The sequence below is a fragment of the Fischerella thermalis PCC 7521 genome (assembly GCF_000317225.1).
GTDB lineage: Bacteria > Cyanobacteriota > Cyanobacteriia > Cyanobacteriales > Nostocaceae > Fischerella > Fischerella thermalis.
Map to the genome: position 1 here is coordinate 1 of NZ_AJLL01000058.1, position 45391 is coordinate 45391.

The 45391-nt window shown below is 41.5% G+C and carries 33 protein-coding genes, 1 tRNA gene and 1 pseudogene; 12 read left to right on the plus strand and 23 right to left on the minus strand.

Annotated elements, in window-relative coordinates; all coding sequences use genetic code 11:
- Nucleotides 1–56: 56 nt before the first annotated feature.
- Nucleotides 57–3050: a PAS domain-containing protein gene (locus tag UYK_RS0112155; protein WP_009459002.1), complete on the minus strand. Its 2994-nt coding sequence runs from the start codon at nucleotides 3048–3050 to the stop codon at nucleotides 57–59.
- A 417-nt stretch (nucleotides 3051–3467) separates the two neighbouring features.
- Here UYK_RS0112155 and UYK_RS24210 point away from each other — a divergent pair.
- From UYK_RS24210 to UYK_RS0112170, 3 genes and pseudogenes are all read left to right on the plus strand, one after another.
- Nucleotides 3468–3796, plus strand: a pseudogene (locus UYK_RS24210) (hypothetical protein).
- Nucleotides 3797–4136: 340 nt separating this feature from the next.
- Entirely contained in the window at nucleotides 4137–4907 is a 771-nt protein-coding gene (locus UYK_RS0112165) for a pentapeptide repeat-containing protein (protein WP_009458998.1), read from the plus strand.
- 140 nt (nucleotides 4908–5047) lie between these two features.
- The gene (locus tag UYK_RS0112170; RefSeq protein WP_026086445.1) at nucleotides 5048–5674 is read left to right on the plus strand and encodes a TenA family protein; all 627 of its coding nucleotides are present in this window, start codon (nucleotides 5048–5050) and stop codon (nucleotides 5672–5674) included.
- 6 nt (nucleotides 5675–5680) lie between these two features.
- Here the strand turns inward: UYK_RS0112170 and UYK_RS0112175 are convergent, their stop codons facing one another.
- From UYK_RS0112175 to UYK_RS0112195, 5 genes are all read right to left on the minus strand, one after another.
- Nucleotides 5681–6883, minus strand: a complete 1203-nt coding sequence (locus UYK_RS0112175) for an LL-diaminopimelate aminotransferase (RefSeq protein WP_009458994.1) — start codon at nucleotides 6881–6883, stop codon at nucleotides 5681–5683.
- A gap of 96 nt (nucleotides 6884–6979) precedes the next feature.
- Nucleotides 6980–7309 (minus strand): thioredoxin family protein, encoded by a 330-nt coding sequence (locus UYK_RS0112180; RefSeq protein WP_009458992.1) that lies wholly within the window; start codon nucleotides 7307–7309, stop codon nucleotides 6980–6982.
- A gap of 243 nt (nucleotides 7310–7552) precedes the next feature.
- Nucleotides 7553–8347, minus strand: a complete 795-nt coding sequence (locus UYK_RS0112185; protein WP_016871476.1) for a PspA/IM30 family protein — start codon at nucleotides 8345–8347, stop codon at nucleotides 7553–7555.
- A gap of 277 nt (nucleotides 8348–8624) precedes the next feature.
- Nucleotides 8625–9329 (minus strand): PspA/IM30 family protein, encoded by a 705-nt coding sequence (locus UYK_RS0112190; RefSeq protein ID WP_026086446.1) that lies wholly within the window; start codon nucleotides 9327–9329, stop codon nucleotides 8625–8627.
- A 73-nt stretch (nucleotides 9330–9402) separates the two neighbouring features.
- The gene (locus UYK_RS0112195; protein WP_009458986.1) at nucleotides 9403–10647 is read right to left on the minus strand and encodes a hypothetical protein; all 1245 of its coding nucleotides are present in this window, start codon (nucleotides 10645–10647) and stop codon (nucleotides 9403–9405) included.
- A gap of 169 nt (nucleotides 10648–10816) precedes the next feature.
- Here UYK_RS0112195 and UYK_RS0112200 point away from each other — a divergent pair, with 169 nt between their 5' ends.
- On the plus strand, nucleotides 10817–11374 hold the full coding sequence (locus UYK_RS0112200) for a DciA family protein (RefSeq protein WP_009458985.1): 558 nt from the start codon (nucleotides 10817–10819) through the stop codon (nucleotides 11372–11374).
- A 475-nt stretch (nucleotides 11375–11849) separates the two neighbouring features.
- On the opposite strand, the gene UYK_RS0112205 is transcribed toward UYK_RS0112200, so the two are convergent.
- The 5 genes from UYK_RS0112205 to psbP all read right to left on the minus strand — a co-directional run bounded on the left by UYK_RS0112205 (nucleotide 11850) and on the right by psbP (nucleotide 16069).
- Entirely contained in the window at nucleotides 11850–12818 is a 969-nt protein-coding gene (locus tag UYK_RS0112205) for a hypothetical protein (protein WP_009458983.1), read from the minus strand.
- A gap of 22 nt (nucleotides 12819–12840) precedes the next feature.
- Nucleotides 12841–13767 carry a hypothetical protein gene (locus tag UYK_RS0112210; protein WP_009458981.1) on the minus strand — a complete coding sequence of 309 codons (927 nt, stop codon included), beginning with the start codon at nucleotides 13765–13767 and terminating at the stop codon, nucleotides 12841–12843.
- Nucleotides 13768–13902: 135 nt separating this feature from the next.
- Nucleotides 13903–14559 carry an Npun_F0813 family protein gene (locus tag UYK_RS0112215; protein WP_009458979.1) on the minus strand — a complete coding sequence of 219 codons (657 nt, stop codon included), beginning with the start codon at nucleotides 14557–14559 and terminating at the stop codon, nucleotides 13903–13905.
- Between the two features lie 233 nt (nucleotides 14560–14792).
- The gene (locus UYK_RS0112220) at nucleotides 14793–15386 is read right to left on the minus strand and encodes a Maf family protein (RefSeq protein ID WP_016871478.1); all 594 of its coding nucleotides are present in this window, start codon (nucleotides 15384–15386) and stop codon (nucleotides 14793–14795) included.
- Nucleotides 15387–15526: 140 nt separating this feature from the next.
- A complete protein-coding gene (gene psbP / locus UYK_RS0112225) occupies nucleotides 15527–16069 on the minus strand; it encodes a photosystem II reaction center PsbP (protein ID WP_009458976.1) in 543 nt (180 codons plus the stop codon).
- 688 nt (nucleotides 16070–16757) lie between these two features.
- On the opposite strand from psbP, the gene UYK_RS27560 reads away from it, so the two are divergent.
- The 5 genes from UYK_RS27560 (at nucleotide 16758) to UYK_RS0112250 (ending at nucleotide 24019) form a co-directional block, all read left to right on the plus strand.
- Complete coding sequence (locus UYK_RS27560; protein ID WP_016871480.1) at nucleotides 16758–16880, plus strand: hypothetical protein; 123 nt, start codon at nucleotides 16758–16760, stop codon at nucleotides 16878–16880.
- Between the two features lie 747 nt (nucleotides 16881–17627).
- Complete coding sequence (locus UYK_RS0112235; protein WP_009458975.1) at nucleotides 17628–18329, plus strand: acyltransferase; 702 nt, start codon at nucleotides 17628–17630, stop codon at nucleotides 18327–18329.
- A 588-nt stretch (nucleotides 18330–18917) separates the two neighbouring features.
- Nucleotides 18918–19034 (plus strand): photosystem II reaction center protein I, encoded by a 117-nt coding sequence (locus UYK_RS25045; protein ID WP_009458972.1) that lies wholly within the window; start codon nucleotides 18918–18920, stop codon nucleotides 19032–19034.
- Between the two features lie 165 nt (nucleotides 19035–19199).
- A complete protein-coding gene (locus tag UYK_RS0112245; RefSeq protein WP_009458971.1) occupies nucleotides 19200–21677 on the plus strand; it encodes a DUF3769 domain-containing protein in 2478 nt (825 codons plus the stop codon).
- A 557-nt stretch (nucleotides 21678–22234) separates the two neighbouring features.
- Nucleotides 22235–24019 (plus strand): serine/threonine-protein kinase, encoded by a 1785-nt coding sequence (locus UYK_RS0112250; RefSeq protein WP_009458970.1) that lies wholly within the window; start codon nucleotides 22235–22237, stop codon nucleotides 24017–24019.
- Between the two features lie 11 nt (nucleotides 24020–24030).
- On the opposite strand, the gene UYK_RS0112255 is transcribed toward UYK_RS0112250, so the two are convergent.
- On the minus strand, nucleotides 24031–26778 hold the full coding sequence (locus UYK_RS0112255) for a cation-translocating P-type ATPase (protein WP_009458969.1): 2748 nt from the start codon (nucleotides 26776–26778) through the stop codon (nucleotides 24031–24033).
- A gap of 182 nt (nucleotides 26779–26960) precedes the next feature.
- Here UYK_RS0112255 and UYK_RS0112260 point away from each other — a divergent pair, with 182 nt between their 5' ends.
- Entirely contained in the window at nucleotides 26961–28064 is a 1104-nt protein-coding gene (locus tag UYK_RS0112260; protein WP_026086447.1) for a DNA polymerase III subunit delta, read from the plus strand.
- Between the two features lie 80 nt (nucleotides 28065–28144).
- Here UYK_RS0112260 and UYK_RS0112265 read toward each other — a convergent pair whose 3' ends face one another.
- From UYK_RS0112265 to UYK_RS0112285, 5 genes are all read right to left on the minus strand, one after another.
- Nucleotides 28145–28861 (minus strand): DevA family ABC transporter ATP-binding protein, encoded by a 717-nt coding sequence (locus UYK_RS0112265; RefSeq protein ID WP_009458967.1) that lies wholly within the window; start codon nucleotides 28859–28861, stop codon nucleotides 28145–28147.
- A 110-nt stretch (nucleotides 28862–28971) separates the two neighbouring features.
- Nucleotides 28972–30129, minus strand: a complete 1158-nt coding sequence (devC, locus tag UYK_RS0112270) for an ABC transporter permease DevC (RefSeq protein ID WP_009458966.1) — start codon at nucleotides 30127–30129, stop codon at nucleotides 28972–28974.
- A 120-nt stretch (nucleotides 30130–30249) separates the two neighbouring features.
- Nucleotides 30250–31542, minus strand: coding sequence for an HlyD family efflux transporter periplasmic adaptor subunit (locus UYK_RS0112275; protein ID WP_026086448.1), 1293 nt, complete (start codon nucleotides 31540–31542; stop codon nucleotides 30250–30252).
- 849 nt (nucleotides 31543–32391) lie between these two features.
- Nucleotides 32392–33129, minus strand: a complete 738-nt coding sequence (locus UYK_RS0112280) for a phycocyanobilin:ferredoxin oxidoreductase (protein ID WP_009458964.1) — start codon at nucleotides 33127–33129, stop codon at nucleotides 32392–32394.
- A gap of 195 nt (nucleotides 33130–33324) precedes the next feature.
- Nucleotides 33325–35958, minus strand: coding sequence for a trans-splicing intein-formed DNA polymerase III subunit alpha N-terminal partner DnaE-N (locus UYK_RS0112285; protein ID WP_009458963.1), 2634 nt, complete (start codon nucleotides 35956–35958; stop codon nucleotides 33325–33327).
- A 222-nt stretch (nucleotides 35959–36180) separates the two neighbouring features.
- On the opposite strand from UYK_RS0112285, the gene UYK_RS26545 reads away from it, so the two are divergent.
- Nucleotides 36181–36327: a hypothetical protein gene (locus UYK_RS26545; protein ID WP_162138641.1), complete on the plus strand. Its 147-nt coding sequence runs from the start codon at nucleotides 36181–36183 to the stop codon at nucleotides 36325–36327.
- A 700-nt stretch (nucleotides 36328–37027) separates the two neighbouring features.
- Here the strand turns inward: UYK_RS26545 and recN are convergent.
- A complete protein-coding gene (recN, locus tag UYK_RS0112295) occupies nucleotides 37028–38773 on the minus strand; it encodes a DNA repair protein RecN (RefSeq protein WP_009458962.1) in 1746 nt (581 codons plus the stop codon).
- Between the two features lie 451 nt (nucleotides 38774–39224).
- Between recN and UYK_RS0112305 the strand changes: the two genes are divergently transcribed.
- Entirely contained in the window at nucleotides 39225–41285 is a 2061-nt protein-coding gene (locus tag UYK_RS0112305; RefSeq protein ID WP_009458961.1) for an ABC1 kinase family protein, read from the plus strand.
- Here the strand turns inward: UYK_RS0112305 and UYK_RS0112310 are convergent.
- The 5 genes from UYK_RS0112310 to UYK_RS0112330 form a co-directional block, all read right to left on the minus strand.
- Entirely contained in the window at nucleotides 41254–42471 is a 1218-nt protein-coding gene (locus tag UYK_RS0112310; RefSeq protein ID WP_009458960.1) for an aminotransferase class V-fold PLP-dependent enzyme, read from the minus strand. The two genes, UYK_RS0112305 and UYK_RS0112310, sit on opposite strands and share 32 nt — an antisense overlap.
- Before the next feature lie 23 nt (nucleotides 42472–42494).
- Nucleotides 42495–42566, minus strand: a tRNA-Asn gene (locus UYK_RS0112315).
- Nucleotides 42567–42747: 181 nt separating this feature from the next.
- Nucleotides 42748–43299, minus strand: coding sequence for an NYN domain-containing protein (locus UYK_RS0112320; protein ID WP_009458959.1), 552 nt, complete (start codon nucleotides 43297–43299; stop codon nucleotides 42748–42750).
- Between the two features lie 376 nt (nucleotides 43300–43675).
- Nucleotides 43676–44347, minus strand: coding sequence for an ABC transporter ATP-binding protein (locus tag UYK_RS0112325; protein ID WP_009458958.1), 672 nt, complete (start codon nucleotides 44345–44347; stop codon nucleotides 43676–43678).
- A gap of 15 nt (nucleotides 44348–44362) precedes the next feature.
- Nucleotides 44363–44635, minus strand: coding sequence for a UPF0367 protein family (locus UYK_RS0112330; protein ID WP_009458957.1), 273 nt, complete (start codon nucleotides 44633–44635; stop codon nucleotides 44363–44365).
- Nucleotides 44636–45391 lie beyond the last annotated feature (756 nt).

Genomic DNA, 45391 nt, shown 5'->3' on the forward strand with positions numbered 1-45391 from the left:
CGTGCCTTGGTGGTGAAAAATCACAACCACTAAGACTCCAAGACACAAAGAATTTTTTAATTATTTTTTGTGCGACACAAATCTGCGATCGCTAACAATAATTGATCTATATCGACTGGTTTGGCAATGTGGGCTTGGAAACCTGCTGCTAATAGTCGGGAGCGATCGCTATCTGCAGCGTAGGCAGTCAATGCGATCGCTGGGATGTTTCCACGCTGTTCTGGAGGCAGGGTTCTGATTTGCTCTATCAAACTGTAGCCGTCTACCTCAGGCATGCCGATATCACTGATTAATAAGTCATGCTGCAATTGTGCTAAGGCTGTGAGAGCTTGGTTTGCTGAACTAGCAACAGTTACTGTTGCTCCATATTCTTTTAAACAATAATCAAGAAAATTGCGTGTGTCTGGGTTATCGTCTACTACTAGTATCCGCAGTCCTGCGAGGTAGGAGGAGGTAAGTTTGTTTGATTGTTGTTCTGTGTCTTTTTCTCTACCTTCTCCTTGTTGTTCTATGAGGGGCAATTTTACGGTAAATGTGGCTCCTTGTCCTTCTCCTGGGCTATCGGCGGTGACGACACCGCTGTGCAATTCGACTAGATGGCGGACTATTGCTAATCCTAGTCCTAATCCCCCAAATTTTCTAGTGGTACTGCTATCTGCTTGGCGAAAGTATTCAAAGACGTGGGGTAGAAATTCGGAAGAAATACCCATACCTGTGTCTGTGACTGTGATTTGGGCGTAGCGGTTTTTGTGATGGGGTGGTGGGGTGGTGGGGTGGTGGGGTGATATTGTTCCCCCCATCTCCCCATCGTTGACTACTTCTAAGCGCACTTCTACCCTACCGCCACTGGGTGTAAATTTAACTGCATTGGAAAGTAAGTTGCCAATGACTTGCTGCAAGCGATTTGAGTCGCCCTGAACGAGAATGGAAGATGTGGAGAAACTTTTGCTTACATTCCCCTTTGTCTCCCTTGTCCCTGTGTCCTCTGCATCTGGAGGTATGTACTCAAGTTGAATTTTTTTGGTTTGTGCGGCTAGTTGCACGGTTTCTAATGCGGCATCAATTACTGTTGTTAGGTTGACGATGGCTAAATTGAGGCTGAGTTTACCTCGGAGTATGCGGGAAACATCTAGTAGGTCATCAATTAGTTGAATCTGTAGTTTAGCATTGCGTTCGATGGTGTCTAAGGCACGATCTGTGGCTGTTGGATCTAGCTTGCGATTTCTGAGTAATTTTGTCCAACCAAGAATGGGGTTGAGGGGCGATCGCAATTCGTGAGAAAGAATGGCTAGAAACTGATCTTTGACGCGGTTAGCAGCTTCTGCTTCTGCACGGGCTGCTTGTTCCAACTCTAACAGGTGAGCGCGTTGTTGTTCTATTTGTTTTTGGTCGTGAATATCAGTACAAGTGCCAAACCATTTGATAATGTTTCCTTGATTGTCTGTGAGGGGATAAGCTCTCACTAAATGCCAACGATATGTGCCATCACTGGCTCTTTTGAAACGCTGTTCGTTATCATAGGGAGTTCCAGTTTGCAAAGATTGTTTCCAGCGTTGTATGGTAGTTGGTAAGTCGTCTGGATGCAGTACTTTGTGCCAACCAGTTCCCACAGTTTCTTCGAGAGTAAGCCCCGAATATTCACACCAACGCTGATTTGTATAATCAGTCAAACCTTGGGCGTTGGTTGTCCAAACCATTTCGGGAATACCTTCACTCAGCATTCTGTAGCGTTCTTCGCTTTGACGTAGGGCTTCCTCTGTGTGTTTGCGCTCAGTAATATCTTGGGCAGTACCCATCATCCGCACTGCTTTGCCTGTGCGATCATACAAGCATCGACCTTTGGCTGCGATCCAACGTAAACTACCGTTAGGCCAAATGACGCGGTACTCAACATCATAATCAACCTTGCCTTCCAAAGTTTGCATCACTGCTTCATGGGTAAAGTGGCGATCATCTGGATGCAGAGAATTAAGAAATACCTCGTAGCTTATTTGTGTATTAGATGCAAGTCCAAACAGTTGCTTGCATTTGGCAGTCCATACTAATTCGTCGGTGGTCAGATCCCAAAACCACATTCCTAACTCTGCTGCTGCGGTGGCTAGGCGAATGCGTTCTTCACTTTCGCGTAAGTCTGCTTCTGTTTGTTTGCGATCGCTGATATCAGTGGTGATGCCAACTATCCTGATAATCTGATGACTATGATCTCGAACTGCTAATCCCCGGTCTTCTACCCACAGATAGTAACCATCTTGATGACGGACTCGATACTGGGTGCAAAAACGGTCTCCCTGGGCTAGACTTTCTGTAAGTTCCTGTTCGGCTTGTGGCAGATCATCAGGATGAATAAGTGATCGCCACCATGCTGAGGTTGGTTCAACTTCGTCTAGCGTGTAACCCAAAAGTTCAGTTAAACCTTGAGTTCTGTTTACAAAATCACTTTTCTTATCCCAATCGTAAATTAGGCAATTTGCAGCCGCAGCAGCTAGTTCAAATCGTTCATTACTTTGCCGTAAGGCAGTTTCTGTACGCCGTCGCTCTGTAATATTTGGATTTTCTTTTAAGGCAGTTGCTAAAGCAACTTCATGCATTTCTAAAACTGATTCTAGATTTGATGTGACTGTAATCTCAGTAAAAGTTGTGACAATACTATAAGGTTTAGTTTTTCCTGGTAAGAACAAAGGTTGTGAGTTCACAAGTAGCCAGACAAGCTCACCATGGGGCTGATACAATCCCATCACAACATTCAAACAGGATTTACCTGTGGTAAGGGCAACCATAAATGGATGATTTTCCTGAGAAAAAGGAGAACTATCTACATTAATGGCTTGCCACGGTGCATCCAGCCAATTACGCCCAATGAGCTGCTCTGCCGTTAGTCCTAAAATCCGCTCCGATTCAGGGTTACAGGCTTGAATGCGACCATCGGCAAGCTGAAGCACCATTGCTCGCTCTTGGTCTTTGCTCATCGAATGCGTGAATTGTTCCGGGACTTGCTGCCAAGACAGCTTGCCATCAGCCAATGATTGTAGAGATTGCTCAAAATCTGGCATTTTTTATCCAATTGGAAAAATATACAAAATTTTAACTAAATTTATCTCTGAATGAGTTAGATTTTATGACAAAATCTTCTATCCTTAGAAGAATGATAGGTATTCTTTACTATTTATCTATTTTCAAAATTAGATTAGCAATTACTGGTTGGTAGGGACTGGTTTTGGTAAATATTTCATTATCCCAGCCTCTAACTATCATAAGCTAAATCAGTCTGTACATTAGTCATTTGTTTATACTTGTTGAGAAAAATCTAGCAATAAAGAGCAACAAGTCATTATCTATTGGCTACAAACTACGATATTTATACCAATGTACATAAACTGAGATTACTCCTGGCGAAGGAGCAAATCAAGATTTTGATTGACTACAGTGGTCATAGTAAGGAATCAATAAAAAACACAAAAATTTTTACTATGAAAGACCAAAAAGAAAATCAAATCAATCAACCGGTAAGTGAAGATTGGCATTCCCAGGAAGAGCCAAACGTCAAGGAAATAAGTTTAACAGCAAATCCAGGCGATCGCATTGCTGATGAACCTCAAACAATCGAAGAAAAAAGTCAACAAGTCGCTGTTGATTCTCCTGACATCACAGGAGACCACATCAAAGTTCCTACCTACTTTATAGTGGAAGAGCCTGATGGTGAAAAAAAGCACTCCACCATGTTAAAGATGCAGAAGAAATTTCTGATGTCATTCGACAAGCAAGAGTAGATGAAGAAGGTAATAGAATCTGGTGGTAGTTTAGCAATATTAAACCAAGGTTTCTAAGGGGAAAGGTTAATGAGTAAGGCTTTTAGCTCTTCAATTTCCCCTTTATTTTATTGCAATAAAATTCTGTTTATTTAAACATTAAATATTTAAGTTATTAAGGCTAATGTTTGTAGATAAAAACTTTAGCAATAGAGTAAATTACTTTGATTTGTAAGAAAGCCTTTTGTGCGAATAGCCCCTCTCGTCTGATAGGACGGGGTGAGGTTTCATTCTAAAGCTGGGGTTGGCCGAAAAAACTCACCTGAAGTATAAATGTGTCTACGGTAAGGTTGAGTATTCAATATAAGTAACAAATATTGCCACACCAATATGAAAAGCCAAATCCTAGCTATAGCAACATTTACAGCTTCAATCAGCTTTCATCCAACTGTCTTAGCTGCAAATTCAGAACACATCAGACAGTTATTAGCCACTAAGCAGTGTCAAAACTGTGACCTTAGCGGTGCGGGGTTAGTGATGGCTGATTTGAGTAAGGCAAATCTTCAAGGAGCTAATCTTAGTGGTGCTAATCTCAGTCGTGCTAACTTAAGTGGTGCGAATTTAGCTGGTGCAGACTTGAGCGGTGCTAGTTTATTTGGTGTAAATCTAAGTGGTACTAAGCTGACAGGGGCAATTCTCATGGGTGCAGACTTGAGAAGTACTTATCTAATCAATGCAGATTTGACTGGTGTGAATCTCAACGGCGCTAACTTGCAGGGCGCTTATGGTATCCCGTTACAAATTGCTAAACCAGAGGAATTTTATGCTTGGGGTGTTGCAGAAGTGCAAAAAGGTAATCAACAACGGGCGTTAGAATATTTTAATCAAGCGATCGCACTCAAATCAGATTATGCTGGTGCTTACTTGGCTCGTGCAGTGGCTCGTTATCAGCTCTTTGATAAACAAGGTGCTTTTCAAGACGCCCAAGCCGCAGAAAAACTGTTTACTAATCAAAACGATGGTGATGGAATACGAACAGCACAAGCTTTTATCAAACAACTACAAACGCCCCAAACAGCGCGGTTAGATCCTGGTAAACCCAGTTTTATGGACTTTTTTGGAAGTGTGACTTCATTGTTGCTTCAGTTTCTGCCTTTTTAAGTAGAAGCGGAGGTGGGGAGGACAAGGGAGACAAGGAAGAAAAAGCAACAACTAACCACTAACTAATGTACAGACGTGCCATGGCACGTCTGGTACAAAAACCAACAATCAACAACCAACCAGCAACCAACAACCAACAAATGACCATTTCTAACCAATTGTGGGAAGCAAATCAAGACATAGCACAAGCTTGTTTACTACATCCTTTTGTCCAAGGGATTGCTTATGGTACGCTGCCATCAGCGAAATTTGCTTACTATGTGGGGCAAGATGCTTTTTTCTTAGAAGCTTTTGCCCGTGCTTACAGTGTCGCCGCAGCGAAAGCGCCTGATTGGGAAGCATTTATGACATTTCATGATTTAGCTGCTGGTGTATTGCAAGAACTACGGCTGCATGAAGGCTATGCTACTAAGTGGGGAGTTGATTTACGTTCTGTACAACCAGGCGCAACAACACGTCACTATACAGACTTTTTGCTAGCTACTGCTTGGGGTGGAGATGTGGGTTTAATTACGACTGCTATGTCTCCCTGTATGCGTCTATATGCTTTTTTGGGAGAAAAATTGGCTGAAGATGGCATTGGCGAGCATCAATACACAGACTGGATTCGTACTTACAGTAGCTCAGATTTTCTGTCATTAGTGCAACAGTTAGAAAGTCTAGTGGATCGTTTTGCAACTGCTTCTACTCCAGTCCACTCGACTTATCGCTATGCCATGTTGTATGAGCAAGAGTTTTTTCAAGCGGCATGGCAATTTGGGGAGTAAAATTAGCTATAGGAATTCAGCAATTCTACTTACAGCAGTTTCTAGTATGGGTGGTTCATGTACCAAGGCAAAGCGGACATAGCCTTCTCCAAATTTGCCGAAACCTGCACCGGGAGAGATAGCCACTCCCGTGTTTTCAACTAGTTGGGTACAAAATTCCATAGAATTTTGACTCCACGGTTCTGGTAACTTTGCCCAAACATACATTGTGGCTTTGGGTATAGGAACATGCCAATCAATGCGATGTAAAGCATTAACGAAAGCATCCCGACGCTGACGAAATTTCTCAACTGAAGTTTTAACTATATCTTGTGGTCCCACTAAAGCAGCGATCGCACCGTTCAGAATACCACGATATTGGTTAAAATCAACTGCTGCTTTCACTTGACGCAAAGCATTAATCAATTTAGGATTCCCAATTGCGTAGCCAATCCGAAAGCCACCCATGTTATAAGACTTGGAAAGAGTAAAAAATTCGATTGAGACGGTTTTTTCTGGATCTGCTTGGAGAATCGAAGGGACAAGAGATTTGCGATTGGGGATTTCTCTGGAATTTCCTATTTCTTTTTCCTCAAAAACTAAATCAACGTAGGGGAAATCGTGAACAAGAATGAGGTTGTGTTGCTGACAAAAGGCGACAGCTTCTTTAAAGAAAGAGAATGGGGCGATCGCGCTGGTAGGATTGTGTGGATAGCTTAACACCATCATCCGTGCTTGTGCTAAGACAGGGGCGGGAATGTCAGCAAAAACTGGTAAAAAATCATTTTCTGCTCGTAGTGGCATTGGGTAAATTTGACCACTAGCTAAGTAAACTCCGCCAGCATGAGAAGGATAACCCGGATCGAGTAAAAGAGCAAAATCCCCTGGGTTAAGGACTGCCAAAGGTAAATGGGCAGTGCCTTCTTGAGAACCGATCAGTGGTAGTACTTCTGTTTCTGGATCTACAGCAATGCCAAATTTTTGCTCGTACCATTGGGCAGCAGCTTGACGGAAAGCTTGCGTGCCATGAAATAACAAGTAACCGTGGGTACTGTGATCATACAGAGACTGGGCGATCGCATCCACTACGTGTGATGGGGCTGGCAGATCCGCAGATCCTAAAGATAAATCGATTAATCGCCGTCCAGCAGCCAAAGCTTTAGCTTTGGCTTTATCCATCTCGGCGAATACGTTGGATTGTAGGGGTTGTAACCGTTTGGCAAATTCCATTGTAGTCAAGTGTCAAGTGTCAAGTGTCAATTGTCAAGTGTCAGTGGTCAATGCCTTTTGACGCTGGACTATTGACTATTGACTTTGGACTATTGACTAGTTTAAGTGAGTATCTAGGAAACTAATTAATTTCTCCTTACCCATGACTCCTTCAGCAGATGCCAAGATATTGTTACCTTGAATAAGCCTAATAGCTGGAACCCCTTCTACCTGGTATTGCTTAACAGTAAGTGGATTGGGGTCGATTTCCATTTTTACTACTTTTAAGCGATCGCTATAAGTATTAGCAGCAAGATTCACTAGTGGACTCATCAATTGACAAGGACCACACCAAGAAGCCCAAAAGTAAACTAATACTGGCTCCTCGGCTTGCAAAACTTCGGTTTCAAACTCAGCATCAGTTATGGTTTTGACACCCTTACTCATTCCAGTCTCCTAATGGTGGTATCGTTATCAGCTGACACACAAAATTACTCTATCCCAAAGTAGTCAATCATCCATAGTCAATATTCAATAGTTCTTCCTGACTATTAATTATTGATATTTATTAACAAACACATGTTGACAAATACACAAAATTTTGGCAACAAATTTTTTTCAATAAAACCTTGACGCAAAATCCCACATCCAAAAAGGTGTGGGATTAATTTCAAAATTATGATCAAGGTGTTACATCTGGTCTATTTGCTTGCGTAGCGCTTCTAACTCAGCATCAACCACTTCATTGTTAGATGTGGAAGTATTTGCTTGCTGTGTGTTAGTGGTAGATTCTTGGGGTGGTAGTGCTTGTTGATTTGGAGGATTGGCAGGAGCAAGGGAAGCTTTCAAAGCAGCCAATTCATCGTCAACGTCGCTGCTAGATTCCAAAGCCGCAAATTGGTGTTCTAAGTCTGAACCAGCCAACTCAGCTGCTGATTGAGCGCGGGCTTCTTGCATCAAAACTTTTTCTTCCATACGCTCAAACGCTGCCATCGCTGAGGAGGTATTCATACCGCGTACCATACCTTCGAGCTGCTCTTGAGCTTTAGCAGCAGTGATCCGAGCTTTGAGCATTTCTTTCTTGGTTTTAGCTTCAGAAATTTTGCTTTCTAGCTGGATGAGGTTTCGCTTGAGACTTTCGACTTGAGCGGTTTGCTGTTCTAAGCTGGCTTTGAGAGCATTTCCTGACTCGGTAAAAGTCTTTTTACGCTCCAAAGCTTGACGTGCCAGATTTTCATCACCTTTTTGCAGGGCGAGTTGAGCGTTACGTTGCCATTTGTTTATTTCATTTTGAGCATCGTTGTATTGTTTTTCGGTGCGTTTTTGAGCCGCGATCGCCTGAGCTACTCCCTGGCGTAGCTGAACTAAGTCTTCCTGCATTTCCAGGATCGCTTGTTCTAGCATTTTTTCGGGATCTTCGGCTTTACTTACTAAATCGTTGAGGTTGGCGCTGACTACTCGCCTAATGCGATCAAATAATCCCATAACTTTGTTTTTCCTTTGAGAGATTTACGCGCGACTTTGGGAAGTTAGCTTTTTTACTCTACTTATTTAAATTTAATCTTTTCGGAATAATTCAGTTCTCCTAATTTAGTATTAGTACATGTATGGGCTTTACGCATCACAGCTCCTCAAAAACAGAAGTCAGAAGCTAGAAGGATTAAAATTAATACTTCATACTTCATTCTTCACATTTCACACTTCATCCTTTAGACCCTTATTCTTAAGATATGCTTTTAACTTGCAAATTGCCCAATCTCGGTTAATTCTCACTTTGGGGTAATTGTTGTGGTGATGATTGTGTATTTCCTTGACTACTGGGTAATTGTGCTTTCATCTCTAACAGATCAGCATCTACTTCCGATTCTAGTTTTGCAAATCGTTTTTCTAATTCATCTGTTCCTGTAACGGCAATTGCTTCTTTTTGTGCTTCTAGTTGTAGAACTTTTTCTTCCATGCGCTCAAAAGCATTCAAGCTGCTTGTTCCAGAAACGCCTTCCAGCAATTCTTGCAATTTGACGCTCGCTTCAGCAGAACGAGCGCGAGCAATATACATATCTTTTTTAGTTTTGAGTTCAGTAATTTTTAGCTCTAGCGATCGCATATCTTTTTTGAGTCTAGCGACAACACTGCTTTGCTCTTCTATTTGATGAAGAAGGGCTGTGGCTGTTTCTTGGTAAGCGCGACGTTTGGTGAGGGCTTCCCGTGCTAGAGTTTCGTTACCTTGTTGTAATGCTAATTGGGCGCGACGATACCATTCAAGAGCTGCGGATTGGGCTTGCGCTGCTTGCCGTTCTGTACGTTTTTGGCTAGCGATCGCCGCGGCTATAGCCTGGCGCAGTTGCACCAGATTATCCTGCATTTCCAAAACGGTTTTTTCCAGAACTTTTTCTGGATCTTCCGCAGATCCAACTAAACTGTTGATGTTAGCACGAATTACCTGCCCAATCCGGTCAATTAGTCCCATCTCGCCCTCCATCTACATTGTCACGGTGGTTTTGCCTACACCCCTATTTTCCTACACCCCATCTTCAATCAGGCTACTCTACTTTGGCTGTAATTCCTTTGCTTTGTAAAAATTGCATCTGCTTTTTAACTTGTTCTTTGGTTTTGAAAGCTCCTAGATAAATCGCTTTTTTATCTTTGGATAAATAAGCATCAGGAACTACTTGCCGTACTTTAGCCAAGCTTTTTTCATCTTGATTATCTGTAAATATGTGAAAGAATCCATCTCTCGATGGTTTTATTCCTGGATCATCGATATTTTGCAGAGTTGGAGTTGGAGTGGGGGTGGCGGGGGTACTAGCAGCAACAGTTGGTGATGGAGTTGGGGAGAATGTCGGTTGCGCCTCCATAGTCTCAATAGTGTTTTTTGTGGGTGCAACTGTCGGATTTTGAGTAGCAATTGGAGTAGATACAGCTATGGGTGTTGGCTTAGGTTTTGGTGTTAAAGCAACAACATCATTGGGGTCTTTGACTTCTGGAAATTCGCTATTTGCGAGATTGGGAAATTTGGGTATGGGTGTCAGTTCTGGTTCAGCAACTGTGGTGGTTACTGGTTGGTTGTTGGCGGTTGTTGTTTGATTGTCAGGAGTATTTTTTTTAAATAAACTGCCAAGGCTCAAATTTGGCAAACTTTTTGGATTAAAGACTGCATAACCAAGGCTAAGACTCGCCATCAACATCAACAGCATCGAGCCTATACCCAAAGGCGAAAGCAGACTGTCATTGGAATTATTCCGCTTTTGGGTTGGTGATTGTTCTTCTGTCAAACTTCGCAGTAGCGCTTCTGATGATTCTAAATAGTCATCAGGTGGTTTGGGGTTGCTTTCGGGCTTAACGAGATTGTCACTTTGATTTGTTTTAATGAATGCAGGCACAATACTGGCAGAATTGGGTGCAGGTGTAGAGGGCATTTTGGAAGTGTACTGTTGTGCAGTTTCTTCCTGGATCGGTCCTGGAAGCTGTTGTGTCTCTGGCTTGGGTGTTGATGGTACAGTGGTGGAAAACTGGGTTAAGGATATTTCCTCACTACTGTTGGTAACTGGTGATGGGATTTTAACTTCCGTTGTTGGAGTAGCTGTTATCTGTTGGAATTTACTACTGGTGGAAACACCCATACGAGTTTGACTAAGTGTCTTGTATGTGAATCGTGTGCGCCGATAACGTGCCAACTCTTGATCTAGTTGCACTTCTAAACTCGCCAGTGCTGCTGCAAGTACTGGCTTTAATTCAGGCGTTTTGGAGGATTTTGCACCCGTATCTACTAGAGGGTTTTGACTCATTGCCTATTTGCCTCAAACCTAGACTGCCCGATTAATCACAAGGTAAACTAAAAAAGCCAATTGCGATCGCTAATTGCTTTATTTATTAAAATAGTTGTACCAACACTATTGTAAATTTGCATATATTTAATGCATCAACCAAATTGAGTTGGGACACGCATTAACTAGGATGTCGTTTAAATCTATTAATGATATTTTATGTCTTCTGCAATTAGAGACGAAATTACAGGAGCAACCTTTTCAACGTTTGCTCAAGTGTTGGTCTGAAGTTGTAGGAACAACAGTAGCAGCTCATGCTCGTCCATTGTCTCTTCAGCGTGACGTGTTGCGGGTGGCAACTTCTAGTGCAGCTTGGGCGCAGAACTTAACTTTTGAACGCCAACGACTACTTGTCAAGTTAAATGCAGTACTACCGACTCCGTTGGTAGATATTCGCTTTTCGACTGCTGGCTGGCATTCTGCTAAACAAGTTGATCAGCCACCCAAGTTATCTGCACCACTTCAACATCCCAGTTACCTTGGTAAAGAATTTAGTATAGAAAATGATGTGAAGTCTACTGCCAGTGATGCGAATACGGCTTTTGCAGACTGGACAGTGGCAATACAAGGGAGATTACAGGGTTTACCCCTTTGTCCGAACTGTGAATGCCCCACACCCCCTGGTGAACTCCAACGTTGGGGGGTTTGTTGTTTGTGTGCCGCCAAAAAGTTTTCTCAAAAAGAATGAAGGCGATCGCACCACATAGACGCGTTAGCAGTGAGTCGGTGCGGTGGACTCTTTCCCCGGCATAAAGGAGCGACTGCGGGAAACCCCGAAAATTATAGCACGTGGCGTCACCTGGCGTACACCCATAGACGCAACAGCGGCTTCCGCAGGGTAGGACACAAAGGACACAAAGATTGGTAGGGATTGGTGATTTTTGTTGGGTCATATGAAAGTACAACCCTTGTGTCCTCCCGTTTCGGGGGTAAAATCTTACTCCCTCCCCGTTTCCTACGGTGTACTATGAATCCTGGTTTTCCCCCACCCTAACCCTCCCCTTTACAAGGGGAGGGAGCTGGATCTTTTGTTTCCCCGCGATATTGGGAATTAAGGGGGGTAAATCCAACTTCTGTGTACACGCTAGCGCTGTTTTGTTTAGGGTTGGGCAGGGGTTCTTTTTATTTGCGCAAGAGGGGTCTATCATTGTTTAACTGATGACTCATTGCTGAAGTGAAGACAAAGAGTAAACCTGACCATCAATTAACAGCCGGGTGATACCTTTGGCTTGGAGGTGGTAGCGGGCCTTATGCAACATTCTGCTATCAGGAATTTTTACCACGCGATCGCGTTTGGTAGAAAAGCGCTTTGCGACTCGGTGATTATCAAACACTGGCAAAGTTCTTTCTTGGGTTTCTGGACTGGGAATATATCCCAAGTCGCCAAACTCTCGCAGTGGTCTGGTGATCAATTCTGAGGAACGATCAATCACTAAATAACAGGTTCTGGGTAAACTAGCTGCTGATAATGGTAAGACTTGTACAAAACTGTCACCTGTTCTGGCTCTTGCTACTAAACGTGGTCGTTCTCGATATTCTTCTTCCTCGAACTCTTCATCATCAAAGTCTTCTTCTAGCTCCTCATCTAAATCTTCTAACTCTTCTGACTCGTCTAGCAAGTCTTCACCCAGCATCTCCGCGATCGCTTTAGTATCTGTATGTACATCTTCGAGCAGCGGACTTGGGATATTTGCGATTTCTTGGGCTTGAGGTTCTAAAAGTTCTAATTGTTTGACGACTGGTGGTGCAGTCTCTTTGGCTGCTGAAGAACGCCGCTTGACTCTCCTACTATTGGAGGTGGAATCAGTCAAGTCAGCTGCAACCACAGGAGTAGGTTGCTCTTGTTGCAGAGGAGTTACCTCCTGCTGTGGTTGCTCCTTAATCTCTGGCTGTGACTGCACAAAGGACGGCAGGTGATCATAACTTACCTGTGCTTTGCCTTCAGGAGTTCTAGCAGCACGCTTTAACGAAACAAGGTATTCGTACTCATCTTCTGGTAGAGTACTTTTGAGTAAGCGACTAATAGTCGAGTTACTCACGTCATAGCGTTCTGCTAAAGTAGAAGTTGTTTCAGCAGTTTTACGGTATAATTTCAGGATTTCTTGTTTATCCGATTCTGTTAGTTTTCTCACGGCAGGACACCAAAAAAATTTTTTAACTACGTTTTCTGACTCGTTCTCGACGGGAACGGCTTAATGATGCGTCGTGTTCCAAGACAGCACCCATACCAAATAAAACTCCACTCCAGACCCAAAACACTTCCAGTATTTCTCCACTTTGATAATTGGGAATCGAATTTGTGGCGTATTTATACCACATATCTGCAATGTAGAGCGAAAATGCCGCAGCTGCAATCATACGCCAAGAAAGAGAAACTCGTCCGCCCCAAAAAGCCAGCAGTAGAGTAGTAGCGATAATTAACAGCAATACGTCGCTGATCACGTAAAACCAATTTAAAGCAGAAGCAACAATTTCTAACCCAGGAGAATATTGGGCTTGGACTGCTGCGGTCTGTGGTTGATTGGAAATTAGCCATGCCAACGCACTGCCAAAGGCTCCTATTGCCAATACTATTATCCACTGTGAAGTTTCTAAATTCAGTCGCCTAGAAGCCACTGCTAAAACCATACCGACGCCCAGCAACAGATATGTTATTACAAAAAATACATCACCTAATGACGGAAAAGGTTCTTCTTTTAAGACAATTTCCGTATACCCAAAAAATATCCCTCCCAGGAAATAAGAAAGCATACCAATACCAATTGCCAGCCAAACGTTGCGATCGCTAACAATTTGCTGACTGCGCCAATTCCTTAGACATAAAATACTAGCAGATAGATAAGCCATTGCCTCAAAAACATTTGTGCCAAAAACATACCAATCAGCACGCCTGAGGCAAGTTGTTGCTTCCTGGGCTTTTGCGCTCAGTTTTGCTACACAGTCTGCTCCTACTGGAACCTTGGCACTAAACAATAAAAAATACAATAGTGCCAGTACACCCCAACCTATGCTAGCCAAAATAATGTTTTGAGTGGTGAATAAAGATTTAGAACCTTGAGATTTGTTGTAAACGCTACTCATAATCCTTGACCATGACAGAGTATTCTACAATGTTTTTGGTTCGCAAGATTACGGGATAAACGCCATATGACAAGGGTTTTGCCAATTAATTTGTGCAGCTATCCAGAATCTCACGTCAATAAACACTGATATACATTAATGCCACAGTTTACTCAGTGGAGACTGATTTAGCCAACTGATGAATAGCGATCGCTCTCCTTCGGGCATATCTTGTAATTTATCAGCTACGGGATGGGCAAAGTTGGTATTGCCAAAATAGGCTTTTCCTAACCGATGCAGATCTTGCAACAAGGTGATAACATGATGTTCTTGCCAATTAGGAACAGGGACACTCAGCGGATCGATTTCGAGTAAGTATTTGATTCCCTCCGGGGACGACACCTGAGGAAACTGCCACTGTTGCAAGGTTTCGGCCATTTCTTTCTGAAATACGGCAGCTTGTCTAGCACCCAAAAAGTCTTCAATGTCCATGTACACAGCTTGCAACAGCAAAATACTAGCTTGGATAAAAATACCAATTTTGCTATGACTACCTGTGTCACTACCAAGCTGATCTAAACGAATCTTACCCCAAACGCTAAAACGTTCCGGTTCTTCTAGCAAAATACAAGCTTTACCTTTGTTATCCGTCAAGTCTCTCCATAAAGCCTTGGCTTCTTCTTCTTGGCTAGCTTTAAAGACGCTTATTAATCTGAAGGTCTGCCCCTGATAATGGAGAATTGGTACTTGCTGATCCCGTTTTGGGTGCTGAATGGTCGATATTTCAACATCCTGCCTTTTAAGAATAAACATGACACTAGCAGATAACTCCTCACAGGGGCATTGTTATTAACAGTTATTCAGTGATCAGTTATCAGTTTTATGACTGGGTATAAGTCTCCTACCATAAATCTGATAACTGCGGCTGGTACTGTTCGCTGATTTAATATGGCAGATATCATAACCTTATTAGTTGTTGGTTAGTGTTTGATTGTTGGTAGTTAATTTTACCCAAAAACAAACAACTAGCAACTAACAACAAATTACTAATTCCAAAAATCTGCCACCTCATACCCCAATTCCTCTAGCATCCGCCGTAGTAGAGGTAAACTGAGTCCAATCACATTACTGTGACAACCTTCGATTTTTTCCACAAATAAACCACCACGCCCTTCCAAGGCAAAGGCACCAGCACACTTGAGGGGTTCACCCGTGGTAATGTAGGCGTCAATAGTGCGATCGCTGAGTTGGGCAAAGTAAACTCTTGTTACTTGATGCTTGACTAAAATGTTTTGATGTAAATTATCGATCAAAGTATGACCAGTATATAAATCACCAAAACTTCCCTGCATTACCCGCCAACGTTGGCGCGCTTCCTCAGCATCTGTTGGTTTACCGTGGATCTCACCGTTAATGGCTAAAACTGAATCACAACCCATAACTAAAGCTGATTCAAACCGAGGCGCTACAGTTTCCGCTTTTCGTTGAGACAGAATTTCTACTAGTTGCGCCGGATCACTGATTTTCACTTGCGACTCGTCAAAATCACTGGGGCAAACTATTGGTTCGATACCAACAGTTTGTAACAAGCGGCGTCGCGCCGCAGAAGCAGATGCCAGTACAAAGGTTGGAATGCCCATAGTTTAGGAGGGGGAGGTGGGGAAGGTGGGGGAGTGTGAGGAGTGGGAAATAACTACTAACCACTGTAGAGACGTGCCATGGCACGTCTCTACAACCACTAACTACTAACAATCGACCACCAACCACTAATAATCAACACCTAATATACAGAAAAAGAATCAACAGACTCCTCTATCGCATTTTTGACTTTTCGCCAGCGTTTTTCTGGTACTGAGGCATTAAATGTAAAAAGCTTACCTCGACTGGTGGCAACACTAGCGAGGTTATGTCTTTGTTGCTTATTGGGAAGCGTAATTAAATATTCTAATTTGTAATATATTTTGCCGTCAGATTCTACTTGCTCTGCATTGACTAATTCTGCTGTCCGTCCTGAGCCTTCGGGAGCAAGGGCATTTTTGGCCAGCTTGTATCCTACTTCACTTGGTGTCCCTAATTCTGGTAGACTTTTCGCTTCTGGTACTGGACTAATTACCACAGAAACATTCTCACTAAATTCTATTAAATCGTGGAAGACCACATCTGGGCCATCGGTCACTCTAACTTGCACCCAGCCGTTAGGATATAAAAATTGATAGCCATCACTAGTGTCTACAAAACTTCTGAGAGCGGCAGACGCTGTACCGTAGTTAGTAAAGCTAAAGCTCAACACTAGTAACAAAATTACTGCAATTCGTTTCCACATTTGTTTCAATTCCTTTGGCTCGGAAGCAACACAAAGCAAGTATCATTTGTCGTTTTTCATTCTCCCACGGATGCTAACAACTTACGAACTGCGCTGGTTTTAACCTGGTACAATACCAGAAAACATTCAATTTTGGTTTGAACAACATTGTCTAGTTCTGTCTTCCCAACCACAAGAACCACCTTTTGCTGATCATGCCCGTATATTGGAGAATCTTCAAACAACAGCCAATTGGATATTGAGTAGTTATCTGGAACAGAGGTTATTAGCTGTTGATTCTTATGCTTACCCAGTTTGGTTAGCACCAGTTATTGGTTAATAGCACAGGTGCGTTTCTCTATCAGTGCTTGCTTATTATGTGCTGTCTTGAGAATTTGCCTAAAATCATCCATTAAATTATAAGTAATTTGACACAACCTTTAAGTAAAAATTTTTACTTTGTTGCCGATAAAAATATTTTGTACAAAATCTATCTTTAGCAAGAAGTAAAATTTTGTTTACTCATGTATTGGAACAAAAGCCATTTAAATACTTAATTGAAATTTTATCAAACCTCAAAAAAATTAAATTAATCTTTTTATTGCATAACTGGTAAAGAAATTATGTTATAGATTAAGTAAGGCTAGTAATTTTATATTGAAAGTTTACAAACCCAGTTTAATTTGTCTGCGATTAACCCACGTCCATCATGATTAAAGCAGCACACTACAAAAACTGGCTGCAAGAAAGCCGTTATAGGAATCGAGGAAGCGCTTATGTGTTTGCACTTCGATTCAATGTGATGGCTGAAGTTGGAGAATTTCCACCCTAGTTGTTGTGGTTTCAGGTAGAGAAAGTTTTTGAGCAATCTAAGCAACTTTACATTATCGTTGATGAAAAACGCAGACTTTACATTGACACACAGAAGTTTCAACGAATGTAGTTTGCTCAAAAGAGTGCTTGATTAACTAAATATATTGGGGAGATTATAGCTGTTTAGCAGAAGATAGCGATAAATCACACTTTATATTCTTACTGCTGTGTAAATCTCCGGTTTTACCCAAAAAACTAAATATTAGCCTATTTCAACTATCAAGTTTGAAATCTGAATTAGTTTGATGGTTGTGTGAGCAAAACTATCCTACTGGCTGGTCAATATTATTTAGGCAATGCTCTTTTGATTCTGATAGCTGTGAGAAAACACAACAAAATATCAAGTTAGCTCTAGCTACTATTTAGTAGTTATGAAAATCTGAGCTTTACTGAGTATTAGTTTGACAGATTATTTTTGTCTACTAGCAAGCTTGAACTTGATATTAAATGTAGGTGAAACAAGTTAACTTTTGTGAAATTTAGTTTCTTGTTTGGTAACACTAACTAAAGTGATTGATCGTCATTAATTTCTCGATGTATTTTTGTTTGTGGCAATAAAATATACCAAAAGGATTATTTATTTTGTGTGACCTGCTAAACAAATTTCAATTTATGGCAGATTTTTGGCAGGATCACAAAAGCTATAGTAGTGGGGACTACAGAAAATTATTCATTAATTATCTTAAGCGTAAGGACTGACAAAATTATGAATCAAAAATCTTTATCAAAAGTGCAACGTTTGAAAGAAGTTTTATTAATTAATCTGCTAGGAGAAATACCAACAATAGCTTTTGGACCTCGTTTAAGGAAACTGTTTTATCGGTTTATTTTCTCTCGGATAGATAAGTCAGTCTATATTCAAAATGGTGTCGAATTTATAGGTGCAAGTAAAATTGAACTTGGCAGTGATGTGCATATTTTTAAAGGTGTACGTATAGACGTTAAAGGTGAAGATAGCAGAATTACTTTAGAAAAAGGTGTCGCCCTTGAAAAAGATGTAACGATTGGTGCTTTGGACAACACCTGCGTACAAATTGGTGAAGGTACATTTATTGGTCCTGGTGTATGTATTACTGGTCCGGGAGATATCACAATCGGCAAACGCTGTTTAATTGCTGCCCATGTGGGAATATTTGCTAACAATCATAATTTTGCAGATCCGACAAAATATATTGCAGATCAAGGTATTAGCCGCCAAGGAATAGTTATAGGAGATGATTGCTGGTTAGGGCATAATGTTACAGTGTTGGATGGAGTGACAATTGGTGAAGGTAGTGTTATTGGAGCAGGGGCAGTTGTTAATCGAGATATTCCTCCTTATTCCATAGCGGTGGGAGTACCTGCAAAGGTAATTAAAAAAAGAGGTATGAAGGAATTGGTATTGAACCAGCAAAACGTGAAAGAGTAAGCATTATTCAAAGTAATAAAGTCAAAAGTTAGAAAGTTGTTCTTTTTACTTTTGGCTTTTTGCTTTTTGATTTGTTCTGTTGGATAGGAAGTTCAACGACAAACTTTGTACCTTTAGTTACGTTAAAAATTTGTTTTTGAACATCTTCCGACATTCCTAGTCCATTATCAGCGATCGCAATTTGGATCGAATTAGAATTAATCACTGAAGTCCGAATGTGAATCTGGCTGGGATTTACTTGTATTGGCGTCAGAGTCCGCTGCTGATTATGCTCCTCGATCGCGCCACATAGCATTCGCGAGGATATTCATGAACACCTGATTGAGTTGTCCAGCTACCCATTACCCAATGCGGCGTTGCGACTGGAAACATCTGCTGTACGTAAACGTCTGCTGACTAAGGCGCATCTATTAAGAAGTCAGTTCATTATGGAGATATTGGCTTACACTCAGTTATGTTGCGGAGTTTATCTTTGCAATTTCTGCCAGTGTTCTCCAAAAAAGGGATGAGATTTGGGTAAGATAAAGGAGCTATCTGAATCTGTATAGCAGATACGGAAAGCTTTTCATATCCAAGGGAGATATCTCGATGCTGACTTTAAAAATCGTTGTATATATTGTTGTTGCCTTCTTTATCACTCTGTTTGTGTTTGGATTTTTGTCAAACGATCCTGCTCGTAACCCTGGTCGTCGGGACTTCGAGTAAGATAGAGGGCGAATTATCCATTACTGCTGCAAGGCAAAACACACTAGACGCTGTTGAGGCGGCTTGCTGAAAGTTAAACAGAAAGTGAAAGTCGGAAGGTAAAAAGCTAAGTTAGTCCTTCCGGCTCTTAATTTTGGCTATTTGTTTGCTAGATTGTGCTGAAACATGCTTCATTCCGTTCTGCCGCCCGAACCACCTGCCATAGTTGAACCGTTATTAGCAGAAAATTTGCCAATCATCGCTGCAAGCGATCGCCAATTGCATTCAAGGGGAGAACAGGCGAAAGCAGAAACTTTACAGCAACAACCATTTAATTCTTCACATCAGCCTGTAACTGATCAGTCATTTACAGTCAAAACGCCCACAATCCCTGCACCAGAAAGTTTTCCAGCCGAATTTTCGCCTCTAAACATTACTGAAAACAGTGCAGATCTGCTAGGGGAACCCTTATCTATTGGTTACTCCCAACAAGAGCCACAGATTACTCAAGACACTAACAACAGTAGTCAAAAACGGCAAACTCAACAGCAAATTGTTCAGACAATCAAAAATAGTAAGAACCGATCTCAAAAAAAATCTCAGTTATTGGCTGAGCAACTAGTCCAGTCTAAACAGAATCATACCACTGCTAAAAATTCCCAGACTTCTAGCTCAGCACCGCAACCAATCAAAATCAAATTCCGTACTGCCAATCAACAATCAGCCACTAACAACCAACTATCAACTATAGAATTTAAAACTCGCAACCTCACTAGTCAAGCTCCACAACCAGCACCTACACCGACAACACCAGAAACAAGGAGAGTTGTAGAAGTAATAGCCGATACCCAAGAGTATGACGAACAGAGGCGGGTAGTCACAGCAGAAGGCAATGTTGTTGTGCGCTTTGATGGGGCGGTGGTGGACGCCGATCGCATTCAAGTTAGTTTAGACAATTTAATTGCTGTAGGTGAAGGAAATGTTGCCTTAACCAGAGGCGACCAAGTACTACGTGGGCAGCGATTCACTTATAATTTTGTTCAGGACACCGGAGAATTATTAGCTGGTCGTGGTGAGATTTTTATACCCACAGCCCAGGAAGATTTTGCATTTTTGCCCACCGATGTCACAGCGGGCGGAGTACCAGCACGTCCACCCAGCGATCGCATCAGAGCTAATCAACCGTTGACTGGGGTGAGTAGCCCAGGGGGAATTAACTTTGGTATTGGTGGTAGAACAAATGCCACAAATGTACCCAGACCCGAACAGGGAGGACAGGTGCGGCGCGTCCGCTTTGAAGCTGCACGTATTAATTTTTATCCACGTGGCTGGCAAGCATCAGATGTCAGTCTCACCAATGACCCCTTTTCACCCCCAGAATTGGAATTGCGGGCAGATAAAGTCACATTGACACGAGAATCTCCTTTACAAGACCGTGTTCGTACTGAAAATCAGCGTTTAGTTTTTGACCAGAATTTAAGTATACCCATTCCCAGAAATGAGCAGGTAATTGACCGCAGAGAACGAGATGCTACGCCTGGGTTAGTTTCCTTTGGGTTTGATGGTGATCAGCGTGGTGGTGTATTTGTAGAGCGCAGATTTGAACCGATAAATAGAGAAAATGTGAGTTTTAGTATTACACCTCAGTTTCTCGCTCAAAAGGCTGTGCAGGAAGGTGTTAGCAACGTTCCCGCACTCTTTGGTTTAAGAACATCCCTTGATGCTACTTTGAGTCCAAGAACAACGGTTGAAGGTTCGGGGACACTAACTAGTTTTGACTTGACCGACATTGAAGATAATCTGAAGGCAAGTTTGCGGTTGCGTCAACAAGTCGGTGATAATCGCAACCCGCACAATGTGACATTGGAATATAGTTATCGCGATCGTCTCTACAATGGTAGTCTTGGTTATCAAACTGTTCAAAGTAGCTTTGGCGGTGTCGTTACTTCCCCCATCATCCCTCTGGGTCAAACAGGGTTAAACCTCAGCTACCAAGGAGGGGCTCAATATATCACCGCCAATACTGATCGTGAAGACTTGCTAGAACCAATCCGGGATAATAACCGTGTCTCCCTTGGTCGTCTCCAAGCCAGTGCAGCCTTGAATGGAGGCTTGTTACTATGGCAAGGTAAACCTCTACCACCCACTGCTACTGAGGGTTTACGATACACGCCTAACCCTGTAGTTCCTTACCTACGAGCATTTGGCGGCTTGACTGGCACTACTAGTTATTACACAAACGGGGATAACCAAACTACATTGATCGGCACAATTGGCTTAGAAGGGCAAATTGGTCATTTTTCTAGGTCTTTTCTAGACTACACTGCTTTTAATATTAGCTACTCTCAAGGTCTTGATAGTGGTGAGTCTCCCTTCTTATTTGACCGTGCTGTTGATACCAGAACCTTGAGTGCGGGGATTACACAACAAATTTATGGGCCATTTACTTTTGGTGTTCAAACATCAGTTAATTTAGATACAGGAGAATACACCAGCACCGACTTTATTTTACAGTACAGTCGTCGCACCTACGGAATTACCCTGCGTTACAATCCAGAGCTAGAATTAGGTGGCATTAGCTTCCGCCTTAGCGACTTTAACTGGACTGGTGGCACTAATCCATTTTCTGAAGTTAGGCCTGTTGTGGGTGGTGTGTCTGAGTAATACCAATTTTGGATTTTAGATTTTGGATTTTAGATTGGAAGTCTTTCCTATGAGAAGTTGCAAGGGTCATATCCCCGAATTTTTAAAAAAGTCGGGGAACTTGTAGCACATCAAAATTAGTGTGGCAAACTACTAGTAATCATCTGCTAATATCCGAAAAAACTCAATATCTATAAAGAATTTGTATAAGAAAAAAGTGCTAAATAGATGTGTATTAATGCAATAGAAAAATTTTTATTGTAAAAATTAAAACTATAAAATTTCCATTGCTGCCAACAAGCCTAAATTTCTAAATTTCTTTGTGAGTAAAACAAAAATGCTAAAAAATAGCTAGTTGTGCAGGCTATAATTACGATAACAATCAAGTAAAAATACTGAATAAAAATACTTTTACAGATATATATTAGTAACAATAGATTTAAATCCAGCTATTACGAACATGCAATAAAATTTTTAAAGATCCTCTCAAAGTTAGTTTCTTAAAAAAGCTTTTTTTGCAAAAATTAATAGGGTTATCGCCCTATCATGGGTATGTCAATTGCGTTTAGGTAAAGCTGATGCTCTTCGGCAAAGTTCTCCGGAATCGCTACAAAATCCTTAAAAAGTTGGGAAGCGGCGGATTTGGTGATACCTTTCTTGCTGAAGATATGGATTTGCCTGGCAATCCAAGGTGTGTTGTGAAACATCTACAAACTCGCAACCCAAATCCAGAAATCTTGCAGATTGCCAAGAGACTATTTAACCAAGAAGCAGAAGTTTTGTATCGTTTAGGCAAACATCATGAGCAAATTCCTGAACTTTTAGCCCATTTTGAAGAAAATGGTGAATTCTATTTGGTGCAGGAATTCATAGATGGACACGATTTAACTACGGAAATTATTCCTGGTAAACAGCTTAGTGAAACTCAAGTCTTAAAACTCCTAAAGGAAATACTAGAAGTTTTAGCAGTTGTCCATGAACATGGTGTGATCCACCGAGATATAAAATTGCAAAATATTATGCGTCGTCAAGACGGCAAAATTGTCCTGATTGACTTTGGTTCTGTCAAGGAAATTAAAAGCTTAGCGACCAACACAGAAGGAGAAGTAAACTCTACCATTGTCATCGGCACACCCGGCTACATCCCAAACGAACAAGCCAATGGTAAACCAAGACTTTCCAGCGATGTCTATGCAGTGGGAATGCTAGGAATTCAAGCTTTAACAGGTGTACAACCACGTAAGCTACCCACTGATCCGGCGGATGGAGAAGTCGTTTGGCGCAACTTGGTCAGTATCAGCAATGAGTTAGCCGATATTTTAACCAAAATGGTGCGCTGTAACTTCAAAGAGCGGTATCAAACGGCAGCAGAAGCATTGCAAGCACTTCAAGCACCATCGTCGCCACCATCAACAATCCAACAAATACCCCCACCAAAAGCCAAAACAGCATATCGTTCATCATCTCGTGCATCGCTTACTCAAGGATTTCCAGCCTTGGGGTTATTTAGTTTGATTGGGGTTGGGTTTGGTCTAGCCATGCTTGGCAAAACTTTTGTGCCATTCAACTTACAGGAAAATCAACCAACCAAAACCACCAATCCAGCAGTAGAAAATACCAACAACCAGCCACAAGCTTCACCATCAGTACCAAAGAATAAACGTAGCAAAAACTTCTTTACCGCTCCACCAGCAATTTCACCATCGATATTTACACCGCAGCGTGATTTTAATAAGCCTGCAACACCAGCACCATCTCCCTCTCCCACCAAGAACGATACAAAATCATCTCAACCTGTTGTGAAGGAAGAAACTAACTTATTTCCACCACCTCCAACAGAAAGGGAATTCCCACTACCTCCACCTGCAATAGAGGAGAAAATTCAACCATCTACACCGCCACCGCCGCCTCCAACCGAAACTGAGTCTCGACCATCTCCATCTCCAACAGAGGGGGAAATTCAACCATCTACACCGCCACCTCCAACCAAAACTGAGTCCCAACCATCTACACCACCGACAACAGAAAATGATGTCCCAGCACCCCCACCTCCAACACCCGCCACAGAAGAACCAAATCAACAAATGATGGTTGTACCCACTACACCCTCCACTGAGGAACCAACTCAGCAGAATACAGTTGTACCCACTACACCCGCCATTGAGGAATCAAATCAGCAAATGATGGTTGTACCCACTACACCCACCACTGAGGAAGCAATTCAGCAGAATACATTTGTACCTAGTATACAAGTGACTGAACAGCCAACTCAGCAGAATACATTTGTACCTAGCACACAAGTGACTGAACAGCCAACTCAGGAAATGATGGTTGTACCTGCTACACCCACAGCAGGAGGGTAACAAAATCAAAATTAATTGGGTGGGTCAATCTTATTTACTACTGCTGACCATAGAATCATGGGTGAACCTACCGCTAAACAGAACAACCACTGCTGAAAACTCAATGGGGCTGTGGAAAATACATCATTGATCAACGGTACATGAGCAAAAATAATCTGCAAAGCGATCGCACCTACAATTCCAAAACCAATTGCCGGAATATCAACATTCTCTTGAATCGTACCATCCATTTTGGCAATCAAATTTGGTATTAATTGACTAATACTCAACAGGTAAAAAATTCGTCCAGCAATTAAAGAATTAATCGCCATTGTCCGGGCTAAATTGATATTGCCCGTCGTATATTCAATATATTCAAATACACCAAAGATCACAATCCAGTTAAACAGAGAAATTGCTAAAATTCGCTTGAGTCGGCTAGCTGATAGCAACGGTTCATTAGGACTACGTGGTGGTTGCTTCATCACGTTTTGCGGCTTTGGTTCAAATGCCAATGGTACTGTCATGGTGATGGAATTCAGCATATTTAGCCAGAGAACTTGTAACGATAGAATTGGCAATTCTCTAGATAATAAAACACTGAATAAAATTGTCATTGATTCTCCACCATTCACTGGCAGAATAAAGTAAATCGCTTTCAACAGGTTTCTGTAAACTGCCCGTCCTTCTTCCACCGCCGCTTCAATTGAGGCAAAATTATCATCGGTAAGTACCATATCTGCTGCTTCTTTGGCAACTTCTGTACCTGCGCCTCCCATTGCAATACCAATATCTGCCTTTTTCAGTGCGGGTGCATCGTTGACACCATCCCCTGTCATGGCGACAATCTCGCCTTTAGACTGCAACGCCTCCACCAAACGCAGCTTTTGTTCTGGTGCAACACGGGCAAATACCACACCCTCTTCTGCAACTTCTGCTAGTTCCTGTTGATCCATCTGTGCCAATTCTGCCCCTGTAAAGGCCAGAACTGATCCATTTTTATGAATTCCCATGCGTCTAGCTATGGCTTGGGCAGTCACCGCATGATCACCCGTAATCATTTTTACCTGAATACCCGCTTCTTGACAGGCTTGCACTGCTTTTGTGGCACTCTCGCGTGGCGGATCAATCATTCCCTGCAAACCCAAGAAAATCAAACCAGTGTCAATGTCTTCATGATCTACCGTCATTTGCTGATTGGACACTGGTTTTTTCGCGAACGCTAGCACCCGCAAACCCTGCCGTGCCATGATATTCACCTCCCGCTCAATGATTGTTTGGCGGAAAGTTTCTACACAATCAATGGGATGGGTTTGTCCATCTATTTTCTGCAAGAGTGTACAACGTTTGAGAATTGCTTCTGCTGAACCTTTGACGTAAATAGTCTTACCCTGAGGAGTTTTATGTAAAGTCGCCATGTACTGATAGTCAGATTCAAAAGGAATGCCATCCAACCTTGGCATCTTTTTGGTAAAGTGAGACTGACTAAAACCTGCTTTCTCGGCAGATGCAATTAACGCCCCTTCGGTTGGATCACCAACTACTACCCACTTCCCATTTTTGTTTTCCAAGTGAGAATCATTGCATAACAAACCAGCTAGAAGGCACTCTTGCAAACCTTTTTCAGTATTTAAATTCACTAGTTTGTCATCTAGGAGAATTTCTCCCTCTGGGGCGTAACCTACACCTGTGACTGTATACTGGTGTCCGCCCGCATAGATTGCCTGTACCGTCATCTGGTTTTCTGTGAGAGTGCCGGTTTTATCAGAACAAACTACAGTTGCACTCCCCAAAGTTTCGACTGCTGGTAACTTACGGATAATTGCGTGCCGTCGCGCCATGCGAGAAACACCAATCGCTAGTGTTACAGTTACTACTGCTGGTAAACCTTCAGGAATGGCACTGACGATTAAAGTTACGGCTGCTTCCAAGGCTTCTTGTAAGTTTTTGTAGCTAAGTCCTGCGACAAACGTCAATGTTGCCAGTCCTAGTACCACCCGTAACCAATTGCGACTGAATTTGTCAAATTTCCGAGTTAAGGGGGTGGAAAGGTCGGTATGGCGTTCCATTAATTGCGAAATGCGACCTGTTTCAGTGGCGTTACCTGTAGCAACTACGATACCCATCGCTTGTCCAAAGGTGACAAAACCACCTGCATAAGCCATATTTTTACGTTCTGCTAGGGGAGTGTCAGTCTTTAAAGCTCGAGTATCTTTTTCTACTGCCACTGATTCACCTGTCAGTGCTGATTCATCTACTTGTAAATTTCGTACCTGTACAAGCCGTAAATCTGCTGGTACTTTATCACCAGAGGTAAGCAAAACTATGTCACCTGGTACTAATTCTTGTGATTGTATGCGTGATTTTTTACCATCGCGTATCACTGTAGTTTCAGTTGTGATCGCTTTTGCTAGTGCTGCGATCGCACCCTCGGCTTTTGATTCTTGTATGAATCCAATGATGGCGTTGGTGGTGGTGACGCCCCAAATTACCCCCGCATTCACAAAACTACCAGAGATTGCTTTGACTAAACCCGCCCCTAACAAAATGATTAGTAGCGGCTGGTTAAATTGCAGCAAAAATTTCCACCACCAAGGTTTGCTTTTCTTGGCTGTGAGTTCGTTCGCACCAAATTCAGCTAAACGCTGTTTGATTTGTACACTATTCAAACCTGTTTCTAAATCAGTTTCTAAGTCAGCGATCGCTTCGACTATTTCTAAAGAATGCCAAGTTTTGGGCTGCCCTTCTGGCAGTCCAAGCGCAGATATAGTTTGAACCATAATTTTATACTTTCTTAATTCGTGCTATTTATTGTTTAACACGATTTTTTAGTGCTGCGTTTAGATAAACACTAATGTTTTTAGATAGTCACGATTATTTTTCTCAATACTTGATGTCTTGTATAAGCAATGGGTATGCTTTCCATAGAGGCCAGGCTTATATTTCTGAAGGCAAAAAACGCGTGAACTTGGAACTGTCTACCCCTCTAGAATTAATGGGACGTTCAACAGAATTTCAGCGCATAGTAGAAGTTCTGGCAGAAGATGGTGACTTGTTAATTGCAGGAGTACCAGGAAGTGGACGGCGTACTTTGGTACGGAGGGCAGCTTTAGCAGTGGGGGCCATTATCCTAGAGATAGACTGCATCCGCGCCACAGATGGAGAGAGATTTGTGCAGTTAATGGCGGAGGCGATCGCTCAAAATTTTGATGCAGTTAAAATTCAAGATTGGGTTGCTAGCAGTGGCAAAGAATTTTTTCGCTTCCAGATTGAAGAGAACTCCTCAATCCCCACTAGCAAACTAATACTAATGCGTTCCCTGAATGCAAAACAGCTGTGGCAAGCATTTGAGCTTTTGCTGGAATTACCCCAAATTTTGGCTGAATCTCAAAATCAGCGAGTGGTGATCATATTGCAGAGTTTCCCTCATATCCGCTCATGGGATCGTCACAGTTTATGGGAAGCTACATTCAGACGAGAAATTAATCAGCAAACTCATGTCAATTATGTACTCATAGCAACTATTGCCGAGACAACTCACTACTCCCAAGAGACTAACTACCCATTGGAGACTATACAGTTAGCACCGTTAGCTAGAGATGTTGTAGCAGTATGGGCAAGGGAGATTTTACAAACAGTAGGACTAACATTTGATTCCCGTTCCAAAGCCATGCAACTATTTTTAGATGCTGTCCAAGGACACATCGGTGATGCAGTGGCTATAATTCGTCGTCTGCAAGCTTTACGTCGTCCTGATGGGTTAATTACTGAACAAGAAGTACAACAGGCGATTGAAGAACTACTTAAGGATTTATCTATCACCTTTGAGTCCTTACTAATGCTACTTCCAGGTAATCAAGTTCACCTTTTGGAATGTCTAGCAACAGATCCCACCGAAAAACCCCAAAGTAGAGAGTATATTCAAAAACATGGACTTTCTCGTGGTGGTAGCCTTCAGGGCGCACTCACTGGACTTCAACACAAAGGCTTGATTTACGGTGCTGAACAACGGTATCAAATGGCATTGCCTTTACTGGCTTTATGGTTACGTCAGCGTTTGGGCTAGGAACTGAAACAATTTGGGATTTTAGATTTTGCGAAAAGTTTGTAGACGTAGAGACGCGCCATGGCGCATCTCTACATTAGTTAATAAACTTTACCTTTAACAACTGCACCTTGGTATTGACGTACTAAAATACCATCTTCCATTTCGACGATACGATCAGCAATGTCTAAAATCCGGTTATCGTGAGTTACCAACAAAATCGATGTTCCTTGTTCTTTAGCAAGACGCTGCATCAATTCCACAACATCGCGTCCTGATTGTTTGTCTAAGGCTGCTGTAGGTTCGTCTGCTAAGACTAATGCTGGATTATTGACCAAAGCACGAGCGATCGCTATTCTTTGTTTTTGTCCTCCAGATAAACTATCTGGATAGTAGTTAATTCTTTGTCCCAAACCAACTGCTCTCAGTATACTTTCGGCTTTAGCAATAGCTTCTTTTTGAGATATATTTTTGTTCAATTCCACCGCCATTTGTACGTTTTGTCTTGCGGTTAAGAATTCTAATAAATTATGGGCTTGAAAAATATAACCAATATTACGCCGAATATTGACTAATTTTGTTTGACTAGCTCGATATAATTCCTTACCTAAAAACTTCAAACTGCCTTCTTGCACAGACCGCAAACCACCAATTAAGCTTAGTAACGTTGTTTTACCTGACCCTGAAGGACCAGTCATCAATACGATTTCTCCCGGATAAATTTCTAGATTAATATCAAATAGAATTTGCCTTCTCAGCGCACCTTTACCATAATAATGGTTGATATGTTGAATAGAAATTACAGGTTCTGGTTTCATAGTAAATAGTTAGTGGTTAGTAGGTAGAGACGCGAGTAATATCGCATCTGTACAATAGTAGTTAGTGGTTTGTTATTCCCAATTACCAATTACCCATTACCAATTACCCCTTAAAAGATATCTGCTGGGTCGGCATATCGTAATTTTCTGACAGCGATCGCACCTGAAATAAAGCACATAATGATTGTTAAAATCAGTACTTGTATTGCTCGACCAGCACTCATATAAACTGGTAATAAAGTTGCTTGTCTAGCTTGTTGATAAAGAAATAAAGAAAAAGCCAATCCTGGTATATATCCTAAAATTGCCAAAATCAAAGCTTCTTGCAGAATCACAATTAGTAAGTATTCTTGTGCATAGCCAATTGCTTTGAGAGTGGCATATTCAACTAAGTGATCTGCTACTTCTGTATAAAGGATTTGATAAACAATCACAGTGCCAACAATAAAACCCATGATTGTTCCTAAAGTAAAAATAAAGCCGATCGCTGTACTACTTGCCCAAAAATTTCTCTCTTTATCAATATATTCTTGCTTCGTTAAAACTCTGACATCAGGTGGTAAATAATTCCTTAATTCTTTAGCCACAGCCTCTGCATTGGCACCCGGTTTGAGCTTAATTAAACCAATATCAATTAATCCTGGCTGTCGATTAAAAAATATCCGCAAAAAGTTTACATCGCTCGTAATTAAATTACCATCTGCACCAAAGGATGCTCCTAAGGTAAATAAACCTCCTACCTTGATTAACCTTCTTCTTACTTCTGCGGTAACTAATTTACCTTGTGCAAATTTAGCTGCAATTGGCCCATATTCTTGGCGTGATGATCTATCATATAAAACTACATCCGGTATTTTAATTTTATCTAAATTCTCTTCCAGTCCTTCGAGTTTTAATACGTTAGATTGGGGGTTAAAACCAATGACAAGTAAGTTACGGGGGATGCCTGTTATGGGATTTTTCCAGCTAGTATAGTCTAAATATATAGGATGTACTGATTGTACTGCTTGTAAATCTAAAGCTTTATATAAGCGTCTCTGGGAAATGGGCTTCATCGATAGTAAGGCACTAGATTGGGGATTAATTAAAACAATATCGCCCTGTAAGCTACTATGAAACCTCACGTTACTATAGTACAGAGAATCTCGAAATCCGAGTTGCATAAACATCAAAATATCGGCAAAGGCAATTCCTGCCAAAGCTACAGCTAGGCGCGTTTTTTCACGTTTTAATTGTAGCCAAGCAAGAGGTATTTTGCTGCCAAACATTATGTTTATCTCCAAGGATTTTATATAAAAAATTGCAAGTAAATTTCAAATTTTCAAACTAAGCTATGATTTTAATTTCCTAATTCCCAATTCCTAATTCAGAATTCATAATTTATAATTTTAAAGATTAATGCCCACAACTACCTTGGCATAAGTTAAACCTGCCACTTTAGCGCTATCTTCAGCAGATAAAGCTATTTTGACTTCCACAACTCTTGCATCTACATCTGCGGCGGGATCTGTATTGAGTACATCTTTCTTACCAACTTTTCTACCAATCTCAGTAACTGTTCCTTTTAATTCCCCACTAAAAGCTCCATTTTCACTACTAATTGTTGCTTCTTGACCAAGACGAACTCTACCGATTGTGTCTTCAGAAACTTCAGCAACAACCACCATCTGATCAGTTTTGCCGATCTCAGCAATACCATCTACGCCCACTGTTTCCCCAGCCTGAGTATGAACTTTTAAAATTTCTCCGGCTAGCGGTGCTTCAACATAGCTTAAGCGTAGTTGTGCTTCTGCTTTTCTGAGATTAGCGATCGCATTTACATATTGAGCTTGTACTATTTGCAAATTAGTAGGACGAGTATCTAAAAGTCTTTGCAATTTAGCTCTTTCTTCATCAATTTGCTGTTGCAAAATAGCTATAGTTTTGTCTCGGTTTACTTTCGCTTCTGCAATTTGTTGTTGTAAAGTTGCAATGGTTTGTCTACGTGTGGCTTGGATTTCAGCTAATTGTTCAGTAGCTGTGACTGCACTCAAGCGCCTGTTGTCACGTTCTTGCTGAGAAATTGCGCCTTCTCTGTATAACATCTCATAACGTTGAGCATCAACTTGAGCATTACGTTGTTGAGCTTGAATACGGGCTATACTTGCTCCATAGACATCCCTTTGTCCCCTTAATTCCGCTTCTATACGGTTGATCAAGGCTCGTTGAGCGATGCTTTCACCACGCAACTGAGCGTTTAAGCGAGCTATCACTGCTCTTTGAGCTTCAATGTCTTTTGGTAAAGTTGCTCGAATTTGTTCCAAATTAGCACGGGCTTCTTGGACTCTAGCTCTGGCTTCTTCCAATACAGCTTTGTTATTGCTAAAGCTATCCAAAATAGCGATTACTTGACCTTTTCTAACACGTTCTCCTTCTTTGACAAAAAGTTGTTCAACTCGCGAAGTCCCCTGTATTCCTGTGGGAGCAGAAAGTTTTACTACATCTCCTCGCGGTTCTATGCGTCCCACAGCATGAACAGTAGTGACTATTGGTGCGCTGGCTACAGGTTCCGTCTGTTTCAACTGATCCATTTTGGCCATCGTCAGCAACCCAGCCGCAACTGTGACTGGTAGAGCGATCGCGATCGCCCACCAAAGCTGAGGTTGTTTTCTAAATGCTGATTCCTCTGTCATCCGCGTCATAGTATATTACCCTTCTATTTAAATTCTGCTAATACTAAAGGAAGTAAAAAGTAGCGAAATAAGCATAGTCTTATGAATTAGAAATAGATTTTTGAAAACAGCAAAATATCACCAGTAAATCATAGAAATTTAAAGCTGTTCTTTATATATTTTTATTTTTCCAAGCAACTCTAAAAACCCCCTCAATACTTATGTTTACTAAGAGAAGTTTTTCCCTCCTCGTTGACGGGGAGGATTATGACGGGGTAAAAAATATTCGTGCAAGAGGTCTATTGAACAGCGAAATTTTTCACAATATCGCTTCTAGAGACAAAGCATTGTGACGATTTATCTTGAGTTAAATTAAAGGATGCTCCTTACATCTTTCACTCAGGTAATAGTCTGTTTTTTTTCTTTAAGTAGAACGGTGCAAAAAAACCGAACTATGTAACGGAAAGTAAAGTTGCCCAAAAAGCTCTTCCCTTCAGCATAGCTGCCCTCTGCCTCCTGCCTTGTCATAATGACAATTTTCAACACCGACCTACTTAGAATAGGTATTAATAACCTGACACTAACTATCAATCACAAACCACTAATTTAATTGACAGTTAGAGCAATAATTAGCGAAACTCAAAATCTAAAATTGTTACTACTAGATACACCTGGTTATTTGAAGAGATGGAGTAGATTTTCAAGGCGTGATTACAGTTATTTTACTCCAATTTTACTTTCTTTGAATTAATTCTACATTAATAAGTTTTGGTGAAACGTAACAAAACTAACAGATGTTAGATAATTGGTAATGGATAATTAGTAATTGGAAAATATCAATTACCAACAACCAGCTACCAACTACCAACAAAGAAATAATTAATTTGGCAGGTCAAATAAAACAGTACTCATATAATTATCTGCCCATTCTGAACCAAAAGCTTTTTCAAGTACACGACGGGTTTTGTCATTTTGTTGTTGTTTGGTGCAATAGTTATGTTGTCCAGCAATAATTTGCGTTACTTTGTCGGGTGAAATTGGGTTAGAGGCGATCGCATTTTGACAGTGAATATCTAAAAAAGCCTCCACACGTTTGAGAAACATTGTTTCTTCTTCCGTAGAACTCGGACGTACAAATAAACAAAACTCAGAAAAAATATCTCCCCACTCTGGTAATTCACGGGGTTGGGAAAAATCCGCTACTGGTAGCGCCAATAATGCAGAGGTATAAGATTCACTCAAAGAGTGGTCAGAGTTAACAGGTGAAAGATCAGCGATCGCTGCACTAATTTGACCCCTACCACCAACCAAGTCACAACCAAACATTGGTAAGTCATATTCCGGTCGAGGAAACATTACGCAGTGCAGAATATCCAGCATGTTTCCCACTTTTGCCAATTCTAGATGCATTTTGCGGAATTGAGGCGTTTGATAACAGCGATTTTCAATGATCAATTTTTCGCCCTCTAGTCTACCTTCTACATATCCCAATTCCCCAGGCAAATTGTAGGGCGAAAGGTCTAGGTGTTTATGCCAAGCTGCTTCAATGCTATCAGCCAGTTGACGAATGAGGGGATGTTGTTGTTCGCGTAGTGAGGGAATAGAAGTAGTTGACATTTTTAAACCCAGGAATTTTATCTAGTGGCTAGTGTACAACCCACCACGCATCACCCAATCTAGGTTGCAACATATTTTAGGAAGGGGAAAACTTCGTGCGATCGCCCCCACAATGGGGGGATGAAAAAACGACTACAGATGCAAACAGATGAATTATAATTTTGCTGCTAAGTTAATCCCTGATCCCCGATCGCTTCATTCTGGCAATCCTGTCACTTGTAGCAAATCTAATCCCCTAGCGAATATTTCATCAATCGGTAACATTTGCCTATCAATAGTCATAAATTTATGGTCTTTTGTTGCCCGGATTACTGAACCATCTTCTAAACCGTATTCAAACACTTCTTGGTAACCGCGATTATGCCACTGAGCAATAGGTTGTGTACAAACATAACCATTATTATCAACAGTATAAACACTACACTCAATTCTTTTTTCTACAATTTCCCCAATGGGCAAAAATCCATATTCTACAGTCAAAATTTCAGTTTCATAACTCAAGCAATATTCGGCAAATTTTAACATCTGCTCGAATAATTCTTCTGCAATTTGTTGTTTGACACCATTTTTTGCTGCACCATCAATAAATTTTTCTCGCTGTTTCTGCATTTCTGAAACTTTCTTTTTACCCATTGCCCGGCGCAGCAAATCAGCTTGACCTAAGGAATATCCAGCCATATCTTGAGCAATTTTCATAATTTGCTCTTGATAAACCATAATTCCATAGGTTTCATCTAAAATTGGTTCTAAAATTGTGTGTTCATAATCTATGTTTTCACGACCATGTTTGCGGTTAATAAATTTTGGAATCAACCCTGCATCTAATGGTCCTGGTCGATATAGTGCCAGAATCGAAGAAATATCTTCTATATTAGAAGGTTTCAAATCACGTACTATCTGACGCATTCCAGAAGATTCTAACTGAAATACACCCTCTAATTCACCTGCTTCTAATAATTCGTAGGTCTTCTTCACATCTGGAGGCAGTTTTGCGCCTTCTCCACCTTTGGCTAATATTTTCTGGGCTTTTCTTTCCTGGGCGGTAATTACATAAGGGTCAATCTTAAATCCATGATTATTTTCAATTAATTCGATGGTTTTCTGAATCATGCTTAGATTCTTTAAGCCGAGAAAATCCATTTTTAACAAACCCAGTGATTCTAAATCTTCCATGAAATACTGGGTAATGACAGAACCATCGTTATTTTTTTGGAGTGGAACAATTTCATCTAATGGATCAGCAGAAATGACTACACCTGCTGCGTGAACACCAAAAGTTTTGTTAGTTCCCTCAATCCGGATTGCCATATCTACCCAATGGCGGACTCTCGGATCGTTTTCGTATCTAGCTTTAAATTCTGGTTCAGGAGTGTCATCAGAAATCATCACCTTTAACTTGGCTGGTTTTCCTCGGGAAACGGGAATCAATTTTGCCATTTTGTCTGCTTCTGCGTAAGGAATATTTAACACTCTGGCGACATCTTTTAAGACTGCTTTGGAAGTCAGACGGTTAAAAGTGATAATTTGGGCAACTCTTTCTGTGCCGTATTTTTGTGTTACATATTCTATGACTTTATCCCGTTGAGCAATACAGAAATCCGTATCAATATCTGGCATGGATTTCCGTTCTGGATTGAGAAATCTTTCAAAGAGTAAGCCATGATGCACAGGATCTATATTGGTAATTCCCATTGTGTAGGCTACCAAAGAACCGGCAGCAGATCCACGACCGGGACCAACCGGGATATCATTATCTCGAGCAAATTTGATGTAGTCCCACACAACTAAAAAATAGCTGGAAAAACCCATTTGCTGAATCATTTTTAATTCATATTCCAGCCTTTCTTTGTAAACTTGATCTATTTCGTTGCGGGATTTGCGATTTAGTTTTTGTAGGAGTCCTTGCCAGGCAATTTCTTCTACATAAGTATCAGCAGTATGCCCAGATGGAATCGGATAATTGGGAATCCGAGGCTCGCCCAAAATATTGTATGGTTCGATTTTATCTGCTACTTCTACAGTATTAGCGATCGCTTCTTCAATGACATCATCTGGCAAATGGTCACGAAATAGCTGCTTCATCTCTTCAGCGGATTTTAAATACTCTGTACCGCTGTAACGCATCCGGTTATCTTCAGTAATTAATTTCCCAGTTTGAATACACAATAAGGCATCGTGTGCTTCGACGTCATAACAAGAAATATAATGGGAATCATTGGTAGCGACAATTTTTATGTCTAATTCCCGCGCAATTTTGACAATTTCCACATTGACAATCCGGTCTTCTTGGGAACCGTGGTCTTGAATTTCTAGATAATAATCTCCAGCAAATACATCTTTATACCATTGAGCAACTCGGCGGGCTGCATCTAATTTTCCAGCTAGAATTGCTTGGGGTATTTCTCCACCCAAACAGGCACTGGTAACTATTAAATCTTCATGATATTTTTTGAGTAATTCTTTGCTAATACAAGGACGAGAAAAAATGCCTTTGCCTTGTACACCTTGGAGATGAGAAATTGATGTTAATTTAACTAAATTTTTATAACCTTTGGTATTTTTTGCTAAAACAATTTGATGATAACGGGGACGGCGTTCTTGTTTAGTAATATCGCCGTTGATAATATACATTTCATTGCCAATAATTGGCTTAATATTTTTGTTGCGACAAATTTTTATGAGTTCGATCGCACCATACATGACACCATGATCCGTCAGAGCGATCGCTTTAATACCTAGTTCGATGGCACGATCCACCAAATCTGGTAGTTGACTAGCACCATCTAACAGACTGTAGTCACTATGAATGTGCAAAGGAACGAAGGACATATGTGTTTATTTAAGGGGGAATGGGGAAGGGGGGATGGGGAGATCAGGGAGAAATTCTTCTTTGTGTTCCTTGTCCCCAATCCCTCATCCCCGAATCACTATCAAAAGTTACGGTATCTTAGGATAGCTTAGTTTGCCAACATTAAGATTTGTATTTTTTGGAAAAATTTTCTTGGCAAAGTGTTGTGTTTATGGTGACATCACCAGCCTATTCCTGAAGCAATGAGTGAAATAGACAGCATCGAACAGCCAGAAAAAAGGCCATTGTTGGTGGCAGAAAATTCCGCTGACATTGCAAATTATCATTGCCTTGATTTAGCGATCGCAGGTCTTTCTTGTCCTCCTGATTCCCGACCCCCTACTTCCTAACTTGAAAAAGGCCCCTTAGCGTCACATTCCCTATGCCAGCATTTTTTGAGAAGTTCTATTCTGTAGAGATGAGCGAAGCGTCGAGGATTCAATACCAATTTGGTATGAGAACTAAACAAAGGCTGATTGAGATATTGCAACAGAGGGAATTTGAGCTTGGTGTGTTTTGGAGTCATAGGAGCAAGACAATACTATAAGATTAAACTTCGTAGCAGTAGAAAGCAGGCATTTTAAAAGATGCCGATTACTGAATTGCCTAGTTAAACCGTACACAATGTGTATTCAGTTGTCCTTAGGGCAATTGCGGAAAAAATGGGAAGCTAATTGCTCAATTTTGTATGTGATTTTTTTATAGGTATCTTAAGTAACCATTTATATTCGTGAATTAACATAAACATATGAGAACAAGCAGTTAACTTACTGTCTCTTCTGGTTTTCATAGAATCTATCCGGAATTCTTCAGATGCTTCTGACAGGGGTTAGTTTACAAAGCTGTTTCTAAACCCTGTGTACCTACTCCTTTTCTACGGTAATTAGGAGCTTGTGTCAACATAAATTTTGTAAAGGCGATCGCTCGTTAGGGTAATGGGTAATCTAATTGGTAATTAAAAAACTGATAATTTTCCCATGCCCAATGTCCAAGCTTTATATCGTAAAGTTAATGGAACTGGAGGAGTTGTATTGTTTGCTGAGCAACTATTTAGTGTTTTTGTTGGCGATGATTTGCAGCCTGTGTTAGCAAAGATTCTGCAAAAGCGATCGCTTCTTGGGCTGATTTACCACCTGCTAGTTGAGCCAGTTCTTCCCGACGTTTGGTTAAGTTATCCAAGGTAGTAATCCGTACAACAGTACGCTCTTCACTAGAGCCATTGTGTTCTTTCTTACCTTTGATTTGATTGATCACCTGTTTATCTACGCGGAAATGCCGATCTGCCATCGCTGCAACTAAAGGTTGGTGTGTCACACATAATACTTGGTGAAATTGACTTAATTGATGTAATTTTTCCGCGATCGCCTGTGCTACTCTCCCAGAAACACCGACATCAATTTCGTCAAATACCATTGTTCCTGTCGTCTCTGCTTGGGAAAAACAAGCTTTCAGCGCCAGCAAAAATCTACTCATTTCCCCACCAGAGGCAATTTCTGATAGAGGTTGTAGTGGTTCTCCAGGGTTGGGGCTGAACATGAATGTAATTTTGTCTGCGCCAACAATAGTTGGGGGGACAAGGGCAATTTCCACTTGAAACTGTACCTTTTCCATCGCCAAAGGTTTGAGTTCCCTGATCAGTTTGGCTTCTAATTTGGCTGCGGCGGTACGACGTAATTGTGTTAACTTTTGGCAAGCTTGTGTCAGCTTTGCTAAACACTCAGCTTGTTGTATTTCTAAACTTTCTATTGATTGCTCACTGTCGTTGAGTTCGGCTAACTCGGCTTGGATGCGCTGGTAATAAGCGATCGCTTCTGCGAGTGTCGGCCCATACTTCCGACAGATTTGCTTTAATTCCCGAATTCTTTCTTCTACTTCTTCCAAACGCTGGGGATCTGCTTCCAAGCTTTCCCCGTAGGCATTAATTTGCCTGGCTACCTCTACCACTGTTGCTTGAGCATCCCTCACCATATCCAACAGCGTTTGCATTTGGGAGTCGTATTCTACCATGTCACTTAAGACCGTTTCGCTGTCTGCCAGTAAATCTGTGGCGGTTGGCGCTTCGCCATCGTTTTGGTACAAAGCTTGGTATACTTTGTAACTCATCTGTTGGAGTTCGACTACATGATTCAGGCGTTGCCGTTCTTGTTGGAGTTGCTCTAGTTCATCGGGTTCACCGAGGTTGACTTCTCCTAGTTCCTTGACTTGGTAGGTTAATAAGTCCAGTTGTTGCAGGCGTTCCCGTTCTGATGTCCGGCGTTTTTCTAAGGCTTGCTGCGCTTGTTGGTAGGCGTTAAAGGCGTGAGCGACTTCTTGGCGTTGCTGCAAAACAGAGTCGCCACCGTATGCATCCAACCAGTCGCGAATTTGGGCAGATTGCCCGACTAAAACTGTTTGACCTTGGGCAGTGATTTCTACGAGGCGATCGCGTAGTTCTGATATGAATTGCTGATTTACCAACACTCCATTCACTCGCGAGCGACTCCGTACTTTCCCGGAAGTAGCTGTAATTTCTCGACTTATAAATATAGAGTTATCTTCAATTAAGTCTATTTCTTGTTCGGTTAACCAGGCTGCTAAAGCAGAATTAGAAGTAAAAGTTGCTTCTACCATTGCCCGATTTGTACCAGTGCGAATCACGCGACTAGAAACTTTTCCACCTAATACCGCATCAATCGCATCCAAGATAATTGACTTTCCAGCGCCGGTTTCACCTGTCAACACATTTAGTCCAGGGCCAAACTCTAATTCTAATTGGTCAATTAGGGCAAAATTTTCTATTCGCAAAAGAGATAACATTGAGTCATCCGAGTTTTGGATTTTAGAGCCACTGCGCCCTTAAGGATCTCCTGTTTAGCACGTGGCATGATTGTCGAATAAATTTGCTGGCTTTTCCCATCCAGAATTTATTGCTTAAATTCTGCGTCAGGGTAGAAGCCTGATAGATTTGACTTAGAAGATACTAAAAATTGTGTTTTTGCACCCTGCAATACTGACAAACTAAATGTATTAAGCAAGCCCTTTTTAGGGATACCAAAACTAGTGTAGTTGGATTTTTGGATCTTGGCCCAAGCAATAGACTTTCTTAATAGGGCAGAGAATTGGAAATCGGCGATCAGGACTCGGGGATTGGGCAAAAAATCACAAGTTCTTAATTTTAACTTTTTCCTTGTCTCCAGTTCCCAATACCCAACCTTCCTACAAATTGTTACAATACTTAACAAGTTAACTCCGATGCGGTGGTAAGCTCATGAATGAAAATACTGTTTCCCCTACTTCCCAAATAGATCATGAAGTAGTTCCAGAAAATGGTACAAAAATGTCCATTGTGAGTTTACCAGCAGAAGAAATTAAAAAACCCAACGCAGCGCTGGTGATTTCAACAAGCGAATCTGAGGCTTTACGATACAACCCTGAGAACATAGCCACATATTACAGCAGCCGCCCCCTCAAGGTTTTACGACGCATCATCACAGTTTTAACGCCAGCAATCAGATTTGCTTTGGGTATATGGTGGGATAGTAAACGGGGAATTGTAGTCAAAAATGACCGTCGCCGGGCAATTCAATTGCGACAAATCCTGACCAGGCTGGGGCCTGCTTACATTAAAATTGGACAAGCTTTATCTACTCGACCAGATTTGGTTCCTCCCACGTATCTAGAAGAACTGACGCAGTTACAAGACAAATTACCACCTTTTCCGAATGAAATAGCCTACCAGTTTATCCAAGAAGAACTAGGCGCACCTCCTGAAGAAATTTATACTGAACTTTCGTCAGAACCAATCGCTGCTGCTTCCTTGGGGCAGGTTTATAAAGGTAAGCTGAGTACTGGCGAAGAAGTTGCCGTTAAAGTCCAACGTCCTGACCTCCGAGAACGCATTACTATTGACTTATATATCCTGCGCCGACTAGCAGGATGGGTGCAGAAAAACTTTAAACGCATCCGTAGTGACTTGGTGGGTATCCTCGATGAATTGGGCGATCGCATCTTTGAAGAGATGGATTATATTCACGAAGGAGAGAACGCCGAACGCTTTTATCAATTATACGGTCATCTTAAGGACGTTTACGTACCGAAAATTTACTGGGAGTATACCAATCGTCGGGTTTTGACGATGGAATGGATTGAAGGTACGAAATTAACTAATACAGAAGAGATCAAAGCCGAAGGTATAGACGCCCGCTATTTAATAGAGGTAGGAGTACAGTGTTCATTACGACAGTTGTTGGAACACGGATTTTTCCACGCCGATCCCCATCCTGGTAATTTGCTTGCTACCCGCGATGGCAAATTGGCATATCTCGACTTTGGGATGATGAGTGAAATTAAGCTACCCCAGCGTTACGGCTTAATTGAAGCGATTGTCCACGTCGTTAATCGCGATTTTGAAGCTTTAGCCAACGACTACGTGAAGCTAGATTTTCTCTCACCGGATACAGATTTAACACCAATTATTCCCGCATTTGCCAGAGTCTTTGCTGATGCTCAAGGTGCTAGTGTTGCAGAATTAAACATCAAAAGCATCACTGACGAACTCTCAGCTTTGATGTATGAATATCCGTTCCGTGTTCCGCCCTACTACGCTTTAATCATTCGTTCTTTAGTGACACTGGAAGGGATCGCGATTCATATCGATCCTAACTTTAAGGTGTTGAGTGAAGCATATCCTTATGTTGCCAAACGCCTGTTAACCGATCCTTCACCAGAATTACGAGCATCCCTACGAGACTTACTATTTAAAGAAAATCGTTTTCGTTGGAACCGTTTGGAAAACTTGTTACGCAATGCCCGTAACAACCAAGACTATGATTTTAACTTGGTGTTGAACCAGGGAGTGGATTTTCTGTCTTCCGAACGTGGTTCATTTATTCGCGATCGCCTGATAGATGAATTAATTAAAAGTGCAGAAGCCTTGAGTAAAAATGTTCTGCATAACTTTACCTACCTACTTCGGGAAAGAGTCGGCGTCACAGCCATTAACGAAACTCCCGCCGCCACCGACGAACAACAACAAACTTTGGAGCATATCAAACGCATATTAAATATTCTCCGGGAAACCCGTGGTTTTGATCCAACCCAGCTGGTACCCCAAGTTGTACAAATTGTGCTCAACCCAGGCGTACAGCGTTTGGGACAACAAATAGCAGGTCAATTGTTGCAAAAAGCAGCCGCCAGGTTAATTCGGGACTTATTGGCATCGGAAGAAGGCGATCGCAGTTTCGAGGTATCTTTATTCAACCACGAAGACACTAAGACACAAAGGAATGCTAAAGAGGTTAACCACCACTTTCGGCGATCAATTCTCTGAGTGCTTTCCCTAAATACTCATACTCTTTTATCGTGTTGTAAATCTGTGCGGAAATCCTCAGCAGTAACTTCGGTGTTTCTTGCCAAGGAACCATTTGTACCTGAATAGAATACCGATCAAATAACTCATCACGTATAGATAAAAAATTGCGGTTCTCCAAAACGCTAGGAATCGGTACAACAGCCATTGAGCCGATCATTTCTTCCGGACAAGGTGGCAAAACTTCCAGTGTTTCACAAAGTAGCTGTCTGGCTTGCAATGCTAATTGGTGATTGTGCTGTCTCAATTCATCCCAACCACCAGGTAACAGTGAACCCAAAAATGCGATCGCTTCTGGTACGCACATATATGCAGTGGGATCATCTGTTCCCATCCAATCAAATTCCAGTTGAAAGCGACTTTTATCAGTGCGTGGCGAGTTTGCACCGTGGCTAATTGTCAAGGGACGAATTTCTGAGTGTTTATCCCGCCGCACATATAAAAAGGCTGCTCCCTTGGGCGCACACAGCCATTTGTGACAATTTCCTGTGTAATAGGTTGCGCCAATTTCTCGCAAATTTAGGGGTATCATTCCTGGCGCATGAGCGCCATCTACAAGTGTGTCCACACCCCTGGCTTGTAATTGTTGCACTAACTCCTGTAGAGGAAGGATTAACCCTGTTTGACTTGTGACATGATCCAGTAGTGCTAATCTTGTTTTGGGTGAAACTCGCTCTATTACTGCTTCTACAACTTGCTGAGGTGAATCGAGGGGAAAGGGAATTTGAGCAACTACCACCTTTGCCCCTGTGCGACTGGCGATAAAATCAAGTGCATTACGACAGGCGTTGTATTCGTGGTTAGTTGTGAGTATTTCGTCTGTGGGATAAAAAATTAGGGAACGCAACACGCAATTGACGCCAGTGGTTGCATTGGGGACAAATACCACATCTTCGACATCAGTACCAACAAATGCCGCTAATCTGCTTTTAGCTCCATCTAGAAGTGGTTCCCATTCCCTGGTGAAAAATCGCAGTGGTTCCTGTTCGAGTTGCGATCGCAACTGTTGCTGAAATGATAAGACTGCGATCGGACAAGCACCAAAGGAACCATGATTGAGAAAAGTTACTTTTGGGTCAAGCGACCATAAATATTTGAAGGGTGAAGGATTAGGGTTGAAGTGTGAAGCTCTGTCTTTATCCTTCATCTTTTGTCTTTTATCTTCTTTAACTCCCCAGGCAGGATTCGAACCTGCGACCAATCGGTTAACAGCCGACCGCTCTACCACTGAGCTACTGAGGAACGTCACGATTAACAATATTAATACCAAGTTATAGGAATTGGCAAGTACTTTCGGAAAAATTTTTCCAAAAATTTTGTGAGTGTGTTTGAATAGCAAACCTGAATCTAAATTTTTGCCAACACTCAATCAACTCAGACTCCCGGCCAGAGAAATGGTTAGGATTTGATTTGTGTAAACAATCTACTTTAATCCCATTCGCAGTTCAGCTAGGCGCTGTCTTGCTTTGGCATCAATAGAATTAGCTAAAAATCTACTATTGGATTTTTTGCGTGGTTGATACCTTTGCCGCACCCGACAAACTGTGGCTTGCACTTCGTAACATAACTGCTGTGCTGATAACCATTCTGCCCCGTACCCCTGCACCATCAGCTGCTGGGCGCGGTCTGAGGTGGCAACAATCACGCGAGGAATTAAAGATTGAGCTATGGCAGGACGCAAAGATGCACAGGCTTTTTCAATATACGTGTCTGCTGTTTGACCGAAATCAGTATAATAGACGGATACAAGTTCTGTAATAACTTCTTTGTTACTACTAGCATTTTGATATTGGGCATCAAAAACTATTTGTGTCTCATAGCCTTGAAAGGCGCTGTAATCGGTCAAAGCTTCTATCAATTCCCAGCGCGCCGCTTCTAGTCCGGCTTGGTCACGGGTTCTTTTCAGACAAGACCAAGTGCCTATAATGTTGTAGCCGTCTACTAAGAAAACGGCTTGGGGTAAGGAACGGGACATGGTTTTTAATCACAATTATCTAGAGTTAACAAAATTCATTCATAACTTTTATAGTAATTCAATGATCTCTTGTAACACTATGTTACAAAGTTAAAAAACGCAATAGCTTCACAAAATTTGCCTTTATAGGGGCATAGGAACAAGAGGTTAGGAGCTAAAGTAAGTTAAAAGTCAAATTAACAACTAAATGAAGAGAAATTTCTACTTTTGTCTTTTAACCTTTATCCCTATTTCCCAGTCTCTAACAATATTTGCTTGGTGTTAAGGTTTTAAGTTCGCTCTATTAAAGGATGTAGGGGTATTTAAGGATATGAATCTCAGAAAAACTTTGTATTTCTCTTACATCCTTACACCCTTACACCCCCTGTGCCTATCTCTAATCTGTGTGTAACTGCATCAGACGCTGTTTGAGGCGTTGAGCTTCTCCCTTGTCTATCAAGGAACCTTTTTCTAGTAAAAAAGCGCCGTCACAGTAATTTAATTCATCTAAGCGATGCGTAACCCATAGAGCTGTAATACCGCGAGTTTTGACCAGTTTGCGGACACTAGCTACTAATTCTAGTTGACTATCTGGATCAAGCAAGGCAGTGGGTTCATCTAGTAGTAAAACTGCACAGTGACGGGCTAAAGCACCAGCGATCGCTACTCGCTGTTTTTGTCCTCCACTCAAAGCATAGATGGGACGTCTTTGCAGTCCTAATAAATTTACTGCTGCTAATGCTTCCTCAACCCTGGTTCTAATTGTATGTAGTGTTAATTTTTCTTCCACTAGCCCAAAAGCAACATCAGCACCAACAGTAGGCATTACCAATTGATGGTCAGGATTTTGGAAAACAAAGCCCACCGGATGCAAAACGCCAATCTCACCTGATTGGGGTGCTAATAACCCTGCTAGCAGTCTCAGCAATGTTGATTTTCCACTGCCATTTGTACCCAAAAGCATCCAAAATTCTCCCTTGGGTACTTCGATAGAGCAAGATTTAATTACTTTCTCTCCAGAAGGCCAGCTGAAGTTTAAGTCTTTTACCTTAATACCTAGTTCCGCCATTCTTAAGTCATCTCTTTATTCAGAGGTAAGGGCAAAGAAGCCAGGTGGTCTACCACTAGCAGTAGTTGCACTGTCTTTCTGTGTTACCTGCACTCCGGAGATTTCACTAGCACGAACGGCGATTTTTTTCTCTGTTTTACCTTCACACTTGAGTTCTACAATTTCAGGCTTTCCAGAAGACATTGCTGCCAAAATTAGCTGATAAACAGCCTCTGCGTCTTCAGCTGTCTTACGCTGTACCGAAATGGGAAAGGGAGTATTCCTTACGGTTAAATCGATGGTAAACATTTAGCGTTAATTAATTTAACTTTAGGTCTAATTCTAGCTTGAAGAAGGTCGGGAATTGAGATGGAGAGGTGGGGAGGTGGGAAGTGTGAGAAGTATGAGGAGTGTGAGAAGTATGAGGAGTGTGTAGACGCGCAAGCGGTGAGACAGCGCGGTCTACCCTTCGGGAAGCCGCTTGCGCGTCTATGGGGTTCTTCCCCCAACCCCAAAGGGGACTCGGGGCCCCGAATCCCCCATGAGCGACTGCGTTCGCGTAGCGTCCCGGAGGGAACTACCCAGAGGGCTTCCCGTAAGGGTGGAGTGTGGGGAGTGGGCGTTGGAAATTACCAACAACTCACTACTAACCATTAACTACTAACCTCTTACCAATGTGGAGACGTGCCATGGCATCTCTCTACATGTTCAGAAGTATAAAATCGCTGAAACACTCACTAATGGCAAATGACAATTGACGACCCTAGCGAGTTAGCTTTATTTGTGCCGACTCACTTGAACAATGCAAAGTAGAGATTCATCAATATTGAAAATCTAAAATTAATTTACGTTTTTATTTTAAAAATTCATTTAACAAAGATAAAGTTCAGTTAAAAAACCCCTGGAAAAATTAGCGAAGAACACATAATATGATTAGAGAGAGTAAAATTTTGTAAACTAGATTGACAACCTAGTTTACACTCTGTATTTGGTCAGCCAAAAAATGGCAGTCTATAATACAGAAAGTTAAAAACCTTGTACTTATAAAGTTTGGAGATTTTCTCT

What these genes read in the sequence shown, in the direction of transcription:
- UYK_RS0112215 (WP_009458979.1), bottom strand. Translation starts at nt 14,559, where the DNA reads ATGTTTATTCTTAAAAGGCAGGATGTTGAAATATCGACCATTCAGCAC.
- UYK_RS25045 (WP_009458972.1), top strand. Translation starts at nt 18,918, where the DNA reads ATGCTGACTTTAAAAATCGTTGTATATATTGTTGTTGCCTTCTTTATC.
- UYK_RS0112165 (WP_009458998.1), top strand. Translation starts at nt 4,137, where the DNA reads ATGAAAAGCCAAATCCTAGCTATAGCAACATTTACAGCTTCAATCAGC.
- UYK_RS0112200 (WP_009458985.1), top strand. Translation starts at nt 10,817, where the DNA reads ATGTCGTTTAAATCTATTAATGATATTTTATGTCTTCTGCAATTAGAG.
- UYK_RS0112220 (WP_016871478.1), bottom strand. Translation starts at nt 15,386, where the DNA reads ATGGGCATTCCAACCTTTGTACTGGCATCTGCTTCTGCGGCGCGACGC.
- UYK_RS27560 (WP_016871480.1), top strand. Translation starts at nt 16,758, where the DNA reads ATGATTAAAGCAGCACACTACAAAAACTGGCTGCAAGAAAGCCGTTAT.
- UYK_RS0112155 (WP_009459002.1), bottom strand. Translation starts at nt 3,050, where the DNA reads ATGCCAGATTTTGAGCAATCTCTACAATCATTGGCTGATGGCAAGCTG.
- UYK_RS0112325 (WP_009458958.1), bottom strand. Translation starts at nt 44,347, where the DNA reads ATGGCGGAACTAGGTATTAAGGTAAAAGACTTAAACTTCAGCTGGCCT.
- recN (WP_009458962.1), bottom strand. Translation starts at nt 38,773, where the DNA reads ATGTTATCTCTTTTGCGAATAGAAAATTTTGCCCTAATTGACCAATTA.
- UYK_RS0112255 (WP_009458969.1), bottom strand. Translation starts at nt 26,778, where the DNA reads ATGGTTCAAACTATATCTGCGCTTGGACTGCCAGAAGGGCAGCCCAAA.
- psbP (WP_009458976.1), bottom strand. Translation starts at nt 16,069, where the DNA reads ATGTGGAAACGAATTGCAGTAATTTTGTTACTAGTGTTGAGCTTTAGC.
- UYK_RS0112175 (WP_009458994.1), bottom strand. Translation starts at nt 6,883, where the DNA reads ATGGAATTTGCCAAACGGTTACAACCCCTACAATCCAACGTATTCGCC.
- UYK_RS0112330 (WP_009458957.1), bottom strand. Translation starts at nt 44,635, where the DNA reads ATGTTTACCATCGATTTAACCGTAAGGAATACTCCCTTTCCCATTTCG.
- UYK_RS0112190 (WP_026086446.1), bottom strand. Translation starts at nt 9,329, where the DNA reads ATGGGACTAATTGACCGGATTGGGCAGGTAATTCGTGCTAACATCAAC.
- UYK_RS26545 (WP_162138641.1), top strand. Translation starts at nt 36,181, where the DNA reads ATGAGTGAAATAGACAGCATCGAACAGCCAGAAAAAAGGCCATTGTTG.
- UYK_RS0112285 (WP_009458963.1), bottom strand. Translation starts at nt 35,958, where the DNA reads ATGTCCTTCGTTCCTTTGCACATTCATAGTGACTACAGTCTGTTAGAT.
- UYK_RS0112180 (WP_009458992.1), bottom strand. Translation starts at nt 7,309, where the DNA reads ATGAGTAAGGGTGTCAAAACCATAACTGATGCTGAGTTTGAAACCGAA.
- UYK_RS0112275 (WP_026086448.1), bottom strand. Translation starts at nt 31,542, where the DNA reads ATGACGCGGATGACAGAGGAATCAGCATTTAGAAAACAACCTCAGCTT.
- UYK_RS0112195 (WP_009458986.1), bottom strand. Translation starts at nt 10,647, where the DNA reads ATGAGTCAAAACCCTCTAGTAGATACGGGTGCAAAATCCTCCAAAACG.
- UYK_RS0112265 (WP_009458967.1), bottom strand. Translation starts at nt 28,861, where the DNA reads ATGAAACCAGAACCTGTAATTTCTATTCAACATATCAACCATTATTAT.
- UYK_RS0112310 (WP_009458960.1), bottom strand. Translation starts at nt 42,471, where the DNA reads ATGAAGGATAAAGACAGAGCTTCACACTTCAACCCTAATCCTTCACCC.
- UYK_RS0112185 (WP_016871476.1), bottom strand. Translation starts at nt 8,347, where the DNA reads ATGGGATTATTTGATCGCATTAGGCGAGTAGTCAGCGCCAACCTCAAC.
- UYK_RS0112305 (WP_009458961.1), top strand. Translation starts at nt 39,225, where the DNA reads ATGAATGAAAATACTGTTTCCCCTACTTCCCAAATAGATCATGAAGTA.
- devC (WP_009458966.1), bottom strand. Translation starts at nt 30,129, where the DNA reads ATGTTTGGCAGCAAAATACCTCTTGCTTGGCTACAATTAAAACGTGAA.
- UYK_RS0112320 (WP_009458959.1), bottom strand. Translation starts at nt 43,299, where the DNA reads ATGTCCCGTTCCTTACCCCAAGCCGTTTTCTTAGTAGACGGCTACAAC.
- UYK_RS0112210 (WP_009458981.1), bottom strand. Translation starts at nt 13,767, where the DNA reads ATGAGTAGCGTTTACAACAAATCTCAAGGTTCTAAATCTTTATTCACC.
- UYK_RS0112250 (WP_009458970.1), top strand. Translation starts at nt 22,235, where the DNA reads ATGCTCTTCGGCAAAGTTCTCCGGAATCGCTACAAAATCCTTAAAAAG.
- UYK_RS0112170 (WP_026086445.1), top strand. Translation starts at nt 5,048, where the DNA reads ATGACCATTTCTAACCAATTGTGGGAAGCAAATCAAGACATAGCACAA.
- UYK_RS0112280 (WP_009458964.1), bottom strand. Translation starts at nt 33,129, where the DNA reads ATGTCAACTACTTCTATTCCCTCACTACGCGAACAACAACATCCCCTC.
- UYK_RS0112245 (WP_009458971.1), top strand. Translation starts at nt 19,200, where the DNA reads ATGCTTCATTCCGTTCTGCCGCCCGAACCACCTGCCATAGTTGAACCG.
- UYK_RS0112235 (WP_009458975.1), top strand. Translation starts at nt 17,628, where the DNA reads ATGAATCAAAAATCTTTATCAAAAGTGCAACGTTTGAAAGAAGTTTTA.